We start from the raw sequence: 53,253 nt of genomic DNA on the forward strand, positions 1-53,253 counted from the left end.
AGCCATGACACGCTAGCGACGATAAAAGAATTTAGACTTCGGTCTAAAGGAGCGGTAGTTCAGTTGGTTAGAATACCGGCCTGTCACGCCGGGGGTCGCGGGTTCGAGTCCCGTCCGCTCCGCCAACTTAAGATGAAAGCCTCTGCAGTAATGCAGAGGCTTTTTTCGTTTATACAACATTTGCATTTGATGTTGTGGCGTCGCGGATAAATCCGCCCCAGCTACGCTAAAGCTTCGCGCTCATAAGCTTGTGGCTGCGCCACACTCGCCCACAAACTTAAGTGAAAAGCCTCATCTTCGGATGGGGCTTTTTGCGTGTTATTTCCCGCGACGGAGCCCTGCGGACTCCAGGTCGCGGCACTGGCCGTGCGCAACTAGGCGTCCCCGTTGACTCCCGTCCAACAGCGTCCTTGCTTAACAGCCTAGTTCGGCATCCAAGCCTCTCGCTCGTGAGCGCATCGCTCCGCGATACTCGCCCGCCAACATTACGATAAGCCCTAACAGCAATGTTAGGGCTTTTTCGTGTCTGTGATTTTATGTGTTTAAATATCGCAGCCGTCCCGTCCAACAGCATCCCTGCTTAATCGCTCAGTTCGCATGGGGTTTGGACGTTTGCTCTGCGCTTGCTAATGTCTGTAGGGTGTTTCTGTCGGCGCAACAATACATCACAATTATTTGGATGTCCTGAGTTTAGTTCGCAGACGAAGCCTATGGCTGCGATGTTAGCCGCTAGTGGTTTAGGCCGTATAAGGCTAAGTGCAACTAATTCCATGGGTGCCACAGATCCTCCACGGATTCGCTGCACTGATTGGGGCAAGCGTAAGCTATTTAACTTGGCCGAATGCATTGCTTATCGTAGGGTATCTTATTGCAATAGTAGTTTTGTGAGCCAATTTAAGCGGTCAGTTCGATTAACGATTAGTTCATGTTCAATGCTATCCAATCTAATTTAGCCACTATTTCAACAGCTGTGTTAACAACACGGAAGGAGAGTAATGTGACCACACAACGCAAAGCGGCAATCCATAGCTTGCTCAAGGGGATTGAAACCGGTGATCAGCAATCGGTGGCTGTGGTGGATCCTGACAAATACATCCAACACAACCCGCAAACCCACGAAGGTCGAGAAGGTTTAGCGAGTCTGTTTAAGCGTCTGGCTCAAACATCACCACGGGTGAAGATTGTTCGGCTCTTTTCTGATGGCGATTTCGTGTTTGGCCACACAGAATACGATTTCAACACCTTGAGAGTCGGATTTGAGGTGTTTCGCTTTGAAGGCGATCTAACTGTCGAACACTGGGATAATATTCAACCGAGCCGCGGCCCTAATGCTTCGGGGCGTTCAATGGTGGATGGCACGGTTGAGGTTAGTGATTGGGTTAGTACAGAAACCAATAGACGCTTAATCATTGAATTCATCGATAGCGCCCTGATCGCTAGGCAATATCAGCAGCTGCCAAGGTTTATCTCGCCGAGTTACATCGAGCATAATCCACGCCTAACTGACGGACTGGAAGCGCTGACTCATGCACTGCAAGCTTTGGATGAAAACGGGGATCTCAGTATCTGTTACGAGACACGGCATCGGGTGCTTGCAGAGGGTAACTTTGTATTGTCAGTGTGTGAGGGATACTTAGGTGGGGCGCATACTTCTTTTTATGATCTCTTCCGGATTAGTGGAGGGATCATCGTTGAGCATTGGGATACAACAGAAACGGTACCGCCGCTAAGCCAATGGCACAATGATAACGGTAAGTTCTGATGGAGAGTACATCGCTTGGCAGTCGCTATAGCTGCAGTGGCATGCATTTGCGCTTGCAATATGGCGCGGGGTAAATAGCGTTAAGTTCACGCGACAAACACGCCGTGCTAGTGTAATTTTTGCAACGCCGGATTGTGGTTCACTCAAAGGCATTGCTATCGACGCGTTGAAGTTTACTGGTGCTTAAGGGGATGTATTGGCAACTGTCTTCATCTTGATAGCACAGCCAAGTGCGGTTGATAAATAGCGAGGATGATAATTGCCATTGTTCGAGATAGCGCACTGGACGTTGTTGATATTCGCCTTGATATTGGAGATTCAATTTTTGCGATTGATTACTGTCATTGCTAAAAGGCAAGTGGTTGCTTAAGGACGCTTGTTCACGCGGTAGGGCGTTTATCATGCTTTGGTTGTCTATGATCTCAGCCAGGACTAAGGTGGCGGTATTGTCATGAAAATAGCTGGAATAGAGTTGCTGAGAGTCGTTGTTAACGCTCATGACTTTTATGGCATAGCTTGAAATGTCGTCAACGTTATAGGTGATGCTCAAGGTCAAGATGCTATTGTCAGGGGTGAGTGTTGCCGTGACCTGGGTGTTGACCTCGGTGGGTTGGCTTTGGGCGTACTGAGTGTTTCCTTGCCAGTGACCAGCTAGCGCTTGCACCATGCTCTGAGGATCGGCGTAAATATTGGTGGTCATTAAGGATAAACCGAGTAACAACCCAGAATTTATTGTGTTTTTCCGACTCACATGTTGGCTGTCATCTATCGACATACCTTGCTCCTACGTCCAGCAAGTGGGGGTACATTGAACAATCATACGCCTCTGTGCCGCAATTATCGACGTCTTGCTTGAAAAATCCGCAGTCAAACCAATAAGCTTGAAAAAGTACTTTACCTTTAACAGCTGTTTACGCATAATGCACCACGTCAACAGGGGTGTAGTTCCAATTGGTAGAACAGCGGTCTCCAAAACCGATGGTTGCGGGTTCGAGTCCTGCCACCCCTGCCAAATTCTCGAGAAAGGCCATTCAGCAATGAATGGCCTTTTTTGTATCTCAAATATGCTCAGACTTCTGCAACGACTGATATCAGGGTAAACTGACGTTAGTTTTAACGATGGGTAGCTATCATGTCACAACGTGCTCAATTACAGGCGATGGGTATGACCCCCTTGCGACTGAATCCACTTGGCCGCCAATTACTGGGTGAAACTAGGCGAGATGCTGCGAGGGTGAAGCATGCAGGACAAGCGCAATTGGTTATCAAGGTTGCTGACTCATTTGACGGCGTAAAGTTACTTGAACATGCCCTTATGCAAGCGGTGTTGCAACTGCTTAACCTGACTCCGACACGCTGTGCGGTGCAGTCGGAGTTATCTGAAGGTCAAGGATTGCTATGGGATTTAAGCGGCCAAGACAACGGAATTATCCATTCCTTAGCGCTTGATAGCCTTGGGCAACTGACGGAAGTGGCAACTAAACGACAATTATGGATATGTGTATGGCAGTATTTAGCGGCGCAGGAAAACCAGCATGACTAGGCAACTAACTGGCCTCTCTCTTAGCGATATCAGCGCGATGGCGTCGATAGCGCAACAGTTAGATTATCCGTTGAGCGAAACTAGCTTACAGGGGTGTTTTGGCGCTTTATATCGAGTCTCTGGAATAAGGGTGGTCGATGAGTTAGTGGGATTTTGTATTTGTCAGCAAATTATCGATGAAGTCACACTCCTTGATATTTGTGTTGCGCCTGCATATCAAGGCCAAGGCATTGGCTGTCAGTTACTGCAAGATAGTCAGCAAGCGGCCAAGCAGGCCAATGCCGTGGTGATCATGCTAGAGGTTAAGGCATCGAATCTAGGTGCGCAGCGACTCTACCAAAAATTTGGCTTTGAACAGACGGGAAAGCGGCCCAATTATTATCAAACGCCTCAAGGTCGAGAGGATGCCATTTTAATGGATTGGCGCATTGATTGAGCGCTGAATGCAGCCAAAAAAACGCCGGAGCTTGTGGGCTACGGCGTTTTTTATCAAGTCATCACGCTTATTTAACTTCTTTACCTTGAGCTTGCAGATCGGCATGGTAGCTTGAGCGTACCAAAGGACCACACGCCGCATGACTGAAGCCTAAATCATCGGCGATTTGCTTGAACTCAGCAAATTCGGCGGGAGTAACATAGCGCTCAACCGGCAAGTGGAACTTAGACGGTTGTAGATACTGGCCTAACGTCAGCATGTTGACGTCATGGGATCGCAAGTCTTTTAAGACCTGAACGATTTCTTCATTGCTTTCACCTAGCCCCAGCATGATCCCAGATTTTGTCGGGATTTCAGGGTGGCGTGCTTTAAAGCGCTTGAGTAAATCCAGTGACCATTGATAATTCGCGCCTGGGCGGGCCTTGCGGTAATGCGCTGGAGCCGTTTCTAAGTTGTGATTAAACACATCGGGCGGCTCATTGGCGAGGATATCTAAGGCGGCGTCAATCCGACCACGGAAATCAGGCACTAAAATCTCAATTTTGATGTGGGGATTCAGTACGCGGATTTCACGGATACAGTCGGCAAAATGCTGGGCGCCACCATCACGTAAATCGTCGCGATCCACAGAAGTGATCACCACATATTTGAGCTTCATATCAGCGATGGTTTTTGCCAATTTTTTTGGCTCTTCGCTATCAGGTTTCAGCGGGCGACCATGTGCCACATCGCAAAAAGGGCAGCGACGGGTACAGATGGCTCCCAAAATCATAAAGGTGGCGGTGCCATGGTTAAAGCACTCGGCCAAATTAGGGCAAGAGGCCTCTTCACATACCGAATGTAAGCCATTATTGCGAAGCGCTTGTTTAATATCGTTAATGCGTTGATTTGAGGCTGGCAATTTCACCCGTAACCAGTCGGGTTTACGTAGCATGGTCTCTTTTTCAGACGGGACTACTTTAACTGGAATTCGTGCAACTTTGTCAGCATCGCGGAGTTTAACTCCTGGCTGTAATCGTTCTGGCCTATTCATGAATGAGATGCTTCCTCGGTACTGGCAGTGGATAATCCGTGGTGATGAATTACTTGGGTATACGCTAATTGTTGGGCTAAGGCCTCGGTGAGCGCCGCGCCAGCCTGTTCGACTGATTGCGGCCCATCAAGCGCCTGACATTGCACCATTTCCATTCCGGCATAACCACAAGGGTTAATCCGTTGAAATGGCGATAAGTCCATATTGACATTGAGCGCGAGTCCGTGAAATGAGCAGCCTTTGCGAATGCGTAGTCCTAACGAGGCAATTTTGCCATCACCAACATAAACGCCAGGCGCATCCGCCTTAGCATAAGCGTGAATGTCAAACGGGCTCAACATCGCAATGATGCTATCTTCTATGGCGCTGACTAATTGTCTGACCCCTATCTTTTTGCGCTTAATGTCTAACAACGGGTAGGCAACTAATTGCCCCGGACCGTGATAAGTGACTTGGCCACCCCGGTCGACTTGGATCACCGGAATATCGCCTGGCGCTAAAATGTGTTCGCTTTTACCTGCTTGGCCCTGAGTAAACACCGGCGGGTGTTCAACGAGCCATAATTCGTCTTGGCTTTGTGGGTTGCGATGATCGGTATAGTGTTGCATCGCATGCCAGACGGTTTGGTAATCCATGTTACCTAGATGGCGTACATGCAAACAGCTTGCAATGTCTGCGGTGTTAAGCTCGGTTGACACGGACGAGACCTCTTTAAACTTAATGTGTGAACATTATACGCGAGGGGGAATAAATGTAACAGAGATCACATCAGTCAAAATGGCTGCTGTTATCTGTCGCAATCAGAGCTTATAAAAAAGGCGAATCTTATCTAGTAAGATCCGCCCGACAAATGAGCTAATTACAGAACTCGTTTGACGCCTTCGATGGCGGCAAGCTCAGAATATAAGGCTTCAATTTGTGGTTTATCTTGCACCATGACACGAATGGTGATGGAGTAATAGGTCCCTTTACTGGAAATATTGGTGGTCGGGGCATAGTCACCGGGAACATGACGTTGCACTACGGCAACGACACGATCGGCTAATGTGTCACTGGCACTACCAACCACTTTAAACGGAAACGAGTTAGGAAACTCCATTAATTCATCAAAACGTGTGTCTAAATCTGACATGGGAAACTCCCTTAAATACTGATGGGGTAAATATGGTGGTTAACTGGTAATTTTCAAGCGTACCCACCTAAATAAAACGCCACCTTGCGGTGGCGTTATTGTTAGTTGAACCAGCTGGCAAACATTTGTTTGAAATAATCCATCAGCTTACTGAACCAACTGCCTTCCTGAACATCTTCCAGTGCCACCAATGGGAATTGTGCAATATCTTTGCCATCCAATTGGAAGTATACGCGGCCTACGGTGGTGCCTTTCATGATGGGCGCTTCGAGTGGCTGAGTTAATTCAAAATTAGCTTGCAGGTTTTTGCCCTGACCACGATTAATGGTGATGGGAGTATCAGTCAACACCCCTAATTTGATTTGTGGCTTATCGCCGTACCAAATAGGCTGTTCAACAAAGGTATCTCCCGCGTGATAAGGTGTCACGGTTTCAAAGAAACGGAAGCCATAGTTCAGTAATTTTTTACTTTCCGCTTTGCGCGCGGCTTCACTACCTGTGCCCATAACAACCGCAATTAAACGCATGCCATCTTTAGTGGCCGAGCTAACTAAGTTAAAACCCGCCCCTGAGGTATGACCGGTTTTGATGCCGTCAACGTTGAGGCTTTTATCCCACAATAAACCGTTGCGGTTATATTGTTTGATGCCGTTATATGTGAATGATTTTTCGCTATAGACGCGATATTCATCGGGCACATCACGGATTAAGGCAGCCCCTAATAACGCCATATCATACGCGGTGGTTTTATGCTGATCTGAGTCTAAACCATGGGAGTTTTCAAAGTGGCTGTCTTGCATGCCTAACTGCTTAGCCCACGAATTCATCAAATCAACAAAAGCGTCTTCAGTGCCGGCGATGTGCTCCGCCATGGCGACACACGCATCGTTGCCTGACTGAATAATGATGCCTTTATTTAATTCTGACACTTTGACCTTCGTGCCGACTTCGATAAACATTTTTGATGAGTCAGGGAAGTTTTTGGCCCAAGCATTTTTAGAAATAGTGACCTCGTCATCGAGATTGACGTTACCGACTTTGACTTCGTGGCCAATGACATAACTGGTCATCATCTTGGTTAAGCTGGCAGGATTTAAGCTTTCATATGCATTGTTTTCGGCAATCACTTTACCGGTATTGTAATCCATTAAAATATACGCTTTGGCAGCGACATCTGGGGCATCAGGAATGACCATTGGGGCATTGTTGGCTTGGGCCGCAACAGTGATGCTGGTAAATAACAGTAACGCTTTAATTGGTTTTATCACTAAATTCTTCATCGGTAAGACGGTTCTTTTGGTTTTTGACAACTGTCAGGTGTTGACCTAGTTGCGATAACGACTCGGCATTATCGCTCGAAATTGGGAGCCACTCATTCCATTGCAAGAGTTTTAGGCTTGCGCAGTATACCACTAGTGGACAAAGATTTTTAGTATAGGTTCCCTGCCTTAGCTCACCATGAATAAATACTCAGTCTTTAACTAGGTAGCTATTGGGATAACCTTGCTGCTTAAGTTGTTGCAACAATTTGTCGGCGAGCATGGCGTTATCAATGGGCCCAAGCTGCAAACGGTGGAGGTTGCCAGCGGTTTGTAAACGGTATTTGAGCCCCTTAGAGCTTGATAATGACTCGCCCAACGTTATTAGCTTTTGCTTATCTTTGGCAGCACTAATTTGAATGTAATGTGGCTCAGGAGGGTGTTGCAGTTGCGCCAACGCTGCCGATTGCGGGCTCTCGAAATGCAGCGCTTCTACGCTCACATTGGCCGTGCCAGATTTCAGCATATCGAGTCGATAAGCCGCGGCGTAGGATAAGTCGATGATCCGGCCACCGTGAAATGGGCCGCGATCATTCACTCTGACAATGACCTGTTTATTATTGGCAAGGTTGGTGACCTTAGCAAAACTTGGGATAGGTAAGGTTTTATGGGCGGCTGACATCGAGTACATGTCATAGATTTCACCATTAGAGGTCAAGTGACCATGAAACTTGGCGCCATACCAAGAGGCCGTACCTTGCTCCTGATAGCCTTTGGCTGTGGGCAAAACCTGATACGTGCCGCCAAGGACTGTGTATGTGCCGTTGGCTTGACGGCTATAAGGCTCGTAGCGAGCGTGAGCATCTTCCACTTGCGAGACATCGGGCGCGGTGACTGGCGCCTTGTCATCTTTCATTTTATAACGTTGATTACTGCTACATCCGCCTAAGGCTAATGTCAGTAGCAGTAATGCATAGGGAAATAGCCGCACGGGCTTAACGAGTTTGATAGGCATGGTTAAGTTGTTCACTGAATTGGTAGACAGCCATGGCGTATAAGGGACTTCGATTATAACGAGTTATCACGTAAAAGTTTTTTAAGCCCAGCCAATAATCTGTCTGTTGTGACTGTTCAAGCGCGATTAACATCGCTTTTTGGCTGACATCTAGATCTTGGCTGTGTAACAGGGCTAATGGGGGCGTTAAAATATCTGCCACGCTTAATGTGAGTCGCTCGCCTGCCCATGGGGTCACATCGATCGCTTGCGCTTCCGTTTGCTGCAGGGGCAATGCAATGTCGGCTCCCATTTGCCAGCCATGTTGATGGAAATAGTTAGCGACACTGCCGATAGCATCGCTGGGGTTATTGAGTAGATCGCGTTGGCCATCACCATCAAAATCGACCGCATAGTGGCGATAGCTTGAAGGAATAAATTGGCCAAATCCCATGGCGCCAGCATAGGAGCCGAGCAGTTGTGCTGACTCTAAGCGCTCTTCTTTGACTAGCTGCTGTAACTGGCCAAATTCTTTGCGAAAGAAGTCGGCACGCGGTGGATAATAAAAGCCTAAGGTAAACAGGGCATCCCTGACTGGGTATTTGCCCATAAATTGACCGTAAAAAGTTTCAATCCCAATAATGGCCACAATAATTTGTGGCTCAACCCCAAATTGCTTGCTGGCCTTGTCGATAATGGCGGCGTGTTGTTGCCAGAAGTCTATGCCGGCTTGCAGGCGTTTGTCAGTTAAGAAGATTGGGTAATACTGATACCAAGGTTTGGCTTCCCATGGACGAGAAATCGCATCGAGTACTTCTTGATTAAAGGTCGCGGCGCTAAGGAAGTCTAAGGTTTCTTCGTGACTAAATCCCTGTTGCTGCTGGGTTTGAATAAATTCTTGCTGCAATTGCAGTTGACTGACTTCTGCCGAAACGGGCAGTTGCGTAAAGAGACCGGCGGCCAATAACCATGGCGCGATGCGAATAGTCATGTAATGTCCTTTTATCTGTCGACAAAGCGTCTATGGGTGTGAATGCTCATCAGAATACCAAAGCCTATCATTAGGGTGAGCATTGAGGTACCCCCATAACTGATCAAGGGTAATGGCACGCCAACTACGGGCAAAATTCCTGATACCATGCCAATGTTGACAAACACATAGACGAAGAAGGTTAAGGTGATTGAACCCGCGAGCAGTCGTGCAAAACTGGTTTGCGCGCGCGCAGCAATGATGAGCCCTCGAGCAATAATATAGATGTACATGGCCAGTAAGAATATGGTGCCTATCATGCCGAACTCTTCACCAATCACCGCAAAAATAAAGTCGGTATGACGTTCGGGTAAAAACTCTAACTGTGATTGGGTGCCTTCAAGCCAGCCTTTGCCCCAAAATCCGCCTGAGCCAATGGCAATCTTAGATTGAATAATATGATAGCCGGCCCCGAGCGGATCTTTCTCGGGATCGAGTAGGGTCATCACCCGCGTACGTTGATAATCGTGCATCAAGAAATACCACAAAATCGGTAAAAACATTAATACCGCGGCAATGGCTCCGCCAACAATGGTCCAACTCATGCCAGCTAAAAACAGGACAAATACCCCCGATGCTGCCACTAAAATCGATGTGCCAAGATCCGGTTGACTGGCGATCAATAAGGTTGGAATTAATAAAATCATTATGCCGCCGGCAAGATAGCGTTTTTTCGGTGGCAGAGGGTATTGACTGATGTACCAAGCCATCATGATCGGGAAGGCGAGTTTCATCAATTCTGATGGTTGAAATTCCATAAAGCCTAAATTGAGCCAGCGTTGAGCGCCTTTATTAATCTCACCGAAAAAATGCACCCCAATTAGCAGGGCAATACCAATAAGATAAATCGGTAAGGCCCAGCGTTTGAGTACTTCCGGATTGATTTGCGCAACGATCAGCATCACCACTAGGGATAAACCCATACGAAATAGTTGCCGATCCATCATGGCCAAATTGGCACCACTGGCGGAATAAATCACAAATAAGCCAAAGGCAAAAATGGATAGAATTCCTAACAGTAACGGCATATCGATATGCAACCGCTGCCAAAAGGTCATTTTATGTGGGTGTTGACTCATCATTGGCTTTTCCAGTCATCCCGTAATATGTATTCATCTAATAAAGCGCGCGCCACAGGACCGGCATTCGCGCCGCCAAAGCCGGCATTTTCTAACACCACCGCGAGCACAATGCGCGGGTTTTCGTAGGGGGCATATGCCACAATCAAGGCATTATCCCGCAAGCGTTCATCGAGAGAGTCTTTATCGTATTCAGCATCTTGTGCCACGGTAAATACTTGCGCTGTACCGGTTTTCATGGCAGCAGAGTATTTGGCATCGGTAAAACGGCTCTTATTGGCTGTTTGGCGCATGGCTTCGTTGACGATATCCCAATGCTTACTGTTTTTCAGTACAATCGGTGGCAGCTCTTCGATGGGTGTATCTAAAGTGATATTTTCATCTTTGAGCGCCTTGAGTAAGTGCGGGTTGTAGCGAGTGCCCTTATTCGCCACGATGGCGGTTGCATTGGCTAACTGCAAGGGCGTGGTGGTCCAATAGCCTTGGCCAATCCCAATCGAAATGGTGTCGCCAATGTACCATGGTTGATTATATTTGAGGCGCTTCCAATCTTTGGATGGCATGTTTCCTTCGGCTTCTTCATAAATATCGATGCCGGTGGTGGTACCAAATCCAAAGGGTTCCATAAAATTAGAGATCTTGTCGATCCCGACTTTGTAAGCCATATCGTAAAAGAAGGTATCACAAGAATCGATGATGGAGTGGTAGACATCGACCCAACCATGGCCCCAGCGCTTCCAGTCGCGATATTTATGTTCTACGCCCGGGATTTGCCAAAACCCAGGGTCCCAAATGCGAGTTTTTTCATTGATGACATTTTCCTCTAACCCCAAGAGCGCCATCATAGGTTTGATGGTGGAGGCCGGGGCATATTGACCTTGGGTCGCGCGATTAATTAGCGGCCGAGACTTGTCATTTAATAATTGGCTATAGGCTTTAGAGCTGATCCCATGCACAAACGCATTGGGATCATAACTTGGGCTCGATACCAAGGCTAAAATTCCGCCGTCACGGGGATCTATCGCCACCACAGAGCCTCGCCTGCCGGCGAGTAATTCCACCGCTTTACGCTGTAAATCTAAATCGAGCGTCAAGACGATATCTTTACCTGGCTCAGGCGCCGTGGTCGCTAAGGTGCGAATGGCGCGACCACGATTGTTGACTTCTTCTTCTAAGTGACCTGGCTTACCATGCAGCAGGGATTCATAGAATTTTTCGACCCCTTGTTTACCGATATCTCTGGTCGCGGCATAATGTTGCCATTGGTCGTTGCGCTCTAACATTTCCCTATCTCTAGGGTTAATTTTGCCGACATAACCTAAGGCATGAGTTAAGAGATCGGCGTAGGGGTAATAGCGCTTAAGGCCAGCATCCACGTAAAACCCAGGGAACTTATGCTGATTGACACTAAAAATAGCCACTTCTTCTTCCGTCAGGCGATTTTTTAATGCTAAGGGTTTGAACCGGCGGTGATATTTAAGCGTTTTAAAAAAGTCTTCGTGCTCATCTTCACTTAAGGCAATTAGGCTACTTAACTCGATTAGGCTCTGATCGAGGTTAGTGGCTTTCTCTGGGATCACTTCGAGAGTGTAAAATGGCCGGTTTTCGGCCAATAATTGACCATGCCTGTCATAGATCAGGCCACGACTAGGTGCCACCGGCACGACACGAATGCGGTTGTCATTCGAGCGCGTGGTATAGTCTTTATAAGACGATATTTGTAGGTGATAGAGATTGGCGAATAACAGGGATAATAATGCTATCACGCAGACAAAAGTGAACAATGCTCGCCGTTTAAAAAGAGATGCTTCGGCAGCATGATCGTGCATGGTAATGCGCTTTCTTAGCGACACTAATGCTATCTCCTTGGAAATTTTGTCAATAGAAGCCGCGTATCCGGCGGCTAATAGACCTAGGCTGACAGGAAAGGTTCCATCAGCCTAGATATTTATTCCCTATGATAGGGGTGGTTATTGTTCACGCTCCATGCGCGATATAAGCTTTCTGCTACGACAATTCTGACCAGAGGGTGCGGTAAGGTCAGTGCTGATAAACACCAACTTTGATTTGCCGCGGCTTTGCATTCCGGCGCAAGCCCTTCTGGACCACCTATCAGTAGACTGACATCTCGACCATCGAGTTGCCATTTTTGCATTTGTGATGCAAGCGTGGGGGTGTCCCATGTCTTACCAGGAAGATCTAGGGTCACAATATGATTGCCTTTCGGGATGACGGCTAAGGTTTGTTCGCCTTCCTTGTGTAAAATTCTGGCAATATCTGCATTCTTTCCACGTTTACCCGCAGGGATCTCTATTAACTCCAGCGGCATATCACGGGGAAAGCGGCGTTGGTATTCTTCAAATCCACGGGTGACCCAATCAGGCATTTTGGTGCCGACGGCAATCAGTTGTAACTTCATTAAGCGAAATCTTGCCAGAGTTTCTCAAGTTGGTAGAACTCGCGAGTCTGCTCTTGCATGACATGCAAAATCACTTCGCCTAAATCAACCAAAACCCATTCACTGCCATCGCGGCCTTCTACACCAATAATGGTGATGTCGGCATTTTTAGCTTCAACAACCAAGTTTTCAGCAATCGCACGGACGTGAGTCTTGGATGTGCCAGAACAGATGATCATGGTGTCGGTAATATTTGAATGTGCAGATACATCAAAAACTTGGATATCTTTTGCTTTTAAATCATCGACTTTGTCGAATACAAATTGCTTTAGTTGCTCACTTTGCACCTAAGCGTTCCTCTGAATGTATAAAATAGCCGTGGATTATAGCAAGTAACGTACGGCAAATATATGGCCAATCTTCGCTGCCTGAGGGGCGATGTCGCTAAGCTTATCGATACAGCTGATTTGCCTCGATATAGGCTTGTACCGTAAGTGGCAGCTGATGTTCTTGACTGCGCTGGGAGGCGATTTGTTGGCGAATATCTGAGGATGAAACGGCCATGGCGGGCATCTCGCAAGGCGTAAATTTTCCTTGTGGTGTGTGCCATAACTGCGCTTGAGTGACTAAATGATGGTGATAATAATCATAGATGTCTGCGCTTGGGGTTAAGGCCCACCCAGGACGTTGGCAAACGCCTATGTGGGTTAGCTCCAATAACTTATCCCAAGCTTTCCAACTGGGTAAATTTACTAAGCTGTCCATGCCCATTAAAAATACCCATTGGTGCTGGGGGTAAGCACCATGCAAGGCTTGCAGGGTTTGATGGGTGTAATTCGGGCCTGTTTGTTTCAATTCGATATCGCAGACTTGCAGTGCCGGCCATTGTTCACAGGCCAAGCTCAGCATAGCCAACCGGTGCTGATTGCTGGCCTTTGGTTGCGGTTTATGGGGTGGGGTAGCATTAGGAAGTAGCCACACCTCATCAACGGCGAGTTGCTGTTTAGCCGCGAGTGCCAAATGTATATGGCCGAGATGAATGGGGTCGAATGTCCCGCCCAGTAGTGCAATTCTCACCATCACCTCTTAATCAGTAAGCGCGGGAATAGTGAGGTGCGCCTGCGGGTTAAACAGTAAACAAATGTGGGCAAACAATATCCAGTCTTCATGCCCTTGTTGTTTTAAGGCTAATTCCACTTTTGAGGTCATGGCCAGCATGGTTTCAATTTGGGCTAAGCTCAAGCGCGATAATGCTTGGCGATAAGCTTGTTGGCGTTTATCCCACACCCGATGCTGGTTAAACACTTGGCGCTGATCGACCCCAGGTTGCTTTAGGGCTAGCAGTAAGGTCAGTTCTCGCAATAATCCCCATAATAAAATCGGCATGGCAATGCCTTCCGCTTTGAGCTGAGCCAGCATATGCATGGCTTTATCGGTGTGATTATCTAATAAGGCATCGGTGAGCTGAAAGACACTAAAACGGGATTGATCATCGAAATATTGATGTAATTTTTCTGCGGGAATAGGGGCGCTATCGTGGAGTAATTGCAACAACTGCAATGCCTGGTCGCAAGCCAGCAAGTTGCCCTCATACAAATAGGCCAATAACATCGAGGCGTCCGGCGCCAAGTGTAATTGATAATGCTTAATGCGATTAGTGAGCCAGCGATTGAATTGTTGGCCCTCTGGCGTTTGGCAAGGAAGATAGACTCCGCTGCTATCTAAGCGCTTAAACCATTTGCTTTTGGTTTGATCGCTGCTGAGTTTGGGACCTTGTACTATCAAGATCAAATCGGGGTTGGGTTCAGCCAATAACTGCTGAAAACACTGACTGCCATCGGTGCCGGGTTTGGCTTGAGGCAGGGTGATCTCGATAATGCGGCGGCTGGAGAATAAGCTTAAACTTTGCCATTCTTGCTGCAACTGAGCCCACTGGAATTGGCCTTCTTGCACCAGTTGGATATGTTCATCAAAGCCCTGGGCTTTGGCGGCTTGCAAAATTTGTTGACGACATTGGCCAATTAACCAAGGATCATCACCAAAGATAAGATAACAGCTGGCCAAGGGGGAAAGTTGGCCAGCCAGTTGTTCAGGGTATACCCGCATTAGTTGGTTTCTACCGTCGATAAGGTTTGGATGATTTTATCGGCGGCCTGTATGCGCATTTCTTTGAGTAACAGTTCCATTTCTTTGCTTTTTGCCAGTGCCGTGCGCGGGTCATCTAAGTAATCACGTCGAATGACCACATCGAACACTTTGGCCGCTTGCTTATCGAATCGCACTGAAAAGTTGACCTGATAAATCAGCTCATATTCCGCCACATTACCTGTGGGGTAAAGTGATAAGGTAGCCCGCTCCAGACTGTCATTGATAAGCCTTAAGGTCGGAACATCGGCAGCAGCCTCCGTTAAGGTGACATTATTCAGCCTGAGTCGTTCGCGCACGAGTCGAGTCAGTTCACTGTATTCATCGCTTGAGCTTAAGTGCAGCGTCGACAATGAATCAGGAATAAAGTAACTGCCTTGCAAATGGAAGCCGCAACCGGCACTGGTCATCACGACCAGTGCCAGTACGACGCTACTTATCCGTTGAGTTAACTTCATTGAGCGTCGTATCCTTTTATCAATTAGCAACAATGCTTAACAACTTGCCAGGCACGAAAATGACTTTGCGCACGGTTAAGCCTTCCAGATGCTTAATTACGTGTTCATCGGCCATGCCTTGCGCTTCGACTGTGTCTTTATCGGCATCAGCAGCGACGGTGATTTTTGCACGAACCTTGCCATTGACCTGCACCACGATAAGCTTGCTGTCTTCAACTAAGGCTTTATCGTCCACTTCTGGCCAACGAGAATCTTCAATTTCACCTTCATTGCCTAGCTGCTGCCATAATTGGAAGCTTAAGTGAGGGGTGATTGGATACAATAAGCGCACGACGGCCGATAAGGCTTCTTCCATTAAGGCTCGATCTTGTGCCGTTGTCATCGGCGCTTTTTGCAGATGATTCATCAATTCCATCACCGAGGCCACTGCGGTATTAAACATCTGACGACGGCTAATATCATCACTGACTTTAGCAATGGTCTTATGTAATTCACGGCGAAGGGCTTTTTGGTCAGAATTTAAGCTGGCGATATCTAAAGCCTCGGTAGCCCCTAAGGCGATATGGTCATTGGCCAGTTTCCACAAACGCTTAATAAAGCGATGAGCACCTTCCACGCCAGATTCTTGCCACTCAAGAGTTAACTCAGGTGGAGAGGCAAACATCATAAACAAACGGACGGTATCAGCACCGTATTTCTCCACCATCATTTGCGGATCAATACCATTGTTCTTTGACTTAGACATCTTGCTCATGCCGGTATACACCAGCTCATGGCCTTGTTGGTCGACACATTTCACAATGCGACCCTTGTCGTCTTTCTCAAGCACGCTGACTTCAAGTGGGGAAACCCACACACGGCCACCTTTGTCATTGGTGTAGTAGAAGGCGTCGGCCAGCACCATGCCTTGCGTCAGCAATTGCTTGGCAGGCTCGTTGCTATTTACCAGTCCAGCATCACGCAATAGCTTGTGGAAGAAGCGGAAGTAGAGCAAGTGCATACAGGCGTGTTCGATACCGCCAATATACTGATCCACTGGCAGCCAGTAGTTAGCCTTGGCCGGATCAATCATTTGATCGGCATGTGGGCTACAGTAACGGGCGTAATACCAAGATGATTCCATAAAGGTATCGAAGGTATCTGTTTCGCGCAGTGCTGCTTGGCCATTGACAGTGGTCTGAGCCCAGGCTTTATCGGCCTTGATTGGGCTTTGGATCCCGTCCATCACCACGTCTTCTGGCAGGATCACTGGCAGTTGATCTTCTGGCGTTGGCATCACAGTGCCATCTTCGAGTGTTACCATAGGGATAGGAGCACCCCAGTAACGCTGACGTGATACACCCCAGTCACGAAGACGGAAGTTCACCTGACGTTTACCTTTGCCTTGGGCCGAGAGCTTGGCATCAATCGCATCAAATGCGGCTTGGAAATCTAATCCATCGAATTCAGATGAGTTAAATAACACGCCTTTTTCAGTGTAAGCAGCTTGGCTAATATCCACGTCACCATCGGCTGGCTTGATAACTGCCTTGATGTCTAGACCATACTTGGTGGCAAATTCATAATCACGCTGATCGTGACCTGGCACTGACATCACCGCGCCAGTACCGTAGTTCATCAACACAAAGTTAGCAGCCCACACCGGGACTAATTCACCGGTTAATGGATGAATGGCTTTAAGACCGGTATCGACACCGAGTTTTTCCATGGTGGCAATATCGGCTTCGGCGGTTGAAGACTCTTTACAATCTTCGATAAATTGAGCCAACACTGGGTTGTTGATAGCCGCTTGCTCTGCCAGAGGGTGGCCGGCGGCAATCGCCACATAAGTCACACCCATCACAGTGTCTGGACGAGTGGTATAAATATCAAAGCTCTGATCGCTATCAGCCACTTGGAAGGTCATCTCGATACCTTCACTGCGACCAATCCAATGACGTTGCATGGATTTAACTTGTTCAGGCCAGCCGTCTAAGTTATCTAACTCAGACAGTAACTCGTCAGCATAGGCGGTGATTTTAATAAACCACTGCGGAATTTCTTTTTGCTCAACCTTAGTATCACAGCGCCAGCAACAACCGTCTTGTACTTGCTCATTAGCTAATACGGTTTGATCGTTGGGACACCAGTTAACCGCCGAGGTTTTTTTGTAGACTAAGCCTTTGTCGTATAACTTAGTGAAGAACCACTGTTCCCAGCGATAGTATTCAGGGGTGCAAGTGGCGATTTCACGGCTCCAGTCGTAACCGAAACCCAGCATTTTTAGCTGGTTTTTCATGTAATCGATGTTTTCATAGGTCCATGGAGCCGGCGCGGTTTTGTTGTTAATGGCCGCGTTTTCAGCTGGCAAGCCAAAAGAGTCCCAACCAATAGGTTGCAGAACATTTTTTCCTTGCAGTCTCTGGTAGCGAGCAACGACATCACCTATGGTGTAGTTACGCACATGGCCCATATGGAGGCGTCCTGAGGGATAAGGGAACATGGAAAGGCAATAGTACTTTTCCTTGGTGTTATCTTCAGTGACTTCAAATGTTTTGTTATCGGCCCAATGCTGTTGCACTAAGGTCTCGATTTCTGAGGGATTATATTGCTCTTGCATTAATATTTACCGGCCATGCCGCCTTTTTTTGATCTCGCGCTGTATCTGCGCGTGTGGATCTGCATAGAATAAACCAGATGCGTTGTATTAAAAAGGTTCCAATGAAGGAGTATTCAACATGAGTGAGAGAAGTTCACAGATGTTAACCTTATATCAAACGCTGATTGACAAGGTTAAGGCCGATTTTGGCGCTAATAATCAACTCACTACCAAAGATTTAATGGCCTCAGTCACTCGAGGATCAGATTATCTAAAACTGAAACAAATCGCTGACAGCGAAGAGTTGACCTTGGTAGAGCATTTCCTCAAACGTGACATTATTGCGTTTTTGAACGAGCAACACGCCGACGAGCTTAGTTATAGCCCGACATTAATCGCGATGGAAAATACCTTGTGGCATTGGTTAAGTGAAATTACCGACAGGAGTCAGGTTGAGTGGCATGAGCTTAACCAAGATTTTAGACAGCACGGTGAGTATCATAGTGGTGACATTATCAGCCAAGGCACCTTAACCTGCACCCATTGCGGTCATAAAATGCATATCGAATTTGCCGGTGCCATTCCTGATTGCCCCGCGTGTGATCAAGGCGACTTTATTCGTGAAGCATTAACACCTTAATTTGCTGAATGAATTATGAGTAAAAAAACATGCCAATGGCATGTTTTTTTTGGCTGCAAATTAATCAACATCATGAAAGATAAGTGAATTAAGTGATCGCCTTCGCAGATACATAATTGATGACTAGAAAGTTGCTCTTGAATAATTATTGTATGTATATAAATAATTATTCATGGTGGTGGAAATGAAATTAACACGGCGGTCATTTTTAGGGGCAGGTAGTGCAGTTGGCTTGTTGGCGATGACGGGTTGTCAATCGCTTGGGGGAGCCCGTTTCGACCCCTCGCAGGCGGCAATCGGGGCTGAGCCACTTCGGCTCAACTTTAATGAGAATAGCTTGGGAGTGCCAGCCAGCAGTATGCAGGCGTTACAACAGCAGTTACCTCACGCATTCTTATACCCAGATGCAGCCAAAGAGGCGTTGATGACAGCCATTGCAAAGCACCATGAGTTGGCTCATGAGCAACTTATCTACGGTAATGGTTCATCTGAAATTTTAAAGATGGCAGTGGATGCTATGGCAACGGCGGATGCGCAACTAATCATGCCAGATCCTAGTTATGGGGTTGTCGCTGATTATGCCGCAGCGCGAGGGATTAAGGTCATGGCGGTACCGTTAACCGCCGCCATGCAAATCGATATCGACTCAATGCAAGCCTTAGTCGCTGACTACGATGGCCCATCGATTGTTTACTTATGCAATCCAAATAACCCCACGAGTTTGCTGATGGCCAGTGGACCATTACAAGCTTGGTTGAGCGAAGCTTCCCCAGCACTGCAATTTATTGTGGATGAAGCTTACGCTGAGTATGTTGATAGTGAGTTATTTGTATCAGCAATTCACACGGTGAGCGCCGGCAATCCTCACGTTGTGGTGGCTCGCACTTTCTCCAAAATTTATGGGCTCGCCGGCCTGAGAGTGGGGTATGGCGTCGGACATCCGCAGATGATTAGCGCCATGGCAGCGCAAGCCAGTATTGATAATGCCAATTTGGCCGGATGTGTCGCCGCTACCGCCGCCCTTAACGATGAGGCTTGGTTAACCGCCAGCAAAAGGGCGCAACGTCAAGCTCTGGCATTAGTGACGACAACACTCACGGCTTTAGGGCTCGACTATCTGGATTGTAATGCTAACTTTATCTTTCACTGGGTTAATGGTGATACCGACGTTTATCAACAACGTATGCAACAGGCGGGAATTTTAGTGGGGCGCCAGTTTAACCATACCAATGGTTGGAATCGCTTAACCTTAGGCACTCCTGCACAAATGCAGTTGTTTTGTCAGACTTTGATACATTTTCGTCAACAAGGTTGGATCTAAGGACGTGGCATAGATATTAAACCCAGTCTACACTCTATGAATCATATGGATATGAGTTCAAATAATGGAAACTACTGCCTCATATTCGCCTGTCGGCGAGAGGAGCTTTATTGATAATCAGGTGCTGGTCATTGATGACTCCAAAGCGATTTTATTGATTGTAAAAAATCTATTAAATAGCTTGGGAGTCAGTCAGGTCACGGTGACACATCAGCCAGTGAAAGCATTGGATATTATCACCAGAAATCCGAACCGTTATAGCTTGATCTTAACCGACTTAAATATGCCAGAGATGGATGGTATGGCGGTATTAAGGGGGCTGGGTGAGCTGGGATATCAGGGCGCGGTAGGGATTATTTCTGAAATGGAAAGTCGCATCGTGTCATTAGCGGCGGATATTGCCAAAGCGTATTGTTTGCATTTGATAGGCTGTATTGCTAAACCGTTGCAGCCTAAAGATCTGAATGGCTTACTTCTTAAAGCTGAATGTTTATTTGAAGCGCAAAATAATCCAATTAATTTTTTATCTGAGCGGCAATTACGTGATGTCATCGCCGAAGATTTTGTGTTTCCCTACTATCAACCGAAAATCAATATGAAAACCCACAAAGTGAGTTCGGTTGAGGTATTAATGCGGGTAAAGATCCGTGGTGAGCAGGATGCTGTGGTACCCAACCGGTTTTTATCTTTAGCGGCCTCATTGGATCTGTTGGACGTAATGACTGATATTTTGATCGCTAAAGCGGCGGCAGATATGCCTCGGCTGCGCCAACAATTTGGCGATGATTTTCGCTTGTGTATTAATTTATCCCCGACTCAACTAGAAAACTTATCTTTAGTGGATGAGCTTGAGTGTCGGTTTGCAACTTATGGTATCCCCCCCAAGCAGATAGTATTGGAAATCACCGAAGACAATGCGCTGCGCAGTCCGCATCAGCTAGAAACGTTAAATCGTTTCAGGATGCGAGGCTTTGGGGTGTCACTCGATGATTTTGGCTCCGGATTTACCAACATCAATCAGCTGCGGAGTTTGCCATTTTCGGAAATTAAAATAGATCGTTCACTCATCATCAATATTCATCGCGACGTGTTTTGCCAAACCATAGTCAATTCTTTAATTGAAATTGCCTCGCAAATGGATGTGATCTTGGTGGCAGAAGGCATTGAACAGGTCGATGAGTTAAAATACTTGCTCAGTCATTTTGATGAGATGTTGATCCAAGGCTACCTGATTAGTAAACCCCGCTCGCTGGGGAGTTTAGTGGCTTGGCATGCTTCATGGCAAAAGCAATTTGCCCATTTAACTCAGAACAATTAATTGGTGCGGATGACTGAAACTAAAATCAGCCCATGACTTGTGGGCTGATTTTTTTATGCTTGTCGTTGCCGGCGGATCAGCGCGAACAGGATAAGTAAACCAGACCACCACAAGATGGGTTGCTGTCCCCATTGGCTGAATAAGGTGTGCCCTTTGACTAAAGGCACCTCCACACTTAACACGCCAGTCACAAACTGGGGTAACTTATCTAAGGTATTACCCTGGGCATCGACGACGGCGGTAACGCCATTATTGGTGCCTCGCAGTAAGGGCCGGCCTAATTCTACTGCCCGCATTCTAGCAATATCATAGTGTTGCAGTGGGCCATTGGAATCACCAAACCAGGCGTCGTTAGATACCGTCAGCAACATATCGGTTTGAGGGCTAAAGTTGGCCCGCAATAACTCAGGAAAGGCAATCTCATAGCAAATCGCGGGCTCAATGTGATATCCAAGCGCCGTTAAGTTAGGTTGCTGGTAATCCCCACGCGCAAAAGATGACATAGGTAAATTGAAAAAGGGCGCCAAGGGTCTGAGTAAGGACTCAAAGGGCACGAACTCACCGATAGGCAGCAATTGATGTTTACGGTATTCATTGCTGCCATCGCCGGCGTAATTGGCTTGAGCTTGCTGTGGTTGGTGATGATTACCTAAGACGATCAATGAATTATAAAAATCTTTGTTATGGTGACTAATAATGCCGGTAATAATGGCACTGTCATTGAGGTTGGCGACTTGATTGGCATTATCTAAAAAATCACTGACCATATATTCGGGGGCGGGCACTGCAGCCTCGGGCCAGATCACGATATCGGCATCCAGCACCGGCCGCGATAAATCCATGTACTTAAGCAGCGTGGGCCATAAGGCTTCAGGTTGCCACTTCATGCTTTGGGCTATATTGCCTTGGACTAAGGCGACCTTGACGGTTTGCTCTTCTGGCTGCAATGGTTGGCGTTGATAGGCAATAAGGGTCAGCACTGACAGCGCCAACAATACCGTCAGTCCAAGCCGGCAGCGTTTAGCGCTTACGGCGATTGCCGCTGCTGCGACAATGATTAAGTAGCTTACGCCTAAGGTGCCAATATCTGCGGCTAAGGGGCGCAGCGGACCATCGACTTGTGAGTAGCCAGCCCACAGCCATGGGAAGCCGGTGAGCACCCAGCCTCGGGCCCATTCGGTGACTATCCACAGCGGCGGAAAAAATGCCAGCGAGCGCAGAGCAAATGCCTGTGGGCTGAGGTACTGGGCTAGTGTACCTGCAATGGCAGGGTATAAAGCCAGATATAAAGCCAGCAGCGCCATCAAGGCCATGGACGCAATTAATGGCATGCCACCAAATTGCGCCATACTGACATGCACCCAACTGATCCCTACGCTAAAAGCGCCGAAACCAAAGGTCCACCAGTAAAAAAAGCTAGCTTTAGGAGAAAGTTGTCTCGATTGCCATAAAGCAAAGGCTATGGCCAACGGGTAGATAAGCCATAATTGGTATGGCGCGAACGCGAGGGCAGTACTGGCGCCGACTAAATAGCCGGTCACCAGTCGTAGACCTGCACGATGGCAAATCGCCATCAAAAAAGATTGCAGAAAGTTAGGCACTAATTAGTTTTCAACGGTTTGGTTGTCGTCAAGTTCAGGCCAAGAGACACGTAATTGAATAAGTCGACGAGTATCGGCATTCACAATCTTAAACTCAATACCATCAATGATGATTTTTTCGTTACGTTCTGGCAAATGGCCAAAGGCGTGAGACACTAACCCTCCCACGGTATCGAACTCTTCATCGCTGAATTGGGTACCAAACTGCTCATTAAAGTCTTCAACCGGGGTTAAGGCTTTAACTAAAAACACCTTAGCGCTGACTTTACGAATTTCGGTATCCTCACCACTGTCGTGGTCAAATTCGTCTTCAATTTCGCCGACGATTTCTTCAAGAATATCCTCAATGGTCACCAAGCCAGAAACCCCACCATATTCATCAACGACGATGGCCATATGGTAGCGTTGGGAGCGGAACTCTTTGAGCAATACATCCACACGCTTGCTTTCGGGTACAACGACTGCGGGACGAATGACTTTGTCTAAACTGAAGTCTGCTTCTAGGTTAAAGCCATATTTGATGAGGTCTTTAGCGAGCAAGATCCCCTCGATATGATCTTTATCTTCATTCACGACCGGAAAGCGAGAATGTGCAGAACCTATCACAGTAGACAGTAATTCTTCGACACTATTGTTGATCTGTACCGCCACGATTTGGGCGCGAGGGATCATAATGTCACGTACTCGTAGGTCAGAGACCTCTAGTACACCTTTAATCATTTCGCGGGTATCTTCAGTGATCAAGTCACGCTGTTCAGCGTCATGGATCACACCAACAAGATCATCACGATTCTGGGGTTCGCCCTGAAAAATCTGGCTAACTCTGTCAATCCAGCTCTTCTTATGGGCGGTAGTACTCGGTGGGATATCGTCACTCATAGTCTTTCTTAAACTCATAGGCCATAGACCGAGTTCAGTTTTGCTCCTTGTATGGGTCTGGGTAACCGAGAGATTGGATTAGCTCAGTCTCGAGCGATTCCATTTCTTCGGCCTCGTCATCATTAATATGATCATAACCGAGCAAATGCAAGCATCCATGGATAACCATGTGGGCCCAATGGGCTTGTAAGGCTTTATTTTGCTCTAAGGCTTCATTTTCGACTACCTTGGCACAAATAACAAGATCGCCGAGTAAAGGGAGTTCAATTCCTGGTGGTGCTTCAAAAGGAAACGATAGCACATTGGTGGATTTGTCTTTGCCACGGTAATCACGATTTAAGCTTTGGCTTTCGGCTTCTTCAACAATACGAACGGTGAGTTCCGCTTCAGCCATGGTATTACCTAGCGCGGTACGAACCCATAACTCAAAATCTTGTTCACTTGGAAGTTGTTCATTTTCAACGGCAATTTGTAAATCTAGGCAGAGTTCAAGACTCATGTGGAGTCTCCTGTAATTGATGGTGGCTGTCGCGGCCTGCATGTGACGATTGTTGCTCATGGGCTTCATAAGCTTCGACAATGCGAGCAACCACGGGATGTCTCACTACATCGTGTGACTGGAAAAAGTTAAAGCTGATTTGATCAACACCTTTGAGCACTTCAATGGCGTGGCGTAAGCCTGATTTTTGATTTTTTGGTAAATCGATTTGAGTGATATCGCCAGTGATCACCGCCCGCGAATTAAAACCAATTCGAGTTAAGAACATTTTCATTTGTTCTGCGGTGGTATTTTGGCTCTCATCGAGAATAATGAAGGCATCATTTAAGGTGCGGCCGCGCATATATGCTAGTGGTGCCACTTCAATCACACTGCGTTCGATCAGTTTCTCAACTTTTTCAAAGCCAAGCATTTCGAACAGGGCATCATAGAGCGGGCGCAAATATGGGTCGACTTTTTGGCTTAAATCACCCGGCAAAAACCCGAGCTTTTCGCCAGCTTCCACCGCGGGACGAGTCAATAGTATACGGCGCACTTCTTGTCGCTCTAGCGCATCGACGGCTGCTGCCACGGCTAAATAGGTTTTACCCGTGCCCGCCGGTCCAATCCCAAAGCTAATATCATGACGGACGATATTGGCGATATATTGGCTTTGGTTAGGGTTGCGGGGCTTGATAACACCGCGCTTAGTTTTAATATGCAGATGCTTATCGTCATCGTCACTGGCAGCCTCAATTGAAATGGCTTGTTGGATGGCCAAGTGAACGGTATCAGGTTCAAGATCTGGGGTACTGCCTTTAACTGGTTGAGTTTCTACATAGAGATCTCTAAGTAAGTTGTTGGCAGTAAGGCAGTTTTTTGGTGTTCCAACAATTTGAAAGTGATTATTGCGGTAGCTAATTTCAACCCCAATACGTCGCTCTAATTGTTTGATATTGTCATCGAAGGGACCGCATAACGAAGCCAGTCGACGCGGTTCAGCAGGCTCAAGATAAAGGTTGAGCGTAGTCATTTTAGCAGACAAATAAACACTCCAAATGTAGTTGAATCCCAAACGATATGGTCGTTAGCCGTGATTACCCTAAATACTAACCAAAAATAGTCGTAGAAGGTATGGAAAAGGCGGCCTAAGCCGCCTTTATCTGTCTTTATACACAATTTAAGTCAGTACACGACTCGCAGTGACTAGGGCTTAAAGGTATTAACCCCTAAGGCATCGTCTTGTTTGCGTTGAGATAAGATGTCCGATGGACGCAGTTCGCGGCGTAAATCCATCTCATCTTCGCCACGGACAAACTGGCCACGCAACGAGTTAGTAAACACATCGACGATTTCAACATCAACGAAGCTACCAATATGCTTAGGATCGGCTTCAAAGTTAACCACACGATTGTTCTCAGTACGGCCGCGCAATTCCATGGGGTTTTTCACCGATGGACCTTCAACCAATACGCGTTGCACTGAACCGAGCATATGGCGACTGTATCGCATGGCCTGCTGAGTAATGCGGTCTTGCAAGATGGCTAAGCGTTGCTTCTTTTCTTCCAAATCAACATCATCGGGCAGATCGGCGGCTGGTGTGCCGGGGCGAGCAGAATAGATAAAGCTGAAGCTATGGTCGAAATTAACGTCTTCAATGAGCTTCATGGTATCAGCAAAATCTTGTTTGGATTCACCAGGGAAGCCAATAATGAAGTCGGAGCTGATCTGAATGTCGGGGCGTGCTTGACGTAAACGACGAATAATGGACTTATATTCAATCGCCATATGATTGCGTTTCATCAAGGTCAGAATTCGGTCTGAGCCTGATTGCACAGGAAGGTGCAAGAAGCTGACTAATTCCGGCGTATCGGCGTACACATCAATAATATCTTGTGTAAACTCAATCGGATGGCTGGTGGTAAAGCGAATGCGATCAATACCATCAATGGCCGCGACAAAGCGTAACAACTCGGCGAAGCTACAGATATCGTCATCGTGAGTCGCGCCGCGATAGGCGTTAACGTTTTGTCCAAGTAAGTTGACTTCGCGTACACCTTGTTCAGCCAATTGGGCGATTTCTAAAATAATATCATCCAATGGTCGGCTGACTTCTTCGCCGCGGGTATAGGGCACAACGCAGAAAGAACAATACTTGCTGCAACCTTCCATGATCGATACGAAGGCGCTTGGACCTTCGGCACGAGGCTCGGGCAAACGGTCAAACTTCTCGATCTCAGGGAAGCTGACATCGATAACGGCCTTGTCACCGCGACGCACTTGCTCAATCATTTCTGGTAAACGATGCAAGGTTTGCGGGCCGAAAATAATATCAACACATTGGGCACGTTCTTTGATGGCCTTACCTTCTTGTGAAGCCACGCAGCCACCCACACCGATAATCAGATCGGGGTTTTTATCTTTAAGGGTTTTCCAGCGGCCGAGCTGATGAAACACCTTTTCCTGCGCCTTTTCACGAATGGAGCAGGTATTAAGCAGCAAGATGTCGGCCTCTTCGGCTGCTTCTGTCAGAGTGTATCCCTGAGCTTCACCCAGTAAATCTGCCATTTTGGATGAGTCATACTCATTCATTTGGCAGCCCCAGGTTTTGATATGGAGTTTTTTACTCATCAGTTAATTTCGCTCTTCGAACCACGGAAAAATAGCGCAGCATTTTACCCCCTCGCACCCAAGCTTTCCAGTGGTCGGACTAACTTTAGGCAATATCTCTTAATCGCCACAGTATTGCTCGGGGTTAATTCGTGAGTTCATTGAGGTTGGCTGCAGTTTAACTAATTCATATTTAAGCTAATTATTTAATGCAGCGCAGGGAGGGCGGTTATTGATCAGCGAGTAGTTTAGTGCGGCTGTGATATAGGGCATAATCTTGTTGGCATTTATTGCGTAAAATCACCAACGAGTTAAGGGCTAACCGCGCCAAGTGGTTAGCCGACAATCGCGTGACGTCATCCTCCACGCAGCAAAGGGGGAGATTTCAACCGCAACGACAAGGATAAACTAAGTGACACAACAACAGGATTACACTGACGTCTGTATTATTGGCGGTGGTATGGTGGGCGCCGCGACGGCATTAGGGCTGGCCAAGCTCGGCTTATCGATCACTTTGATCGAAAATCGTCGCCAAGAACACTATGATCCTGAGCAGGCCTTAGATGTTAGGGTATCTGCCATCAGCATGGCCTCGGTGAGTTTATTGCAGTCCCTCGGGGCGATGGAGGCGATCCTTGCCATGCGTCACATCGCCTATAGTGGCCTTGAAACCTGGGAGATGGAAGGGGCGGCGACCTGTTTTCATGCCAGCCAAGTCGGATTGGATAAGCTTGGCTATATTCTCGAAAACCGCGTCATTCAATTAGGCTTGTGGCAGCAAATGGCGCAATACCCGAACTTACATGTCTATTGCCCTGCCGCGGTGACTAGTTATCACCAGCAAGCGCAAGGCGTTAGTGTGGTGCTGGAAAATGGCACCCACCTACAAGCCCGCTTGCTGATAGGTTGTGATGGCGCTAATTCTCAAGTTCGTCAGTGGGCGGGGATTGGAGTGAGCGGTTGGGATTATCGCCAAAGTGCGATGTTAATTAATATTGCCACCGCCGATGACCTCCCGGCGGTGACTTGGCAACAATTTACCCCCGATGGACCACGTTCATTATTGCCTCTGCCTGATAAGCATGCCTCGTTGGTGTGGTATGACAAACCTCAACGGATTGGGCAGTTGATGCAACTGAATAATGTGGCGTTAATGGCGGAGATTAAACGTCATTTCCCTAACCGTTTAGCCACTGAGTTTATCATTGAAGCTAAGGGCAGTTTTCCGTTAACAAGGCGTCATGCCAGTCGATATTACCAAGATAATGTGGTGATTTTGGGCGATGCGGCTCACACCATTAACCCGTTAGCAGGTCAAGGGGTTAACTTAGGCTTTAAAGATGTAGCGGCGTTAATTGATGTCATCGCTACAGCGAAGCAAGCGGGACAGGATTGGGCGAGTAATGCCACCTTGGCCTGCTACCAAAGCCAACGTTATCGCGACAACTTATTAATGATGACCACCATGGATGCGTTTTACGCCGGTTTTAGTAATCGTATTTTACCGCTGAAATTACTGCGTAATGCGGCACTGAAACTGGCGGATAACTCCGGACCGATAAAAGATTGGGTGTTGAAATACGCGCTTGGACTGCACTGAGGTCCATTGTAAATTTGTTGAGCAGTGGCTGCGGTGATAGAATGCTGCGCTTTATGACTGAGTCGTCGTATTTGGGCTTAGCGAAATAGAGTAATAATAGTAGCGCTATGAATAAGATTAAATTGATTGTTGGTTTAGCCAATCCTGGTGCTGAGTATGCGCAAACTCGTCATAATGCCGGCGCATGGTATGTACAAGAATTAGCGCGTATCGCCAATGTTAGCCTGACTGCCGACAGTAAATATTTTGGACTGACGGCGAGAGTTAATCTCTTTGGTCAAGAGATCAGGCTGCTTATCCCTGCCACTTATATGAACTTGAGTGGTAAGTCAGTGGCAGCCTTAGCGAACTTCTTTCGCATTGAGCCTGAACAAATTCTGGTGGCTCATGATGAATTAGATATGCCGCCAGGCGTCGCCAAGTTTAAGCAAGGCGGCGGTCATGGCGGGCATAATGGCCTGAAAGATATTGTCGCCAAAATGGCAAATAACAACAATTTTTACCGCTTGCGCATTGGCATTGGCCATCCGGGCGATAAAAATAAAGTGGCCGGTTATGTACTGAATAAGCCTTCAAGTGAAGACCAAGAAAAAATCTTGGCTGCCATCGATGAAGCAGTACGTGCCACCGAGATAGGTGTTAAAGAAGATATGGTCAAGGCACAGCATAGGTTGCATTCTTTTAAAGCACTATAATGTAGTCGCCATCAAATATTAGCCCGAGCACGATTTGGCTTGGGTTGTTACGTCAAAATAAAGGTATCGATATGGGTTTTAAATGTGGCATCGTTGGTTTGCCAAACGTAGGTAAGTCTACGCTGTTTAACGCACTGACAAAGGCTGGGATTGAAGCAGCAAACTTTCCTTTTTGTACCATTGAGCCTAATACCGGCGTGGTACCCGTGCCGGATCCACGCTTAGATGCGTTAGCGGCCATTGTTAAACCTGAGCGTATCTTACCGACCACGATGGAGTTCGTTGATATCGCGGGCTTGGTTGCTGGTGCATCTAAGGGTGAAGGCTTAGGTAATAAGTTTCTTGCCAATATCCGTGAAACGGATGCCATTGGTCACGTGGTGCGTTGTTTCGACAATGACAATATTGTGCATGTGGCTAATAAGGTCGATCCTGCCAGCGACATCGAAGTCATTAACACCGAATTAGCACTGGCGGACTTAGACAGTGTTGAGCGAGCCATCACTCGCCAGCAAAAGCGGGCTAAAAGTGGCGATAAAGATGCGAAGTTTGAAGTTGAAGTGCTTGAGAAAATGCGCCCAATTTTAGATGAAGGCAAAATGTTGCGTTCACTGCCGCTTGAAAAAGAAGAATTAGAAGCCGTTGCTTACTTGAATCTGTTGACTATCAAGCCAACCATGTACATTGCTAACGTGTCTGAAGACGGTTTTGAAAACAATCCGCATTTAGATGTGGTTAAAGCTATTGCGGCGGCAGAGAATGCCGTGGTTGTTCCGGTCTGCGCAGCGATTGAATCTGAACTGGCTGAAATGGATGCTGAAGAACGTGATGAGTTTATGGCTGACTTAGGCTTAGAAGAGCCGGGCCTTGACCGCGTTATCCGCGGTGGCTATTCCTTATTGGATCTACAAACCTACTTTACTGCCGGTGTGAAAGAAGTCCGTGCATGGACTGTGCCTGTTGGCGCCTCAGCCCCGCAAGCGGCTGGCGTGATCCACACTGATTTCGAACGCGGCTTTATTCGTGCTCAAGTGATGTCTTATAACGATTTCTTAGAGTTTAAAGGTGAAGCGGGCTGTAAAGAAGCCGGTAAATTGCGAATTGAAGGTAAGTCATACGTCGTCAAAGATGGCGATGTTATGCATTTCCTGTTTAATGTTTAAGCAGCTAAATCTTCGCAATTAAGTGAATTCAAGAGGAAAACTTAGTTTTCCTCTTTTTTTGGCCAGCAAATGGCCAGTTTGTCGATGGAATGAGCAAACGATAGGTTTGCGCATAATATTCGTAAAAAAGCGGTTGACCTCTTTGGGTCGAATAAGCATAATACGCCCCGTTCCCTGATGAAGGGGGCGCGGAAAGTAAGATGGCTATGTAGCTCAGCTGGTTAGAGCACAGCACTCATAATGCTGGGGTCGCAGGTTCAAGTCCCGCTATAGCCACCATCTGCTCAAGATGTAAAATAGAGATTGTTGTGCGGGAATGGTGAAATTGGTAGACACGCCAGATTTAGGTTCTGGTGCCGCAAGGTGTGAGAGTTCAAGTCTCTCTTCCCGTACCATTTAATTTAAGTTAGATGAGCAACAAGCAGTTGGGGTATCGCCAAGCGGTAAGGCACCGGGTTTTGATCTCGGCATTCCAAGGTTCGAATCCTTGTACCCCAGCCAATTTCCTCTTATTTCCAATGATTGGGGTATCGCCAAGCGGTAAGGCACCGGGTTTTGATCTCGGCATTCCAAGGTTCGAATCCTTGTACCCCAGCCACGGCTATGTAGCTCAGTTGGTTAGAGCACAGCACTCATAATGCTGGGGTCGCAGGTTCAAATCCCGCCATAGCCACCATATTTTATCAAGTTGATGTAATCGTCTTGAGCCAGTTTTTGGGGTATCGCCAAGCGGTAAGGCACCGGGTTTTGATCTCGGCATTCCAAGGTTCGAATCCTTGTACCCCAGCCAAATAAAGAAAAGCCCGTCTATTTAGACGGGCTTTTTGCATTTATTTTTTAATAAAGATTAATCCCGTATTCCCGGTTAAATCCACGTGTGAATACGATGGGGTACTAAGTTTCGGGTATAATTGCTGGTATAGCTTAGCGAGCAATTTTCATCTCATTTATTTCAAATAAGGTTTTGTCCATGAAGCGGATCTTATCCATTCAATCCCATGTGGTATTTGGCTGTGCTGGTAATAGCAGTGCCGTGTTTCCAATGCGACGTAACGGAATGGAAGTATGGCCAATTAATACGGTGCAATTTTCCAACCATACTCAATATCAGCAAGGATTTAAGGGCATGGTAATGCCTGCGGGTCAAATCACTGAGTTAGTGGCTGGCTTGGCTAATATTAACGCCTTGGTTGAATGCGATGCGCTACTTAGTGGCTATCTTGGCAGTGCCGAGCAAGGTGAAGAGATTTTAGCGGCGGTGGCAAAAATCAAACAACACAACCCGGCTGCCATCTATTTTTGCGATCCCGTGATGGGGCATCCGGAAAAAGGCTGCATTGTCGCCCCAGGTGTGATGGAATTTTTTAAGCAGCGCGCCCTCGCTTGCGCCGATATGATTGCACCGAATTTATTAGAGTTAGAAACCTTAGCCGATTGCACCATCGATAATTTGGCACAAGCGAAAGCCGCAGCTCGCCGTTTATTGGACACTGGCTTGCGCTTAGTGCTGGTAAAGCATCTAAGCCGGGCGGGTAGCAGTGATGAATTTCAAATGCTTTTGTGTTGTGAGCATGGTGATTTCTTGATTTCTCGTCCGCTGTATGAATTTGAGCGCCAACCTGTGGGGGTTGGTGATTTACTCAGCGGTTTAATGCTCAGCAATCTGTTGCGTGGTTTTGATGCGGTTAGCGCTTTTGAGCGCACCAATGCCGCGGTCGATAGCGTTCTTAAGCTGACTTGTGACATTCAAGCCTATGAGTTACAACTGATTGCGGCGCAAGATCAGATTGCCGATCCCAACATTAAATACCGCGCTCAGCCATGCTGATGCAAGCGATTATCTGATGAATCAAAAAACCAGCCGCGGCTGGTTTTTTTGTGTGCCGAGCAGCAACACCTGCCTCCGAGTTAGCCATCGGTCATGTTGGCGTGAGCAACCCCGCCTAACACCTAGCGAGTACCACGCTGACTGGGGCCGGTGGTCAGACATTTAATCGCCAAGCATTTAATGCTAGAGTTGATTAAATTTTGTGCTGGGGGCGCGATGATGTTGGTATATGGCGATTTACGTTCAGGCAATTGTTATAAGGTAAAGCTCACACTTAAACTCCTTGGCATCCCGCATGATTGGCAACATGTCGATGTGTTAGCCGGCGAATGTCAACAAGCTTCATTTTTGGCCATCAACCCGAACGCTAAGATCCCGGCGCTGGTGTTAGACGATGGCCGCGTCTTGTGTGAATCCAACGCCATTATTTGGTATTTAGCCAATGAGGGGGCCTTAGTGCCAACGTCGGCCTTTGCTAAAGCTAAGATGTTTGAGTGGATGTTCTTTGAACAATACAGCCATGAACCTTATATCGCCGTGGCGCGTTTTATCAAACATTATCAAGGGTTGCCACCTGCGCGCCGAGCGGAATTTGCCAGTTTACAGGCTGGAGGTAATAAGGCGTTGACCTTAATGGAACATCAATTAAGCCTGTCGCCTTACTTAGTGGGCGCATCACTTTCGTTAGCCGATATTGCCTTATTTGCTTATACCCATGTGGCCGATGAGGGCGGCTTTGATTTGTCTCGGTATCCTAATATTCAAGCTTGGTGCGAGCGCATCAGTGCTCAGCCACTATTTTATCCGATGCCGATGAACGAGTGACCGCGGATGCCCGGCCATAAAAAAACGCACCTAAAGGTGCGTTTTTATCACTGATCGCTCGGATTAGTGACGGAACATGGCCGAAATAGATTCTTCATTACTCACGCGACGAATCGCTTCAGCTAATACCGCTGACATGGTCAACTGTGTGACTTTATCCAGCTTCTGCATCTCTTCGGATAATGGCACGGTATCTGTGATGATTACTTCATCAATCACTGAATTAGCAATATTTTCGGCAGCTTTACCAGAAAACACTGGGTGAGTGGCGTAAGCGAATACACGGTTTGCGCCATGTTCTTTTAATGCTTCCGCTGCTTTACACAGAGTGCCGCCTGTGTCGATCATATCATCAACGATAATACAATCACGTCCCTGAACATCACCGATGATGTGCATGACTTGAGCTACGTTGGCTTGTGGACGACGCTTGTCGATAATAGCCAGATCGGAATCATCAAGCAGTTTTGCAATTGCGCGTGCGCGAACGACGCCACCAATATCGGGCGAAACAACCACAGGGTTATCAAGATTGCGGCTTAACATGTCTTCCAGCAGCACAGGGCTTCCGAATACGTTATCTACCGGCACATCGAAGAAACCTTGAATTTGTTCGGCGTGTAAGTCGCAAGTTAATACGCGATCAACCCCAACGCTTGATAAGAAGTCTGCAACCACCTTGGCAGTGATCGGGACGCGTGCGCTGCGAACTCGTCGATCTTGGCGAGCATAACCGAAGTAAGGGATCACGGCAGTGATACGACCGGCCGAGGCACGGCGCAGAGCATCGACCATGACGATCAGCTCCATCAGGTTGTCATTGGTTGGAGCGCAAGTAGATTGAATGATAAACACATCCGCTCCACGAACATTCTCGTTGATTTGAACACTGATTTCACCATCGCTGAAACGGCCCACCACGGCGTCTCCAAGTTTGCAAAATAAACGGTCGGCAATCTTTTTCGCGAGACTGGGGGTGGCATTCCCAGCAAAGAGCTTGATGTCGGGCACTGTAAGAACCTCAGGCGTTTGCTTAATATGTCGTGACTAAAGTGGACGTCACTTTAGATACATGGATTAGAGCGACAACAACGTCTGCTCTAACGGCGAAATATTTTTTCCTTTGGCAACAAATCCACGCCAATGGCTTGGCATCTTGTCCAAGGCCGCTTGGGCAGAAGATTGCTGCTCGAACTCCCCGAACACGCATGCGCCAGTTCCGGTCATTCTTGACGGCGCATATTCTAGCAGCCAGCCTAAGGCATTGGCAACTTGAGGGTGTCGTCGTGCGACTAGCATCTCACAGTCGTTACGCCAAGGCGATGACATTAATGTGTCTAATTGCATCTTTGGGGTATTGCGCGGTAATTCAGGATCTTGGAACACGGCTGCGGTGGCTACATGCACATCGGGAGCAATGATCAAATACCAAGGTTCTGCGGGGGTAACCGCTTGTAATTGCTCGCCGACGCCTTCGGCAAATGCGGCATAACCATTAATAAAAACAGGGACATCCGCGCCGAGCGTTAAGCCAATAGCCCCGAGTTCCTGTTTGGACAGTCCGGTTTTCCACAGGGCATTAAGCGCCACTAGGGTGGTCGCTGCATCGGAAGAACCGCCGCCCAATCCTCCGCCCATCGGAATATTTTTCTCCAAGGTTATATGGGCGCCACCTTTATAGCCTGTGGCTAATTTTAATGATTTTGCAGCTTTCAGAATTAAGTTATCGCTATCGGCAACAACCTGATTTAGTTCGGAATCTAACGTCACGCAATCGCTATCGTCGATGGCAAAGGTGAGATAGTCACACACATCAATAAATTGAAATAAGGTCTGCAATTCATGATAACCATCGGCCCTTTGGTGGTTCACATGGAGAAATAAATTGAGTTTGGCCGGTGCCGGCCAGCGCGTGCTGATTGCGCTTACTGTCATGATGTTATTCCTTGGGATGGCGGCCTAGTATGCGATGGGTGCAGGCTGTTCAAAGGCCGGCGACTGGCGCCAATGGTTGCCAACGATTGATTTGGATTTTAACCTGAATCTCGCCATTTTTCAGTTGAATTAATCGTGGCACTTCGGCGCCGCCCAATTGTTGCCATTGGCGATATTCAACAGTCCATGGTTGTGATCCTTGCGTATGCGCTTGTGTGACCCGCCCCTGGGCATCGGTACTGATGATCTGCATGTCAGGGGTCAGTTGACCTATGAGCCAGTGGGGGAATTGCGCTAACGGCAGTGACCATCCGGTCAGTTGTTGTAATAACTGTTGGCCATCGGTGCCCTCGTATGTGTTGCCATCGGCGGTCAAGCTGGCTTTGTTTGGGGCTAATGTCAACGCCATCAAGCTAGTGCCTATCGGGCTAATTAGTTGAATATCAGTGCGTTGCGGCTGTTCCAGCCAGTAGAGTTGGGTGCTAACCTTGTCCTCGGCGGTGCGGACTAAAATATTGCCATTGAGTTGCCAAGCATACGCATTGGCCGCCGAGCTGACGCTGACAGCTTGCAAGCTTGGTGGGGGAGTGAGGCTACAGCCGTTGATAAAAAGCAGTAACAATAGCCCAAGGTAGTGCATTTTTGTGAACCGCGTCAAAATATTTGTCCGACATCAACCTAAGTATGTCCTTTATGATACTGAGCCTATTAGGGGAATACCAATCTTGATAGCGGATTTTTGTCCCGCAACACTTGATACAAAGGTTAATGACTATCAAAGACTTCTTGATGCTAATTGGATTTTTGATTAAGAAGTTAGACCTTTATTCGGTTTTGTTAAGCGTATTCTATTTTTAATCGCGTCAATTCAGTAGAATGCCACCATGATAATGACGCCTGAGAGCCTGAAAAGAGTCAGATGAGCCTAGTAGCAATAGGGATTAACCATAAAACGGCAACGGTAGACTTGCGGGAAAAGGTTGCATTTGGTCCAGATATTATTCATGACGCCATGAAGAGTCTTGCCAGTCGAAGCCAATCCGGTGAGGCCGTAATTATCTCCACTTGTAATCGCACGGAATTGTATTGCAATGCAGCCGAGGCAAGTGATGTCATTCAATGGCTAGAGCAATATCATGGCTTAAGCCATGATGCAGTGATGCCGTGTGTCTATCAATTAGATGGTCAACAAGCGGTGCGCCACTTAATGCGAGTCGCCTCAGGGCTGGATTCGCTTATTTTAGGTGAACCGCAAATCTTAGGGCAGGTGAAGCAATCGTTTGCCAAAGCCAAAGAAGCGGGCACCGTGGCCCTGACCTTAGATAGATTATTTCAGACCACGTTTTCTGTGGCTAAAAAAGTACGTACCGAAACCGATATCGGTGCTAATGCCGTGTCCGTCGCATTTGCCGCGGTCAGTATGGCTAAGCATATCTTCTCATCACTGGCCCACACTAAGGTGTTGCTGATTGGTGCGGGTGAAACTATCGAGTTGGTGGCGCGCCACTTGAAGGATAACGGGGTCAGTGCCATGGTGGTGGCTAACCGTACCTTAGAACGTGCGCAAGGGATGTGTGAAGAGTTTAATGCCACCGCAATTACCTTGACTCAGATCCCTGACTATCTACCTAAAGCCGATATCGTGATATCCTCTACCGCAAGTCCGTTGCCAATTTTGGGCAAGGGCATGGTAGAAAAAGCGCTGAAGCAGCGACGTCATCAGCCAATGCTGCTGGTGGACATAGCGGTTCCCCGTGATATAGAGGCAGAAGTGGCCGATCTTGACGATGCCTTCCTCTATACGGTTGACGACCTGCAAAGCATTATTGAACAGAATATGGCCTCCCGCAAAGAGGCTGCAGAGCAAGCCGAAGTGATTGCCGAAGAACAGGCGCACCTGTTTATGGATTGGATCCGTTCACTGAGTTCAGTGGACAGTATTCGGCAATACCGACAGCAGAGCTTAGCGGTGAAAGATGAATTGGTTGAGCGCGCCATTAATAAATTGGCGCAGGGTGGGGACAGCGAACAAGTATTGTTGGAGCTGGCAAATAAACTCACTAACCGCCTGATTCATGCACCGACTCAAGCACTGACGTCGGCCAGTCGCGCTGGGGATTTAAATACCCTGGGGCAACTTCGTTCCGCGCTTGGGCTGGATAAAGAGTAAGGTTTAAATCATTCAATGAAAGATTCCGTCATCCGCAAGCTTGAAGGCTTGCTTGAGCGTCACGAAGAAGTCATGGCGCTGCTTAGTGATGCAAGTGTGATTAGCGATCAAGATAGATTTCGTGGTTTGTCGCGCGAATATGCGCAATTAGAAGATGTGGTCAAAGGTTTTAAAGCTTATCAGCAAGCTCAAGCGGATTTAGAGACTGCGAAAGAGATGCTGGCCGAAGACGATCCTGAAATCAAGGAAATGGCGGAAGAAGAGATTCGTGAGGCTAAAGCTGCACTATTACGTCTTGAAGATGAACTCCAAATTTTGTTACTGCCAAAAGATCCTAACGATGATCGCTGCGCGTTTGTGGAAATTCGTGCCGGTGCTGGTGGCGATGAGGCCGCGATTTTTGCCGGTGACTTATTCCGCATGTATAGCCGCTATGCCGAAGCGAACCGTTGGCAAGTAGAGATCATGAACCTCAATGAGGGCGAACATGGCGGCTTTAAAGAAGTGATTGCCAAGTTTAGTGGTGAATCCGTGTACGGCAAACTCAAGTTTGAGTCTGGCGGTCACCGTGTGCAACGTGTGCCTGAGACTGAGTCTCAAGGTCGAGTGCATACATCGGCTTGTACTGTGGTGGTGATGCCAGAAGTCCCTGAAGCCGAAGCGATCCAAATTAATCCAGCCGACTTAAAAGTCGATACCTTCCGCGCCTCTGGGGCGGGTGGTCAGCACGTTAACAAAACCGATTCTGCCATTCGTATTACCCACATTCCCACAGGAACCATTGTTGAATGTCAGGATCAGCGTTCGCAGCATAAAAACCGCGCGCAAGCCATGAGCGTGTTAGCGGCGCGACTGCAAGCTGCTGAAGATGAGAAGCGTCGTAGCGAAGAAGAATCGACGCGTCGTTCCTTGGTCGCCAGTGGTGATCGTTCTGAGCGCATTCGTACCTATAACTTCCCGCAAGGTCGCGTCAGTGATCATCGTATTAACCTGACTTTGTATCGCTTGAATGAAGTGATGGAAGGCTCGCTCGATACCTTGATCGATCCTTTGATGCAAGAGCATCAAGCAGACTTGCTTGCCGCCTTGGCGGATGACCAAGGCTAATCAGTCTAGGTTAATCGCTTAACTGCATTTTGTCATTGGGCTGCCATCAGGGCTCAGTCTGAATGAAACGGTGGTGTCGGCGGGTTATTGTTGCCATCGCGCCTTCATAGAGCCTGAGCGGTTGAGCTGAACTTGTGATGGCGAAGCGTCAATGGCAGCGCGAGCTGGCGCGTACGCATCGCCTTTATGTTTATAGGATGGGTGTACATGACATTAGCTGAGACGATTGAACAAGCCCTTCGCCGGGCTTGTTTGCTTTTAAACGGCAGTAGCGATACCGCCGCCTTAGACAGCGAAATTTTACTGCAGCATGTGTTGGATAAAAATCGCACCTATTTATTTACTTGGGGCGATAAAAGGTTAACAGCCACCGAGGCCGAACGCTTTCAGCAGTTGCTGGCATTACGACTTGAGGGGCATCCTATTGCCCACTTGATTGGTGAGCGTGAGTTTTTTTCTCTGCCGTTTAAAGTTAACCCCACGACCTTGATCCCAAGACCGGATACCGAAGTACTGGTTGAAACGGCGTTAGCTTTACCCTTGCCGAGTGGCGCGCGTGTACTTGATTTAGGCACGGGGACCGGCGCTATCGCCTTGAGCTTGGCCCATGAACGCCCACAGTGGCAGATAAAGGGGGTTGATAAGGTGGCCGCCGCCGTGGCATTGGCGTGCGAGAATCGGCAGATGCTAGGGCTTGAGAGGGTCGAGATCTGTCAAAGCGATTGGTTTAGTGCGGTCAGTGAGCAAGCTTTCGATCTCATCGTCTCAAATCCCCCATATATTGACGAGAATGATCATCACTTATCCCAAGGTGATGTGCGCTTTGAACCCTTGAGTGCATTAACTGCGGCTGATGCAGGATATCAGGATTTATTCTATATCGCCGAGCACAGTCGCGATCGCTTAGTGTCAGGTGGCTACTTATTGATGGAACACGGTTTTGAACAAGGTGCTAGGTTGCGTAACGCCTTGAGTGATATGGGGTATGTTGACGTCAAAACCATCAAAGACTACGGCGATAATGAGCGCTGCACCTTGGCTCGATGGCCGTAACGAACCCACCGTTAGCGACGATACCGAGCGTCAACTGCCGGGCCTTGAATCGCCGTTAATGCGGGGCGTCATTACCCGGCCTTGATAAGGTCTGCCCGCTGGGGCGGATAGGTTTGGCCTGTTGCCAGCTTTCGGGTACACTAGCGCCTTTGAATTTTTAGGCATAGGGAAATTATGCAAATTTTTTACGATTTATATCCTGCGACCAAACACTTACACTTATTATTGATCGCCTTAAGTGTGCTTTTTTTTGTGGTTCGTTTTGGTTTGCATATGGCGGGGTCGACCTTACTGCAACACAAGTTTGTTAAAATTGCCCCCCATGTCATCGATACCTTCTTATTGTTATCTGGGGTGGTCTTGTGTTTTATGATCAAGCAATATCCCATCGAAGCCCCATGGTTAACCGAAAAACTCATGGCAGTGGCGGCGTATATCCTCTTGGCTTATATGGCCATCAAGTCAAACCGTAATCGTTTATTTAAAATTTTTGCCTTCCTAGGCGCCATTGGTTGGTTGATGTTTGCCGCTAAACTCGCGGTACTGAAAACCACGGTGATTGTGTAACTGTGAGTAATATGTCTGTAGTCAATGTATCCCAGTCTGAGGCGGACACCGCCTTGGACTCTGTGTCTTTACCTGAAACACCATTAACCCTGTCTGTGCACCTAGGGTTCACCACGGGCGATAGGGCTAAGCAAGCTTGGTATGAAATTGCGGGTGGAGTATTGAGCCATTATTTAGTGGATCAACCGCAACGTCTGAAGGCACTATTGCAGTGGTTTTATCAAGACTTGGGCTTTCGTGTCCATCAAGATTATTACGGGGTGCAGGCAGCAGATTTAGCGACCTGTCTATTAAATCGTCAAGGCAATAGCACGACGTTATCGACCTTATTAATGTTGTTAGCCAAACAGTTAGATTTGAAATTAGAGATGATCTTGTTGCCAGGCCATAGCTTACTGCAATGGCAACACCACAAGATCACCTACTATATTGACCCGTTAACCGGCCATTTTGTTGACCGTCAATTCTTACATGCCATCGTCAGAGGTGAATTAGGCAATGCGGCGCCACTAAAAGCCAGTTATCTTAAACCGGTCACAGTGAAGCGTTTATTGACTCGATTGTTGCATGAAATTAAAGCGGGCTGCATTCTAAAGGGTCAATTCGAACCCGCCTTAGAATGTTGCAATTTATTATTGCAGTGGCACCCTGAGGATGCTCATTTGAATCGCGAGCGCGCTTTTATCGCTCAGCAATTGGGGTGTATTAGCTTGGCGGCTGCGGATCTTACTCATTTTATTGAGAATAGTCCCCACGACCCTGTGATTGAATTAGTGAAATTACAACTGAAAGAATTGGTTGATAAACCTGAGGTATATCACTGAGTTAAGGCTCAGCTCCCAGGGAAAATCATAACTATAAAAACTAGGGAGAGTAAATCATGCAAGTTGCGACACAAGGCGCCTTGATCACCAACGATGCCACCACACTCGGTATATTGGCGGTGATCTTAGGCGCCGTATTTTATACCAATGCCAGCCAACATCCGTTTTGGCGTAAGTTTTATTCGGTGATCCCCGCCTTACTCTTGTGCTATTTCTTGCCATCGCTACTGAACACATTTGGCATAGTCGATGGCAATGCCTCATCCCTCTATTTTGTCGCTTCTCGTTACTTATTGCCTGCGTGTTTAGTGCTATTAATTCTTAGCGTCGATCTCAAGGCCATTATGGGACTTGGCCCTAAAGCGGTGATCATGTTCTTTACGGGCACTTTAGGCATAGTGATTGGTGGGCCGATTGCCTTGCTCACTATGTCGGCTATCGATCCGAGCTTAACCGCCAACATGGGACCTGATTCGGTGTGGCGCGGTATGACAACGCTCGCGGGCAGCTGGATTGGTGGCGGCGCGAATCAGGCGGCCATGAAAGAAATTTATGACGTTGGCGGCGAAATTTTCTCAGTGATGGTAACCGTCGATGTGATAGTCGCTAACATCTGGATGGCGGTGCTGTTAATGTTGGCCGCACGCGCTAAGCAAATCGATGCTCGTACTGGGGCGGATACCCGCGCAATTGAAGTATTAAAACAGAAAGTAGAACAATATCATGCCGATCATGCTCGTATCCCCAGCTTAAGCGATTTAATGCTTATCGTGGCAGTGGGCTTTGGTGTCACCGGCTTTGCCCATTTTTCGGCTGACTTTTTAGGGCCATTTTTCAGTGAAAACTATCCATGGACCGAGCAATACAGCCTCACGTCTAAGTTTTTCTGGTTAGTGGTAATAGTGACTTCCGTCGGCTTGGCCATGTCATTTTCGCCTGCGCGGCATTTAGAGGCTGCCGGTGCCTCTAAGGTGGCTTCTGCCTATTTATATATTTTAGTGGCAACCATCGGCTTACATATGGATGTCACTCGGATTATCGATACCCCGATATATTTTATGGTTGGCATTATTTGGATGCTGGTACATGCGGCATTAATGCTCGGGGTGGCCAAGTTAATTAAGGCGCCTTTGTTCTATATGGCGGTTGGCAGTCAGGCCAATGTCGGTGGTGCCGCCTCGGCCCCGGTGGTCGCGGCGGCGTTTCACCCCGCTCTCGCGCCGGTTGGGGTGTTGCTGGCGGTACTAGGCTATGCTCTGGGAACATATATGGCGTGGTTTTGTGGCCAGTTATTGCAATTAAGCGCTCAGTAATTGTGACTAACGACTCTCTATGGCAGGGGATTTGAGCTTGAATCTCCTGCCCCTAGCGCCTAATTCGCGGTATAATTGCCGCATACTTGATGATATTGATACCGCTTGGTATCCATGAATAAAAGAGAGTTCGTGATGACCCAGAAAACCATCCAAATCGGTGCCATTGAGGTGGCCAACGACAAACCTTTCGTGCTGTTTGGTGGCATGAACGTGCTTGAGTCACGGGATTTGGCGATGAAGATTGCCGAGCATTATGCCGAAGTGACCACCAAGCTTGGGATCCCTTATGTGTTTAAGGCGTCATTTGATAAAGCTAATCGTTCATCAATCAATTCTTATCGCGGTCCTGGTATGGATGAAGGGCTCAAGATTTTTGAGGAAATCAAGCGCACCTTTAATTTGCCGCTGATCACCGATGTGCATGAACCGCATCAATGCGCGCCAGTGGCCGAGGTGGTCGATGTGATTCAGTTGCCAGCCTTCTTAGCCCGTCAAACCGATTTGGTGGTGGCGATGGCAAAAACTGGCGCGATTATTAATGTCAAAAAACCGCAATTTTTAGCCCCCCATGAAATGCGCCATATCATTAAGAAGTTTAATGAAGCTGGCAATGATCAAATCATGCTGTGCGAGCGTGGTAGCAGCTTTGGTTATAACAACTTAGTGGTCGACATGCTGGGCATGGACGATATGAAACACACGGGTTATCCCGTGATTTTTGACGCCACTCACGCCCTGCAACGCCCCGGTGGTCGTGAAGACTCTGCGGGTGGTCGCCGTGCCCAAGCCACTGAATTGGCCCGTAGCGGTATGGCGTTAGGCTTAGGCGGCTTATTTATTGAAGCCCATCCCGATCCTGACAATGCCAAGTGTGATGGCCCCTGTGCTTTACCACTGCATCAGTTAGAAGCCTATCTCACCCAAATCAAGGCCGTGGATGATTTGGTCAAGTCATTTGCACCGATTGATACCAGCAAGTAACGCGTATCGTTTTCAGTCACAACGCCCGGTTTACCGGGCGTTGTTGTAATGTCGATATAATGGAGGGCTTATCATGGCAATCATTCAATTAGCGCCGCAGGCAAAAGCCACATTAGTGGCTCAACTTCAAATTTACCTAGAAGATCAACACGATATTGACATCGGTCAGTTTGATTGTGAATTCTTGCTGGATTTTGTGACCGAAAAAGCGGCGGGCCATTGGTATAACCAAGGGCTAGAAGATGCTCGAGGCTTGATGCACGCTATGATATTAAGTAGTTTAGATGATGGCGAAGAGGCCGTTGATTCACGCAAGGTAACCCTAGATTAGGAACTAACTATGGCTGTGGAACATCAAACACAACAACACCGATTTGTATGGCAAGCGGCTGAGTTAGCCTTGCTTGAGTATACCATTGCGGGAGACACCATCAATTTCACTCACACTTATGTGCCGGAGTCGTTGCGGGGCCAAGGGATCGCCGAGCAATTGGTTCGGGCCGGTTTAGCATGGGCTAAGGCTGAGAATTATCAGATTGAAGCGCGTTGTTGGTATGTGCAAAAGTTTTTGAAGTAACGCTATGGTTGCGCGCGTTGCAAAATGGCTGCCACCAGTTCTTGATTGAGCGGCACGCGGATACCATGTGTGGCGGCGCGACTGACGAGATAGCCATTAATGGCGTCGATTTCCGTCGCGCGACCATGATAGACATCTTGATGCATGGATGAGTAATTGGCCGAGGTCAAGGTTATCACTTGGGTCACTCTGGCTAATAATTGCTGTGGATTTAATGCGATGCCTTCAGCGGCAGCAACGGCAATGAATTCGTTAATAATTGTTAGTATTTGAGCGGCATACTCTGGCTTAGCGAGTTCTCCGTTGGTGCAATTATTGAGTGCAGTTAACGGATTGATCACGGCGTTTACCGCCAACTTTTGCCAAAGTGCACCAATGATATCACTTTGCCAATGACAATCATCAATGGCGCGTTCCACTTCAGCACGTAGTGAGCTTGAGAAGACGGGTGGCCTAAATTGCCCCCAGTGCGTCACGCCTTGACCTGTGTGTTTGATGGTATCTCGACTCACGCGCAGCGCGGCTTGTGAAGTGGTCCCTAGCAGCAATCCTCGTCCTGCCAACATCGCATCCACGGCTAAGTGCGGCCCTAAGCCGTTATGCAACAGTAATATGTGGCAGTCTAAGGGCAATAACGGCATGAAAGGCGTTAAGGCGGTGACGACTTGATGGGCTTTGACCGTGACTATTAGCAGTTGGATTTCTTGCAATTGCTCTCGGGTGAGACCCTCAACACTGAGACCCTGGTGCGGGGATTGACTGGTGAGACCATCGAGTTTAATCACCGTTAGGTGCCGCGGGATCGTCGCGGCTAAATCGCGCCATAACAGCACGCTGGCAATACCGGCATGCGCGAGTTGATGGTGCCACAGTTGGCCAATGGCACCAGCCCCGAGAATGGCAATATTAGCCGCTTGAGCACTCATTGAGTGTCGCTCCGCAGTGTGACTCTCAGGCGCTGAACCCCCCATAGCATCAGATAAAATAGGCCGACACCGGCCATATCAGCGATCCAATCAGCAAGCTCGGCACTGCGATAAGGCAAATAGGATTGCACGATTTCAATCAATAAAGCATAACCTGCCATGATCACAATCAACACTGACCATTTAGGCTTAAAGGCTAGGTAGGTTAATAGGGATAAACAAAAAAAACTGCTCAGATGACCAATTTTGTCTAAATAAGGGATCGCTTGAGAATAGCTAGGGCGAGAGAACACCAGATAGCTTATCACTAACACGCTAAGCAATAACGCCAGCTTAAATAAAATACGTTTAACTATCACGGCATATAAATCGTTAACTAAATGAGCGCCCATCATATGCAAATGGGCTGAGGCTGTCACCTGTGACGTTTGAAATAAGCTTTTATCTTCACCTAGGCGCCGATGGCAGTTAAAATTAGAGTTAATTTTATTAGGTTAGGAAATGTTGTTATGCCTTCTTTTGATATTGTCTCTGAAGTTGATGAAGTTGAACTGCGCAATGCGGTCGCCAATTGTAAGCGTGATCTAGATTCACGCTTTGATTTTCGTGGGGTTGAGTGTGAGGTTGATTATAAAGATAACCAGGTGAGCCTGCGTTCTGAATCTGATTTTCAATGTAACCAGATGGTGGAAGTATTGCGGACCGCGCTAAGTAAGCGCAATGTTGATCCTGCGGCAATGGAAGTGGAAGATAAAGCTGTGCATTCAGGCAAGTTCTTCACCCTAAAAGTTAAATTCAAGCAAGGTATCGATACTGAAACCGCCAAAAAATTGGTGAAAGAAATCAAAGCCAGCAAGATTAAAGTCGTGGCAGCGATACAAGGGGATTCAGTACGGATCACAGGTAAGAAACGTGACGACTTACAGGCGGTGATGGCATTGGCGCGTAACAGTGATTTAGGCCAGCCGTTCCAATTTAATAACTTCCGTGATTAATGAGTGTGATGACTGCCCAATGGGCAGTCATCACAATTAGCGGTGCATTAAGAAGAGCTATTGGGTGAGTGGCCGGTTTTTGCTTCGGTTTTTGTCACTTGCGCTGCCGGTACGTTGCGACTAACTAGATGAATGAGGATTAACACCGGGAAGCCTATCAGGCTGCAGGTAATAAAAAAGCTGACATAGCCAAAGGCATCGACATATTCGCCGGAGAAACCCGCCACGAATTTGGGAAACAACAACATGATGGAAGATAGCAGTGCGTATTGTGTTGCTGTGTGGCCACTTGAGGTCAGACTCGACAGATAGGCGATAAAGGCTGCGGTGGCGATCCCTGCACTCAAGTTGTCGATGGCAATCACCAGCGTCAGCAGTGACACGTTGTAGCCTATGGCGGCTTGTAGGGCAAACAATAGGTTCGTCGAGGCCACTAGCAATGCCCCGAGAAACAAGATCTTCATGATGCCAAACTTGTTCACCAGCAGCCCTCCGAGAGCCGCACCCACCAAGGTCATGATCAGGCCATAAACCTTAGATAAAAACGCGATTTCCTCTTTTGAAAAGCCCATATCGACGTAAAAAACGTTAGCCATAATACCCATGACGATATCTGAGATGCGGTAACAGGAAATCATCAAGAGTATTAGCAGTGCGTGTTTGCCATAGCGTTTAAAAAAATCGGCGAAGGGGACAACAGCGGCGCAGTAAAGCCAAGAGAGCCCAGCGGCCAACCAACGAGGGTAGCGTTGATTAAAATCGGCTTTTATTTGACGCTCTTGCTCATCGACCGCTTGGGTGTCCACCATAGGCTCTTGGGCACACAGGGTCGTGATGATGCCGACAATCATCATGGCGGCCATGGCCATGTAGGCGGTTTGCCAGCCGACAAGCGAGTAGCCATCTTCTGTGGGAGAGGCCCAGGCGGCGATAGTCAGTGCGCCAGCGGTGGCGAGGATCATGGCGGAGCGATAGCCCATCTGATATGCCGCGGCTAAGGCTGCCTGCATCTTCTCAGGGGCGGAGTCAATCCGAAAGGCATCCACCACAATATCTTGAGTGGCAGAGGCGATTGCGACCATCAAGGCAAAAACTGCCATAGTTTTCAGATCCTGTTGAGGGTCGGTATAAGCCATGCCCAATATCGCAATAACTAATACAGACTGGGCAACTAACATCCAACTGCGGCGCCGCCCTAATAATGGTGTTAATGGCAGAGACACTCTGTCAACCAAAGGCGACCAAATCCATTTGACAGCATAGGCCAAGGCAATCCAGCTGAAATAGCCAATGGCGGCGCGATCTACCCCAGCTTCTCTTAACCAAAACGACAGCGTGGAAAATACCAACATCAAGGGTAAGCCGGAAGAAAAGCCAAGTAAGAGTAAAATCAGTACACGTCGCTGACAATACACAGAAAAAGGCGCGATAAGGCGCGAAACAAATGACATAGCAAAAAATGAGTGACTAATTGTGGGGTTAGCTTACGGTGCTGTTATGGCTTGGGCAAGTAAAACAGCGGCGGGGCCATAAAAGAAAAATAGCCCGGCAAGCCGGGCTAATAGGTTGACATCTTCAAGGCTTCCATCCTAGTTAATGGCGTTATTGCAACTAAGGACATACTCCTACACATGAGGACGGTTTTTGGCCGCCGATGCTGAGATAATCAGAATACTGCTGTATTTGCTGGCGCAAAAATCGATTCCCTCTCAACACCCAGTCGGGCCATTTGTCAAAATTGTGTAGTAAGTGCCAGAACGCTTGCTCTATATCAGACTGAGCTTCGCCCTGATAGTCCCCCTGCTGCCATTCTTCCAGGGTGTCCCACAGGTAAAGCTGGATTTCATCAAAGGCTATTTGATCCGTCAAATAAGCATTGGTATAAAAAGCCAGCTGGGGCGCCTTATTATCGATGAACTCTTCACGGGTCATCGTGTCGCCTCCACATTGTTGTACTTACGCTTCGCAATTTTTATTGCCATTTCAGTATAGGGAAAAAGCGATATTGCTCAAGCAAAAATAGCTGGCTTTTTAATCACCTCTGGCGTTGCAATTTAGCAAATATTGTCTAAGCAACCCCAGTAAATCACCGGATAATAGGTTAATTTCTAGGTAATAATGTGGCCTTGTTCAATATCACTGGTTGGATCGGCACATCGGGCCAATTTAAGGTTTGATTGTGGCCGGTGGCAACGTTTGACATGGCTTGCAACACTTCCATACCACTGATCACTTCGCCGAACACCGCATAACCCCAACGCCGAGATGACGGATCTAAGCGGGTGTTATCGGCAACATTGAAATAAAACTGGGCCGTGGCGCTATGAGGCGACATTTCACGAGCCATGGCGATAGTGCCTAGGCTATTTGATAGGCCGTTGCCAGACTCGTTGACGATTTCTGCGTGCGTGGGTTTCTCTTTGAAATCGGGGCTTAAGCCTCCACCTTGCACCACAAACTCATTAATAATGCGGTGAAACAGCGTGTTGTCATAATGGCCTTGTACCACATAGGTTAAGAAGTTATCCACCGTGATGGGGGCTCGAGTTCTATCAAGCTCCACGACTATGGTCCCAAGGCTGGTGTCCATTTTGACTTGAGGGTATAAGGTATCGGGTTGAATATCGAGTGCCATTGCGTGGCTAGTCAACAGCAGGCTGAGTGCGGTTATCCATGACTTCATTGATTGGCTCCCGTTAAAAATTGATTGAGTTCACTATCGGTGATGATGGCGGTGGAAATCTCAGCCAATAAGCTATTAAGTTCGAGTTCAAGGCTGGCGAAGTCGGCACTGAAAGGTCCGGTGCGTAGACCACGATTTGAAAATTGCTTACTGAGGGTTTGATTGCCGCGAGTGGCGACAACATTGATGATAATCAATGTCGAAGCTTCGTAATTAAGTGCATTTTCATCAACTTGAGTCAATAACGTTTGTAGCGCTAGCGTGAGCTCAGTACTGCTGGCTGGATCGATTTGGTAGCCTGCGTCAGTGAACCCTTGGCGCATCATAGCCTCAATTTGCTGGCGAGGCGGCTCAGCTGGGCTGACTAATTTGGCGGCTTCATCTTCTTGATTAAATTGCACCACGAAATTAGCTTTACGGGTATCTAAGGTGGTGATCGCCAGTGGGGTCGATTGCTGAATTTGCGCAGTTATGCCGCTGACACTTGGCGCTAATACAATGACATTTGGCGGGGTACTAGCACAACCGGCCAACAGTAGGGTGCTTAATAAAATAAGAGGAGTAAATTTCATAGTAAATAAGGCGTTGTGAATTTTAATGCAGCATACCAGAAATTGGTGGTTCTGAAACTTTTGCTGATATTGGCCGCTAATTTTTCTCGGTTGAGACCCGTGCCACAGCGGAGACTAGTCTGGTGATATTCACGGCGCTGCCGTTTTTTACAAAATGATAACTTTTGGCTTTTGTCTGGCGAGGCTTCAAGGTAGAGTAAAAGTTCAATTTATTGAAGTGTAACAACAATGACTAGCCATCAAGCCGACATCGATCGTTTTCAACCATGTGCACCACTGCTCACCACCAAGGCACCGGCTGCTTTAATTGGTGCCAATGGCCAACCACAGTTCGGTCACTTTGATGGGCCGGTGGCCAGCCTCAATTTAGCTGATTTTGATTACCAAACCTGCATGGATACCGCGGCGTCTAAGCTCGCCAAATATTTCCATTATAAGCAATTTCAATTTGTGTCGATCCGCACTCGCGATTATATCTTGGGCGTCGCTTTGGCGGATATTCGTTATCTCGGCAGTGGTTTTGCTTATAGTTATCACATCAACAGTAATCAATTATCTGAAATGAACTGGTTATCAGCCGCGGGGTATCAAACCCAGCCTTCACCTCTCAACAGCCTAGGTAAAATTGGCCATCGACATGGGCAAGTTGCTATCAACATAGTGGATGGATGTTGGCATTTACGCGTGAGCTCCGCCGACATGAATGCTGAACTGTCATTAACGCCTATGCCACTGAGCTTACCCTTGGCCTTGTGCAATCCCACGGGATATAGCGGCTGGACCTATACCCAAAAGCATAATGCCTTAGCCGTGAAGGGGCGCCTTGAGATCAATGGCACTTCGGTGAGTTTAATCGATGCCATTGGCGGCTATGATTTTTCAGCCGGATATATGCGACGTGATACCAGTTGGCGCTGGGCGTCGATGAATGCCCTAACGGATGTTGGCACTATTGGTTTTAATTTAGCGGCCGGTGTGAATGAGACGGGATTAACTGAAAATGTGTTTTGGTGTAATGGAGAACGTCATTTACTGGGGCCAGTACATTTTGAATTTAATCGGAAAGCACCGAGTGACCCCTGGTTAATCACCAGTGTCGATGGTCGCGTTAATTTACGCTTTAGTGGACTCAATCACCGCAGTGAGAAGCGAGATTTGTGGTTACTTCGGAGTAATTTTCGGCAAAATATTGGTCGTTTTAGTGGCGATATTATCGATAACAATGGTCGACTTCATCAGTTCTCTGAGGTCTTTGGTCTCAGTGAAGATCACTATGCGCGCTGGTAAGTACTAGCGCTTACCAGCACATAAGGAACCCGTGTCTATGGAATGGTTAGTGGAACACCCCGATTGGTTGTTAATGCTGTTAGCCCCAGTGTTTATTGTCTGTATGGGGCTTGAATGGTATGTGGGGCGGCGTCATGGCAAACTGCCAACATCGGCTCATTATCGCTGGCAAGAGGTGAGCTGTAATCTGGTGCTTGGTGGATTACATCAATTGACGGACATCACTGTTGGCTTAGTTGTGATCCAGATTTATCTGTGGCTTTTTGATTGGCGCCTATTTGATATCACCATGGGAGTCAGCAGTTTCTTAGCCCTCATGCTAGCGCAAGACTTTTGCTATTACTGGTTCCATCGTGCGAGTCATCGCGTCCGTTGGTGGTGGGCGGCGCACTCTACTCACCATAGCTCTGAAAGCATGAATTTTAGCACGGCGTTTCGTCAGAGTTTAATGTACCCCTTCGCCGGTATGTGGCTTTTTTGGGTGCCATTAGTGATCATAGGTTTCCCACCTAAATGGGTGGTGTTTTCGGTGCTGCTTAATCTCGGATTGCAATTTATTATTCACACGCAATGGATTAAAAACTTTGGTTGGTTTGATTGCTTGTTTAATTCACCGAGTCATCACCGGGTTCATCATGGTCGAAATCCGCAATACATAGATAAAAATTATGCGGGAGTGCTGATCATTTGGGACAAGCTATTCTCGACCTTTGAACCCGAGGTTGCACCGGTAGAATTTGGAATTACTAAGCCGGTGAATAGCACCAATCCGATTAAGGTGACGTTTGCTGAATGGCAAGACATGTGGCGAGAATTTACGGCCGAGGGCCTAAGTTGGCGTCAGCGTATCGCGGTGATAGTGCAACCCCCTGTGGGCCTTTCATCGCAGCAAAATGACAATAAATAGCAAAAAACAGCAGGGGGAGTCATGCTCCCCCTGTGAATTCAGCCGTTAAGGTCACAATGTTTATTCAGATTGTGGTAGCGCTTCAAGCGGGCTGTAATCGAGCTCTTCGAGTTGCTCATTAACACATTCAAGTAAATAGCTATCAAGGTTAATTTGTTCAACCTGTTGTTCGATGGCCATGTCTTGGCAGACTTGGATCATGCTAATCAGCTCGCCTTCAGGTGCCATGGGTAATTCAATGGCCACTTCATCATTTGCAACGCTAGACCAGCTTATCAGGATGCTAACAGCCACAATTGATCTTAATTTCATGATTTTTCCTTAATGGTCAAATTCACAACCCACAGGCACTGTGCCTATGACCATGTTGTGATGGCGACGATTGTTGCATAAAATTTCACCAACGGATATCGCGAAATTCTGCCCGTGTCGGCAACAAAACTTTGACAATCTTAATTGGTTGTTAACCTAGGGCGTGGCTGATTTAAGGTTGGCCTTGGAGTAAGCGGCAGCCACAAACGGTATTACTTGGCTGGAATAACACCACGGCATAATCCTCTAGCGCATTGGCCTCAAGCACTTCAATATTGAGGTGATGTAGTCCTTGATGATTCAGATTGAGGCTGCTGATGTAGGACACATATTGCATATGTGCCGGCATCGGCTCTTCAGTGGTGGTTTCTTGTTTTGAGGTGACTTCGATATGGATGAAGTGTGCCGATGAGGATGACGCTAGTGCACGTCCTTGCATTAAAATACTGCCGGCAGGCGCACCTTCTTTATTAAAATAACGATAGTTGACTTGTGCTTTATTGCCATTATGGCTTAAGTCGACGATTAAATAGTGCTCTGCCTCGGTGGCATGATCGAGTTTATTAAATAACTCCGACGTACAATTTAATAATACTGGTTCTGTCTTTGCTTGGGGTAAAAGCACAAGATAGGCACCGATTGCGCTGATGCAGACAAGCAATAGTCCAAACCAGACGTTATTATGCTTTTTCACAGAGTCGGACCTCATTTAGCCATTGAGCTGAAATAAACTGTTTATCTTGGCGCCGGTCGGTAATTTTTAAGTTTCTGACCTGAGCATGACCCTCAATATTGCCTGTTAGGGTTACATTGAGTACCTGACTGTCGTGGCTGAGTGACATATACACCTTACGCCAGTACGCCAGTTGGCATTCAGTTAATACGGGTTTGATGATGTTGGCTTGCTCGAGAAGGAGCGCATTATTGGTTTTTGAACTTGAAAACAGTAATAGCTCCACCGGCCCGAGCGTGGAGGCGAGTGTAAATTGTGTCAATGGCGGCGTTGTTGATGACAGTTCTTGGCTGGGTTGGTAAATGACATACAGGGTGAGGTACACCAGCAGTGCCGAGATGACGCCGGTAGTGTGTTTGATATATGTTGCCGGCAATATGGGGGCTTGGCGATGATTGGGGAGATGACTGAGCATCTGATACCCTTGGCCTTTGACGGTTTGGATATGAGCTTCATCTTGCGGCCCAAGAAAACTACGCAGCATAAACACTGCCCGTGTCACCGAGGCATCGGTGAGGGCCGGAGATAATAACTCGTCACCGCGTAATTGTTTTTTGCTAATGGTGCTATCTAAGTGTTGGCTAAGTTGGCTTAATACGTGTAATTCGGCTCTTGGTAATATCCACACTTCGTTATTGGCACGTCTAATTAACTCTCCCTTGCCGATATCCAAATAGCAATCTCCGATTTGCATATGCCCTCCTAATTAGCATGCAGGGGTCAGTATAATTAGCTGGCGAGTAAAATGATGTGATCCCTTCAGTGATCTGCGCGAGAGCCCGTGCCGGATGAGAGTTAAATGGTTAATGCGCGAACTCCATCACGTTAATAAATACCGATAAATATTAATCAGCATAGATAAATAATCTGTAAATGAATGAGAACGATCTGGCTATATATAGATATCACTGTGATTGGTTGTTGAAGTAGAGCATCATGCCGCTAATGGCAGATAACACCGATCCTTAACCCCGCCTTTTAATACTGGGTAATAAATATCATCGGTCACTTTATTTATTGATGACTTAGCTAAGCTCGGCTCCATACCGCATATCGGTCAGGGCTGATTATCTACATCAAAAGTTAAGGAGTGATTATGAATATGAATCGACGTAACGCCATGGGCTCTATCTTAGGCATTGCCGGCTTAGCCGCTGGAGGCGTACTGGCACCCAGTCAAAGTTTTGCCGCCTTAGGACACTATCAATTAGCCCTAGGGGATAAGCTGAAATACGTGCCACTTGATGCGATGGCGACAGCTAAGCTGGCCTATGAAACCGGTGGCGGTTGTATGCATCAAGTGTTTCATGCCATGGTTACCATGTTGGCAGCATCAAGTAGTGTCGATGGGCGTTGTTGATCAAATGGTTCACGTAACGTACTGATCTAATGACACTTACTCTAATTACTCAACTCGGTAACTAACAGGCATACCTAGTCTTATGACTTTGTTCATTGCCTTGACGTTAGCTAACACCTCTCCGACTTGTGCATTGTAATCTC

55 protein-coding genes, 8 tRNA genes and 2 pseudogenes are annotated in these 53,253 nt (G+C 47.5%); 32 read left to right on the forward strand and 33 right to left on the reverse strand.

Annotated elements, in window-relative coordinates; translation table 11 throughout:
* The first annotated feature begins 48 nt into the window (after positions 1 to 48).
* Positions 49 to 125 (forward strand) — tRNA-Asp (locus tag KU855_RS09310).
* Between the two features lie 872 nt (positions 126 to 997).
* The gene (locus tag KU855_RS09315) at positions 998 to 1,762 is read left to right on the forward strand and encodes a hypothetical protein (RefSeq protein WP_218530026.1); all 765 of its coding nucleotides are present in this window, start codon (positions 998 to 1,000) and stop codon (positions 1,760 to 1,762) included.
* Between the two features lie 139 nt (positions 1,763 to 1,901).
* On the opposite strand, the gene KU855_RS09320 is transcribed toward KU855_RS09315, so the two are convergent.
* Complete coding sequence (locus KU855_RS09320; RefSeq protein ID WP_218530027.1) at positions 1,902 to 2,537, reverse strand: hypothetical protein; 636 nt, start codon at positions 2,535 to 2,537, stop codon at positions 1,902 to 1,904.
* A 160-nt stretch (positions 2,538 to 2,697) separates the two neighbouring features.
* Here KU855_RS09320 and KU855_RS09325 point away from each other — a divergent pair.
* From KU855_RS09325 to rimI, 3 genes are all read left to right on the forward strand, one after another.
* Positions 2,698 to 2,774 (forward strand) — tRNA-Trp (locus KU855_RS09325).
* A 120-nt stretch (positions 2,775 to 2,894) separates the two neighbouring features.
* A complete protein-coding gene (locus KU855_RS09330; RefSeq protein WP_218530028.1) occupies positions 2,895 to 3,305 on the forward strand; it encodes a hypothetical protein in 411 nt (136 codons plus the stop codon).
* Positions 3,298 to 3,741: a ribosomal protein S18-alanine N-acetyltransferase gene (rimI, locus tag KU855_RS09335; RefSeq protein ID WP_218530029.1), complete on the forward strand. Its 444-nt coding sequence runs from the start codon at positions 3,298 to 3,300 to the stop codon at positions 3,739 to 3,741. Before KU855_RS09330 ends, rimI begins: the two co-directional genes overlap by 8 nt.
* A 67-nt stretch (positions 3,742 to 3,808) precedes the next feature.
* On the opposite strand, the gene lipA is transcribed toward rimI, so the two are convergent.
* From lipA to leuS, 14 genes are all read right to left on the reverse strand, one after another.
* Positions 3,809 to 4,774 carry a lipoyl synthase gene (lipA, locus tag KU855_RS09340; RefSeq protein WP_218530030.1) on the reverse strand — a complete coding sequence of 322 codons (966 nt, stop codon included), beginning with the start codon at positions 4,772 to 4,774 and terminating at the stop codon, positions 3,809 to 3,811.
* Positions 4,771 to 5,445 carry a lipoyl(octanoyl) transferase LipB gene (gene lipB, locus KU855_RS09345; protein ID WP_371316345.1) on the reverse strand — a complete coding sequence of 225 codons (675 nt, stop codon included), beginning with the start codon at positions 5,443 to 5,445 and terminating at the stop codon, positions 4,771 to 4,773. Before lipB ends, lipA begins: the two co-directional genes overlap by 4 nt.
* A gap of 188 nt (positions 5,446 to 5,633) precedes the next feature.
* The gene (gene ybeD / locus KU855_RS09350) at positions 5,634 to 5,906 is read right to left on the reverse strand and encodes a DUF493 family protein YbeD (RefSeq protein ID WP_218530031.1); all 273 of its coding nucleotides are present in this window, start codon (positions 5,904 to 5,906) and stop codon (positions 5,634 to 5,636) included.
* A gap of 101 nt (positions 5,907 to 6,007) precedes the next feature.
* Positions 6,008 to 7,186 (reverse strand): serine hydrolase, encoded by a 1,179-nt coding sequence (locus KU855_RS09355; RefSeq protein ID WP_218530032.1) that lies wholly within the window; start codon positions 7,184 to 7,186, stop codon positions 6,008 to 6,010.
* A gap of 190 nt (positions 7,187 to 7,376) precedes the next feature.
* Positions 7,377 to 8,180: a septal ring lytic transglycosylase RlpA family protein gene (locus KU855_RS09360; protein ID WP_218530033.1), complete on the reverse strand. Its 804-nt coding sequence runs from the start codon at positions 8,178 to 8,180 to the stop codon at positions 7,377 to 7,379.
* Positions 8,161 to 9,150 carry a lytic murein transglycosylase B gene (gene mltB, locus KU855_RS09365; protein ID WP_218530034.1) on the reverse strand — a complete coding sequence of 330 codons (990 nt, stop codon included), beginning with the start codon at positions 9,148 to 9,150 and terminating at the stop codon, positions 8,161 to 8,163. Before mltB ends, KU855_RS09360 begins: the two co-directional genes overlap by 20 nt.
* Positions 9,151 to 9,161: 11 nt before the next feature.
* Complete coding sequence (gene rodA / locus KU855_RS09370; RefSeq protein ID WP_218530077.1) at positions 9,162 to 10,268, reverse strand: rod shape-determining protein RodA; 1,107 nt, start codon at positions 10,266 to 10,268, stop codon at positions 9,162 to 9,164.
* Positions 10,268 to 12,121, reverse strand: coding sequence for a penicillin-binding protein 2 (mrdA, locus tag KU855_RS09375; protein WP_218530035.1), 1,854 nt, complete (start codon positions 12,119 to 12,121; stop codon positions 10,268 to 10,270). The genes rodA and mrdA overlap by 1 nt, the downstream gene beginning before the upstream one ends.
* 95 nt (positions 12,122 to 12,216) lie before the next feature.
* Positions 12,217 to 12,687, reverse strand: coding sequence for a 23S rRNA (pseudouridine(1915)-N(3))-methyltransferase RlmH (rlmH, locus tag KU855_RS09380; protein WP_218530036.1), 471 nt, complete (start codon positions 12,685 to 12,687; stop codon positions 12,217 to 12,219).
* The gene (rsfS, locus tag KU855_RS09385) at positions 12,687 to 13,013 is read right to left on the reverse strand and encodes a ribosome silencing factor (protein WP_218530037.1); all 327 of its coding nucleotides are present in this window, start codon (positions 13,011 to 13,013) and stop codon (positions 12,687 to 12,689) included. Before rsfS ends, rlmH begins: the two co-directional genes overlap by 1 nt.
* A 103-nt stretch (positions 13,014 to 13,116) precedes the next feature.
* On the reverse strand, positions 13,117 to 13,746 hold the full coding sequence (gene nadD, locus KU855_RS09390) for a nicotinate-nucleotide adenylyltransferase (RefSeq protein ID WP_256260962.1): 630 nt from the start codon (positions 13,744 to 13,746) through the stop codon (positions 13,117 to 13,119).
* A gap of 6 nt (positions 13,747 to 13,752) precedes the next feature.
* Complete coding sequence (holA, locus tag KU855_RS09395) at positions 13,753 to 14,772, reverse strand: DNA polymerase III subunit delta (RefSeq protein ID WP_218530039.1); 1,020 nt, start codon at positions 14,770 to 14,772, stop codon at positions 13,753 to 13,755.
* Entirely contained in the window at positions 14,772 to 15,269 is a 498-nt protein-coding gene (lptE, locus tag KU855_RS09400) for an LPS assembly lipoprotein LptE (protein WP_218530040.1), read from the reverse strand. The genes holA and lptE overlap by 1 nt, the downstream gene beginning before the upstream one ends.
* A gap of 19 nt (positions 15,270 to 15,288) precedes the next feature.
* Positions 15,289 to 17,868 carry a leucine--tRNA ligase gene (gene leuS, locus KU855_RS09405; protein WP_218530041.1) on the reverse strand — a complete coding sequence of 860 codons (2,580 nt, stop codon included), beginning with the start codon at positions 17,866 to 17,868 and terminating at the stop codon, positions 15,289 to 15,291.
* A gap of 118 nt (positions 17,869 to 17,986) precedes the next feature.
* Here leuS and KU855_RS09410 point away from each other — a divergent pair, with 118 nt between their 5' ends.
* From KU855_RS09410 to KU855_RS09420, 3 genes are all read left to right on the forward strand, one after another.
* On the forward strand, positions 17,987 to 18,487 hold the full coding sequence (locus tag KU855_RS09410) for a zinc ribbon-containing protein (RefSeq protein WP_218530042.1): 501 nt from the start codon (positions 17,987 to 17,989) through the stop codon (positions 18,485 to 18,487).
* A gap of 184 nt (positions 18,488 to 18,671) precedes the next feature.
* Positions 18,672 to 19,808 (forward strand): histidinol-phosphate transaminase, encoded by a 1,137-nt coding sequence (locus KU855_RS09415; protein WP_218530043.1) that lies wholly within the window; start codon positions 18,672 to 18,674, stop codon positions 19,806 to 19,808.
* A 64-nt stretch (positions 19,809 to 19,872) separates the two neighbouring features.
* Positions 19,873 to 21,126, forward strand: coding sequence for an EAL domain-containing protein (locus KU855_RS09420; RefSeq protein ID WP_218530044.1), 1,254 nt, complete (start codon positions 19,873 to 19,875; stop codon positions 21,124 to 21,126).
* Between the two features lie 53 nt (positions 21,127 to 21,179).
* On the opposite strand, the gene lnt is transcribed toward KU855_RS09420, so the two are convergent.
* From lnt to miaB, 5 genes are all read right to left on the reverse strand, one after another.
* Positions 21,180 to 22,700, reverse strand: a complete 1,521-nt coding sequence (gene lnt, locus KU855_RS09425) for an apolipoprotein N-acyltransferase (protein WP_218530078.1) — start codon at positions 22,698 to 22,700, stop codon at positions 21,180 to 21,182.
* Between the two features lie 30 nt (positions 22,701 to 22,730).
* A complete protein-coding gene (gene corC / locus KU855_RS09430) occupies positions 22,731 to 23,606 on the reverse strand; it encodes a CNNM family magnesium/cobalt transport protein CorC (protein ID WP_218530045.1) in 876 nt (291 codons plus the stop codon).
* Between the two features lie 34 nt (positions 23,607 to 23,640).
* A complete protein-coding gene (ybeY, locus tag KU855_RS09435; RefSeq protein ID WP_218530046.1) occupies positions 23,641 to 24,105 on the reverse strand; it encodes an rRNA maturation RNase YbeY in 465 nt (154 codons plus the stop codon).
* Positions 24,095 to 25,129, reverse strand: a complete 1,035-nt coding sequence (locus KU855_RS09440; RefSeq protein WP_218530047.1) for a PhoH family protein — start codon at positions 25,127 to 25,129, stop codon at positions 24,095 to 24,097. The genes ybeY and KU855_RS09440 overlap by 11 nt, the downstream gene beginning before the upstream one ends.
* Positions 25,130 to 25,290: 161 nt before the next feature.
* Positions 25,291 to 26,715 (reverse strand): tRNA (N6-isopentenyl adenosine(37)-C2)-methylthiotransferase MiaB, encoded by a 1,425-nt coding sequence (gene miaB, locus KU855_RS09445; RefSeq protein ID WP_218530048.1) that lies wholly within the window; start codon positions 26,713 to 26,715, stop codon positions 25,291 to 25,293.
* A gap of 391 nt (positions 26,716 to 27,106) precedes the next feature.
* On the opposite strand from miaB, the gene KU855_RS09450 reads away from it, so the two are divergent.
* From KU855_RS09450 to KU855_RS09500, 11 genes are all read left to right on the forward strand, one after another.
* Entirely contained in the window at positions 27,107 to 28,294 is a 1,188-nt protein-coding gene (locus tag KU855_RS09450) for an FAD-dependent oxidoreductase (protein WP_371316344.1), read from the forward strand.
* 107 nt (positions 28,295 to 28,401) lie between these two features.
* Positions 28,402 to 28,989 carry an aminoacyl-tRNA hydrolase gene (gene pth, locus KU855_RS09455; protein WP_218530049.1) on the forward strand — a complete coding sequence of 196 codons (588 nt, stop codon included), beginning with the start codon at positions 28,402 to 28,404 and terminating at the stop codon, positions 28,987 to 28,989.
* Positions 28,990 to 29,060: 71 nt separating this feature from the next.
* Entirely contained in the window at positions 29,061 to 30,152 is a 1,092-nt protein-coding gene (ychF, locus tag KU855_RS09460; RefSeq protein WP_218530050.1) for a redox-regulated ATPase YchF, read from the forward strand.
* A 202-nt stretch (positions 30,153 to 30,354) separates the two neighbouring features.
* A tRNA-Met gene (locus tag KU855_RS09465) sits at positions 30,355 to 30,431 on the forward strand.
* 31 nt (positions 30,432 to 30,462) lie between these two features.
* Positions 30,463 to 30,547 (forward strand) — tRNA-Leu (locus KU855_RS09470).
* 31 nt (positions 30,548 to 30,578) lie between these two features.
* A tRNA-Gln gene (locus KU855_RS09475) sits at positions 30,579 to 30,653 on the forward strand.
* Positions 30,654 to 30,675: 22 nt separating this feature from the next.
* Positions 30,676 to 30,750: transfer RNA gene (locus KU855_RS09480), tRNA-Gln, on the forward strand.
* Position 30,751: 1 nt separating this feature from the next.
* A tRNA-Met gene (locus KU855_RS09485) sits at positions 30,752 to 30,828 on the forward strand.
* A gap of 39 nt (positions 30,829 to 30,867) precedes the next feature.
* Positions 30,868 to 30,942 (forward strand) — tRNA-Gln (locus KU855_RS09490).
* A 180-nt stretch (positions 30,943 to 31,122) separates the two neighbouring features.
* Entirely contained in the window at positions 31,123 to 31,980 is an 858-nt protein-coding gene (gene pdxY / locus KU855_RS09495) for a pyridoxal kinase PdxY (protein WP_218530051.1), read from the forward strand.
* A gap of 219 nt (positions 31,981 to 32,199) precedes the next feature.
* Complete coding sequence (locus KU855_RS09500) at positions 32,200 to 32,805, forward strand: glutathione S-transferase family protein (protein WP_218530080.1); 606 nt, start codon at positions 32,200 to 32,202, stop codon at positions 32,803 to 32,805.
* A 63-nt stretch (positions 32,806 to 32,868) separates the two neighbouring features.
* Here the strand turns inward: KU855_RS09500 and KU855_RS09505 are convergent, their stop codons facing one another.
* From KU855_RS09505 to lolB, 3 genes are all read right to left on the reverse strand, one after another.
* Complete coding sequence (locus KU855_RS09505; RefSeq protein WP_218530052.1) at positions 32,869 to 33,816, reverse strand: ribose-phosphate pyrophosphokinase; 948 nt, start codon at positions 33,814 to 33,816, stop codon at positions 32,869 to 32,871.
* Positions 33,817 to 33,882: 66 nt separating this feature from the next.
* Positions 33,883 to 34,740 (reverse strand): 4-(cytidine 5'-diphospho)-2-C-methyl-D-erythritol kinase, encoded by an 858-nt coding sequence (gene ispE, locus KU855_RS09510; RefSeq protein WP_218530053.1) that lies wholly within the window; start codon positions 34,738 to 34,740, stop codon positions 33,883 to 33,885.
* A 49-nt stretch (positions 34,741 to 34,789) separates the two neighbouring features.
* A complete protein-coding gene (gene lolB / locus KU855_RS09515) occupies positions 34,790 to 35,398 on the reverse strand; it encodes a lipoprotein insertase outer membrane protein LolB (RefSeq protein ID WP_218530054.1) in 609 nt (202 codons plus the stop codon).
* 261 nt (positions 35,399 to 35,659) lie between these two features.
* Between lolB and hemA the strand changes: the two genes are divergently transcribed.
* The 9 genes from hemA (at position 35,660) to KU855_RS09560 (ending at position 43,335) form a co-directional block, all read left to right on the forward strand.
* Complete coding sequence (gene hemA / locus KU855_RS09520) at positions 35,660 to 36,910, forward strand: glutamyl-tRNA reductase (RefSeq protein WP_218530055.1); 1,251 nt, start codon at positions 35,660 to 35,662, stop codon at positions 36,908 to 36,910.
* Positions 36,911 to 36,925: 15 nt separating this feature from the next.
* Entirely contained in the window at positions 36,926 to 38,017 is a 1,092-nt protein-coding gene (gene prfA / locus KU855_RS09525; RefSeq protein ID WP_218530056.1) for a peptide chain release factor 1, read from the forward strand.
* A 207-nt stretch (positions 38,018 to 38,224) separates the two neighbouring features.
* Positions 38,225 to 39,070 (forward strand): peptide chain release factor N(5)-glutamine methyltransferase, encoded by an 846-nt coding sequence (gene prmC, locus KU855_RS09530; protein ID WP_218530057.1) that lies wholly within the window; start codon positions 38,225 to 38,227, stop codon positions 39,068 to 39,070.
* Positions 39,071 to 39,244: 174 nt separating this feature from the next.
* The gene (locus KU855_RS09535; protein ID WP_218530058.1) at positions 39,245 to 39,637 is read left to right on the forward strand and encodes a SirB2 family protein; all 393 of its coding nucleotides are present in this window, start codon (positions 39,245 to 39,247) and stop codon (positions 39,635 to 39,637) included.
* An 11-nt stretch (positions 39,638 to 39,648) separates the two neighbouring features.
* Entirely contained in the window at positions 39,649 to 40,461 is an 813-nt protein-coding gene (locus tag KU855_RS09540) for a tetratricopeptide repeat protein (protein WP_218530059.1), read from the forward strand.
* 56 nt (positions 40,462 to 40,517) lie between these two features.
* On the forward strand, positions 40,518 to 41,774 hold the full coding sequence (locus KU855_RS09545) for a DUF819 domain-containing protein (protein ID WP_218530060.1): 1,257 nt from the start codon (positions 40,518 to 40,520) through the stop codon (positions 41,772 to 41,774).
* Between the two features lie 135 nt (positions 41,775 to 41,909).
* The gene (kdsA, locus tag KU855_RS09550; RefSeq protein ID WP_218530061.1) at positions 41,910 to 42,758 is read left to right on the forward strand and encodes a 3-deoxy-8-phosphooctulonate synthase; all 849 of its coding nucleotides are present in this window, start codon (positions 41,910 to 41,912) and stop codon (positions 42,756 to 42,758) included.
* 73 nt (positions 42,759 to 42,831) lie between these two features.
* Positions 42,832 to 43,089, forward strand: a complete 258-nt coding sequence (locus tag KU855_RS09555; RefSeq protein ID WP_218530062.1) for a DUF2164 domain-containing protein — start codon at positions 42,832 to 42,834, stop codon at positions 43,087 to 43,089.
* A 9-nt stretch (positions 43,090 to 43,098) separates the two neighbouring features.
* Positions 43,099 to 43,335, forward strand: coding sequence for a GNAT family N-acetyltransferase (locus tag KU855_RS09560; RefSeq protein ID WP_218530063.1), 237 nt, complete (start codon positions 43,099 to 43,101; stop codon positions 43,333 to 43,335).
* A gap of 2 nt (positions 43,336 to 43,337) precedes the next feature.
* Here the strand turns inward: KU855_RS09560 and KU855_RS09565 are convergent, their stop codons facing one another.
* The gene (locus tag KU855_RS09565; protein WP_218530064.1) at positions 43,338 to 44,261 is read right to left on the reverse strand and encodes a 2-dehydropantoate 2-reductase; all 924 of its coding nucleotides are present in this window, start codon (positions 44,259 to 44,261) and stop codon (positions 43,338 to 43,340) included.
* Entirely contained in the window at positions 44,258 to 44,620 is a 363-nt protein-coding gene (locus KU855_RS09570) for a VanZ family protein (RefSeq protein ID WP_218530081.1), read from the reverse strand. Before KU855_RS09570 ends, KU855_RS09565 begins: the two co-directional genes overlap by 4 nt.
* 150 nt (positions 44,621 to 44,770) lie before the next feature.
* Here KU855_RS09570 and KU855_RS09575 point away from each other — a divergent pair, with 150 nt between their 5' ends.
* The gene (locus tag KU855_RS09575; RefSeq protein WP_218530065.1) at positions 44,771 to 45,256 is read left to right on the forward strand and encodes a YajQ family cyclic di-GMP-binding protein; all 486 of its coding nucleotides are present in this window, start codon (positions 44,771 to 44,773) and stop codon (positions 45,254 to 45,256) included.
* A 47-nt stretch (positions 45,257 to 45,303) separates the two neighbouring features.
* Here the strand turns inward: KU855_RS09575 and KU855_RS09580 are convergent, their stop codons facing one another.
* The 4 genes from KU855_RS09580 to KU855_RS09595 form a co-directional block, all read right to left on the reverse strand.
* Positions 45,304 to 46,707 (reverse strand): MFS transporter, encoded by a 1,404-nt coding sequence (locus KU855_RS09580; protein ID WP_218530066.1) that lies wholly within the window; start codon positions 46,705 to 46,707, stop codon positions 45,304 to 45,306.
* 160 nt (positions 46,708 to 46,867) lie between these two features.
* Positions 46,868 to 47,188, reverse strand: a complete 321-nt coding sequence (locus KU855_RS09585) for a hypothetical protein (protein ID WP_218530067.1) — start codon at positions 47,186 to 47,188, stop codon at positions 46,868 to 46,870.
* Between the two features lie 169 nt (positions 47,189 to 47,357).
* A complete protein-coding gene (locus KU855_RS09590; protein ID WP_218530068.1) occupies positions 47,358 to 47,939 on the reverse strand; it encodes a peptidylprolyl isomerase in 582 nt (193 codons plus the stop codon).
* Positions 47,936 to 48,511, reverse strand: a complete 576-nt coding sequence (locus KU855_RS09595) for a YajG family lipoprotein (protein ID WP_218530069.1) — start codon at positions 48,509 to 48,511, stop codon at positions 47,936 to 47,938. Before KU855_RS09595 ends, KU855_RS09590 begins: the two co-directional genes overlap by 4 nt.
* A gap of 228 nt (positions 48,512 to 48,739) precedes the next feature.
* On the opposite strand from KU855_RS09595, the gene KU855_RS09600 reads away from it, so the two are divergent.
* Together KU855_RS09600 and KU855_RS09605 are read left to right on the forward strand one after the other, a co-directional pair.
* Positions 48,740 to 49,798, forward strand: a complete 1,059-nt coding sequence (locus KU855_RS09600; protein ID WP_218530070.1) for a DUF2804 domain-containing protein — start codon at positions 48,740 to 48,742, stop codon at positions 49,796 to 49,798.
* A 31-nt stretch (positions 49,799 to 49,829) separates the two neighbouring features.
* Positions 49,830 to 50,705, forward strand: a complete 876-nt coding sequence (locus KU855_RS09605; RefSeq protein ID WP_218530071.1) for a sterol desaturase family protein — start codon at positions 49,830 to 49,832, stop codon at positions 50,703 to 50,705.
* A 60-nt stretch (positions 50,706 to 50,765) separates the two neighbouring features.
* On the opposite strand, the gene KU855_RS09610 is transcribed toward KU855_RS09605, so the two are convergent.
* The 3 genes from KU855_RS09610 to KU855_RS09620 form a co-directional block, all read right to left on the reverse strand.
* Complete coding sequence (locus tag KU855_RS09610; RefSeq protein ID WP_218530072.1) at positions 50,766 to 51,017, reverse strand: hypothetical protein; 252 nt, start codon at positions 51,015 to 51,017, stop codon at positions 50,766 to 50,768.
* A gap of 172 nt (positions 51,018 to 51,189) precedes the next feature.
* Complete coding sequence (locus KU855_RS09615) at positions 51,190 to 51,711, reverse strand: hypothetical protein (RefSeq protein WP_218530073.1); 522 nt, start codon at positions 51,709 to 51,711, stop codon at positions 51,190 to 51,192.
* Positions 51,698 to 52,444: a winged helix-turn-helix domain-containing protein gene (locus KU855_RS09620; RefSeq protein WP_218530074.1), complete on the reverse strand. Its 747-nt coding sequence runs from the start codon at positions 52,442 to 52,444 to the stop codon at positions 51,698 to 51,700. Before KU855_RS09620 ends, KU855_RS09615 begins: the two co-directional genes overlap by 14 nt.
* Positions 52,445 to 52,846: 402 nt before the next feature.
* Here KU855_RS09620 and KU855_RS09625 point away from each other — a divergent pair.
* Positions 52,847 to 53,098: pseudogene (locus KU855_RS09625) on the forward strand (cytochrome C); the annotation flags it as partial.
* A gap of 57 nt (positions 53,099 to 53,155) precedes the next feature.
* Here KU855_RS09625 and KU855_RS09630 read toward each other — a convergent pair.
* Positions 53,156 to 53,253: pseudogene (locus KU855_RS09630) on the reverse strand (IS5/IS1182 family transposase); the annotation flags it as partial.

Origin of the sequence: Shewanella sp. NIFS-20-20 (assembly GCF_019209865.1) — a bacterium.
In the GTDB taxonomy this organism is placed as follows: domain Bacteria; phylum Pseudomonadota; class Gammaproteobacteria; order Enterobacterales; family Shewanellaceae; genus Shewanella.

Excerpts from the sequence above, each read along its gene's own strand:
- KU855_RS09320 (WP_218530027.1), bottom strand. The coding sequence starts at position 2,537 with ATGTCGATAGATGACAGCCAACATGTGAGTCGGAAAAACACAATAAAT.
- KU855_RS09330 (WP_218530028.1), top strand. The coding sequence starts at position 2,895 with ATGTCACAACGTGCTCAATTACAGGCGATGGGTATGACCCCCTTGCGA.
- rimI (WP_218530029.1), top strand. The coding sequence starts at position 3,298 with ATGACTAGGCAACTAACTGGCCTCTCTCTTAGCGATATCAGCGCGATG.
- lipA (WP_218530030.1), bottom strand. The coding sequence starts at position 4,774 with ATGAATAGGCCAGAACGATTACAGCCAGGAGTTAAACTCCGCGATGCT.
- ybeD (WP_218530031.1), bottom strand. The coding sequence starts at position 5,906 with ATGTCAGATTTAGACACACGTTTTGATGAATTAATGGAGTTTCCTAAC.
- KU855_RS09355 (WP_218530032.1), bottom strand. The coding sequence starts at position 7,186 with ATGAAGAATTTAGTGATAAAACCAATTAAAGCGTTACTGTTATTTACC.
- KU855_RS09360 (WP_218530033.1), bottom strand. The coding sequence starts at position 8,180 with ATGCCTATCAAACTCGTTAAGCCCGTGCGGCTATTTCCCTATGCATTA.
- mltB (WP_218530034.1), bottom strand. The coding sequence starts at position 9,150 with ATGACTATTCGCATCGCGCCATGGTTATTGGCCGCCGGTCTCTTTACG.
- rodA (WP_218530077.1), bottom strand. The coding sequence starts at position 10,268 with ATGAGTCAACACCCACATAAAATGACCTTTTGGCAGCGGTTGCATATC.
- rlmH (WP_218530036.1), bottom strand. The coding sequence starts at position 12,687 with ATGAAGTTACAACTGATTGCCGTCGGCACCAAAATGCCTGATTGGGTC.
- nadD (WP_256260962.1), bottom strand. The coding sequence starts at position 13,746 with ATGGTGAGAATTGCACTACTGGGCGGGACATTCGACCCCATTCATCTC.
- holA (WP_218530039.1), bottom strand. The coding sequence starts at position 14,772 with ATGCGGGTATACCCTGAACAACTGGCTGGCCAACTTTCCCCCTTGGCC.
- lptE (WP_218530040.1), bottom strand. The coding sequence starts at position 15,269 with ATGAAGTTAACTCAACGGATAAGTAGCGTCGTACTGGCACTGGTCGTG.
- leuS (WP_218530041.1), bottom strand. The coding sequence starts at position 17,868 with ATGCAAGAGCAATATAATCCCTCAGAAATCGAGACCTTAGTGCAACAG.
- KU855_RS09410 (WP_218530042.1), top strand. The coding sequence starts at position 17,987 with ATGAGTGAGAGAAGTTCACAGATGTTAACCTTATATCAAACGCTGATT.
- KU855_RS09415 (WP_218530043.1), top strand. The coding sequence starts at position 18,672 with ATGAAATTAACACGGCGGTCATTTTTAGGGGCAGGTAGTGCAGTTGGC.
- KU855_RS09420 (WP_218530044.1), top strand. The coding sequence starts at position 19,873 with ATGGAAACTACTGCCTCATATTCGCCTGTCGGCGAGAGGAGCTTTATT.
- lnt (WP_218530078.1), bottom strand. The coding sequence starts at position 22,700 with ATGGCGATTTGCCATCGTGCAGGTCTACGACTGGTGACCGGCTATTTA.
- corC (WP_218530045.1), bottom strand. The coding sequence starts at position 23,606 with ATGAGTGACGATATCCCACCGAGTACTACCGCCCATAAGAAGAGCTGG.
- ybeY (WP_218530046.1), bottom strand. The coding sequence starts at position 24,105 with ATGAGTCTTGAACTCTGCCTAGATTTACAAATTGCCGTTGAAAATGAA.
- miaB (WP_218530048.1), bottom strand. The coding sequence starts at position 26,715 with ATGAGTAAAAAACTCCATATCAAAACCTGGGGCTGCCAAATGAATGAG.
- pth (WP_218530049.1), top strand. The coding sequence starts at position 28,402 with ATGAATAAGATTAAATTGATTGTTGGTTTAGCCAATCCTGGTGCTGAG.
- ychF (WP_218530050.1), top strand. The coding sequence starts at position 29,061 with ATGGGTTTTAAATGTGGCATCGTTGGTTTGCCAAACGTAGGTAAGTCT.
- pdxY (WP_218530051.1), top strand. The coding sequence starts at position 31,123 with ATGAAGCGGATCTTATCCATTCAATCCCATGTGGTATTTGGCTGTGCT.
- KU855_RS09500 (WP_218530080.1), top strand. The coding sequence starts at position 32,200 with ATGTTGGTATATGGCGATTTACGTTCAGGCAATTGTTATAAGGTAAAG.
- ispE (WP_218530053.1), bottom strand. The coding sequence starts at position 34,740 with ATGACAGTAAGCGCAATCAGCACGCGCTGGCCGGCACCGGCCAAACTC.
- hemA (WP_218530055.1), top strand. The coding sequence starts at position 35,660 with ATGAGCCTAGTAGCAATAGGGATTAACCATAAAACGGCAACGGTAGAC.
- prfA (WP_218530056.1), top strand. The coding sequence starts at position 36,926 with ATGAAAGATTCCGTCATCCGCAAGCTTGAAGGCTTGCTTGAGCGTCAC.
- prmC (WP_218530057.1), top strand. The coding sequence starts at position 38,225 with ATGACATTAGCTGAGACGATTGAACAAGCCCTTCGCCGGGCTTGTTTG.
- KU855_RS09535 (WP_218530058.1), top strand. The coding sequence starts at position 39,245 with ATGCAAATTTTTTACGATTTATATCCTGCGACCAAACACTTACACTTA.
- KU855_RS09540 (WP_218530059.1), top strand. The coding sequence starts at position 39,649 with ATGTCTGTAGTCAATGTATCCCAGTCTGAGGCGGACACCGCCTTGGAC.
- KU855_RS09545 (WP_218530060.1), top strand. The coding sequence starts at position 40,518 with ATGCAAGTTGCGACACAAGGCGCCTTGATCACCAACGATGCCACCACA.
- kdsA (WP_218530061.1), top strand. The coding sequence starts at position 41,910 with ATGACCCAGAAAACCATCCAAATCGGTGCCATTGAGGTGGCCAACGAC.
- KU855_RS09555 (WP_218530062.1), top strand. The coding sequence starts at position 42,832 with ATGGCAATCATTCAATTAGCGCCGCAGGCAAAAGCCACATTAGTGGCT.
- KU855_RS09560 (WP_218530063.1), top strand. The coding sequence starts at position 43,099 with ATGGCTGTGGAACATCAAACACAACAACACCGATTTGTATGGCAAGCG.
- KU855_RS09565 (WP_218530064.1), bottom strand. The coding sequence starts at position 44,261 with ATGAGTGCTCAAGCGGCTAATATTGCCATTCTCGGGGCTGGTGCCATT.
- KU855_RS09575 (WP_218530065.1), top strand. The coding sequence starts at position 44,771 with ATGCCTTCTTTTGATATTGTCTCTGAAGTTGATGAAGTTGAACTGCGC.
- KU855_RS09580 (WP_218530066.1), bottom strand. The coding sequence starts at position 46,707 with ATGTCATTTGTTTCGCGCCTTATCGCGCCTTTTTCTGTGTATTGTCAG.
- KU855_RS09585 (WP_218530067.1), bottom strand. The coding sequence starts at position 47,188 with ATGACCCGTGAAGAGTTCATCGATAATAAGGCGCCCCAGCTGGCTTTT.
- KU855_RS09590 (WP_218530068.1), bottom strand. The coding sequence starts at position 47,939 with ATGAAGTCATGGATAACCGCACTCAGCCTGCTGTTGACTAGCCACGCA.
- KU855_RS09595 (WP_218530069.1), bottom strand. The coding sequence starts at position 48,511 with ATGAAATTTACTCCTCTTATTTTATTAAGCACCCTACTGTTGGCCGGT.
- KU855_RS09600 (WP_218530070.1), top strand. The coding sequence starts at position 48,740 with ATGACTAGCCATCAAGCCGACATCGATCGTTTTCAACCATGTGCACCA.
- KU855_RS09610 (WP_218530072.1), bottom strand. The coding sequence starts at position 51,017 with ATGAAATTAAGATCAATTGTGGCTGTTAGCATCCTGATAAGCTGGTCT.
- KU855_RS09620 (WP_218530074.1), bottom strand. The coding sequence starts at position 52,444 with ATGCAAATCGGAGATTGCTATTTGGATATCGGCAAGGGAGAGTTAATT.